A 57,074-nucleotide genomic window follows, 5' to 3' on the forward strand; every position below is an offset into this window, starting at 1 on the left:
TCCGGCGCACCACCTCGGCGAGCGGCCGGGCCGTCCGGCCCACGGCGGGACCGATGTCCACAGCCATCGACAGGCGCAATTCGCGTGCGGTACGGTCCGGTGTGCCGCGGTGACGGTGGCGGCACGCACAGTGATTAAATCGGGAGGAGTCCGGCGATGCCGCGGGGTGAGATCGACGAGGCATGGATAGAGGAGGCGGTCCGGCGCTACCGCCGCATCGAGTCCCTCCAGGCCGAGTTCGACCAGGCTGTGGCAACGGTCGAAGTCACCGTCCGCTCACCGGACGGCCTGGTCGAGGTGGTGGTCACCGCCGGGGGCCGGATCACCGACGTGCGGTTTCTCGGCCCCCTGCACGCCCGGGCACCGCGTGACGTCGCCGACTCGGTGCGGGCCGCGGTCACCGCCGCCGCCGATGCTGCCGAGTGGGCGAGGGAAAAGCTGCACAACGAGACCTTCACCGCGTACCGACCGCTGACGGGGGCCTGAGATGGACAGCCTTCGCATCCTGGCTGGCCGCCTCGACGAGGCGAGCGCCACGCTTACCGCGCTCTCCCGATCGGTCACCGCCGGGGATCCGGCGCAGGTGGCGTTCGGCGCCGACGCACCCGGCCGACCGGGCGAGATCGGTCGGGCGCTGCACCGGCAGTGGGTGGCCGCCACCGGTGATCGGGCCCGGGAGGCGCACGCCGCTGCCACCCAGGTGGCGTCCGTCGCCGCCGCGCTGCGCGAGGCCGCCGATCGCTACTCCGACACCGATGCCGCCATCTCCCGCAGGCTCGCCGGTGAGGCGTGATGGATTTCCTCGACCGGCTCGCCGAGCCCGGCCTTGACCTGCTCGGGCGGGTCGACACGCTGCTCGCGGCGGGTGCTCCCGAGGGGCACCGGGTCTGGCCGCTGCTGCGCCGGATGCAGGTGCTGCCCGGTGACGCGCTGCGCGGCTTCCTCGACCTGCGGCCGGGGCCGCTGGCCACCGCAGGGCACGCCGTGCGCCGGCACGTGCACGGCTACGACCACGCCTGCGCCGCCCTGACCGACCCGTTGCTCTGGTCCGGGTCGGCCGCCATGGCGTACGGCCAGTCCCGGGCGGCGCTCCTGCGGCACCTTGACGAGGGCCCCGAGAGTCTGGTCGGGCGGCTGGAAGCCACCGCCGGCTACGCCGACGCGCTCGCCGACTGGGTGGAAGGCAGCCGGCTCGCCGTGGCCCGGGCACTGGCCGAGGCGATCGGCTCGGCCGAGGCGGTGGCCGTCGTCGCCGCCACCTCGGTCCGCCGGGAGGCGGCGGACTCCGGAGCGTCCGGGCCGGGTGGGGTGGCCGCTGCCGAGATCGGCGCCCGGGTGCTGGCGGTGCTCTGCGTCGCGTACGACGGCGCGGAGACCCTGTTGCGGCAGTGGTCACCGAGTCTGGCCGAGTCGCCGTGGCGGCCGGGAGGCGGGCGGTTTCGCCCGGACACCGGTGGTGGCCCGGCTGGCAGCTGGACGACCCGGGTCGGCTGGTGAAGTCGGCGGGACCACCGTCGTCGCCGGGGTCGTTGCAGGCGTCCGCTGCCACCGTCGCCGATGCCTGCGCGCGTCCGTAGGGTGCACGGCGCCGCTTGCGGGCACCCTCGTGGGTGGTCCGTCAGCGGCACCGTGACCTTCCCTGCACCCCCCGCAGGTCTGCTCTCCACTCAACGCGTTCGGGCCCGGTCTTGTCCCGCCCGTGACGCAGGTTTCAGCCGTCCGGGCGGCATCGTCGTACCGGCGGTCGGGATGGGGATCGGTCGAGTCGACAATCGTGGATGGCGGCACGGCGTGACGGCGGCTTGCGCTCTTCAGGAACGCCGCCGATCGACCCGGCGCGTTCCCGCCCGCGCGACGTAGGGTGAGGGGATGGGCATGCTCTGCGCGGTCAGCTTCCAGCGGTACGGGCGTCTCTACTATCTCGACCCGGGCGAGCTGAGTCCGCAGGTGGGCGACAAGGTGCTGGTGCCCACCGACGACGGCTCCGAGGTGGCGGAGTGCGTGTGGGCGGCGCAGTGGGTCACCGACGACACGGCGGGTTTTCCCCGGCTGGCCGGGCTGGCTCAGGAGGAGGACCTGCGCCGCGACGACGACCTGCGGCGGCGCAAGGCCGAGGCGAAGGTCGCGGCCAAACGGCTGATCCGCGAGCACGGGCTGCCGATGAAGGTGGTGGCGGTCGACCACGTGCTCGGCAACGGTGAGGGTGGCGGTGAGCGCAGCACCATCTACTTCACCGCCCCGCACCGGGTGGACTTCCGGTCCCTGGTCCGTGATCTCGGCGCGACCCTGCACTGCCGGGTGGAGCTGCGCCAACTGTCGGCCCGCGATTCCGCACGGGTGCAGGGTGGCATCGGCTCCTGCGGCCGGGATCTGTGCTGCGCCACGTTCCTCAACGACTTCGAGCCGGTCACCATCCGGATGGCCAAGGACCAGGATCTCCCGCTCAACCCGCTGCGCATCTCCGGCGCGTGCGGTCGGCTGATGTGCTGCCTCAAGTACGAACATCCCCTGTACGCCAACTTCGCCGAATCCGCCCCGGCGATCGGCACCCGCGTCACCACCCCGGAGGGCGAGGGCCGCGTCGTCGGTCACAGCGTCCCGAGAGACGCGCTCACCGTGCGCCTGGACGCCGACGGCTCGCGCTCCAGGTGCTCCCGAGCCGACGTCTGCGGCCCTCGCCGCGCCCACGACCAAAACCCCACCCCCTAACCCTCACCCACCCCCTAACCGCCCCGCGTTGATCATGAGGTTGGCGGCAATGTCGATCTCTGAAACTGCCGCTAACCTCATGATCAACGGCTTGGGGGTCAGGGGGTCAGGGGGTCAGGGGTCAGGTGAGGGGGGTGGGGGGTTCGGCTAGGCGGGGGGTCAGCGGGGTGGTGGGGGTTAGCCAGGAGGAGTCGGGGGAGTCGTCGGGGTTGACGCGCCAGTCACGGGCGACCCGGTCGACGGCGATCGGGTAGAGGGTGAGTGTGCCGTCGGGATCGATGCGCATCCGGACGAAGCCCTTGGCGTCCTCGATGCCCTGCCCGGCGAACAGCTCGTTGACGTTCACCCCGAACGCGCTCGCGAGCAGCAGGTACGCGGCCACCAACTGGCTGGCCACCAGCCCGATCACCGGCAGGTAGACCACTGCCGCCGCGACCGCCGGCAACGGCCAGGACCAGTCGTGGAACGGTAGCGCGAGCCAGGCCCAGGTGCCGGCGGCGGCCAGCCCGACGTGCGCCAGCCCGTGCCCGACGCCGAGGATCCAGTGTCGGGCGTGCCGCTTGCCGCTGGAACTGGGCGGTTTCGCGAACATCGCCGCCGCGAGCACCGTCACCAGCACCATCATCACCAGCGGGACGCTGAACAGCCGCTGCTCGGAGGCCTCGGACCCGAAATCGGTCACGCCGGCCATGGAAAGCATCAGCAGGGTTTGCAGCACGCCCAGCAACGTCCAGAAGCCCGGGTTGCGCCGCGGCAGCCGGGCGAAGACCCCCCAGCCGTACCGGCGGGAGCGGGCGGCGTCGGGGTAGCGGCCCGCCAACTCGTACGCCCGGGACGGGCTGGACCGGCGGGCCAGGGTGTCGGGCGGTGGCACCTCAAGGCGCTCGGGGAGCCTGTGTGTCGGGTACAGATAGGCGCCGCCGCCGCCGGAGGTGACCAGCTGCCGACCGTCCGGACCGGTGTACCGCGCGTAGTGGTGCAGGTCGCCGGAGATCAGCAGCCGGACCTGGGCGCCGGTGGGCGCGACGATGGTCCGAATGAAGTAGTCGATCGAGTCGTACGCGGTGGGCTGGTCGACGGCCTTCACCCAGGCCGGAGCCGGCACCGCCAGGATCACCCGGCTCTGCGGTCCGAGCCGCTTCGCGACCGCGTCGAAGTAGGTGAGCTGTGGGTCGTCGACGTACGAGCCGGACTGGTCGTCGAGACCGAGCAGCCACCAGTCGGCCGGCAACTCGACGGCGAAGTACGACCGGGACTGGCCGGTGCGCCAGCCACCGAAGTGCCGGTCCCGGGTACGGACGAACAGCCGCAGGAACGCGGTCAGCCCGTCGTACCAGTCGTGGTTGCCGGGCAACGCGAAGATCGTCGGCTGCTCCGCCGGAGTGGCCGGCAGTGCCGCCTGGTACGGCCCCTTGCACCGGTCCTCGTACGCCGCGTACTCCGCCGACGGGTAGACCTGGTCGCCACCCATCACCAGGGTCTGTGCCCGGGGCAGCCGGTGCCCGTCCACGGTGATCTCTCGCTGGGCGAGCAGGTAGGCCACCGAGTAGGTGGCGTTGAACCCGTCACCCAGGTCGGCCACGTAGTCGAGCCAGAGCCCCCCGTCCGGCCCCACCTGCCGGGAGATCTCCGCGTCCAGCGCCTCCTGGAGTTCCCGCTTGTCCAGGTAGGCCCCGAACAGCATCGCCAGCAGCGTACGCAGGCCGGTGCTGATCAGCAGGAACGGTGCGAGCCACGGCACCGGCTTGCGGGGGGTGAAACCCAGCTCCAACGGATCGGTGCTGCGAGGCCGCCGAGCCGCCCGACCTCCGGCGGCCTCCCCGGCGTACGGCACCTGCGGCTGCGTCCGGTCGCCGGTCGAGGGCCCGACGTCGCCCGGTTCGTCGTGAGAGGTGTGGTCGTCGGTCATTCGCCGCAGCGTAGTGCGGCCCGGCTGACCCGACGACCCCGGAAACGCGGTTCGTTCGACCCGGCAGCAATCCCGCTCGGCCTCGGACCGACACGTGCCGTACACTTGACCACCGTTGCCGCCTTAGCTCAGTCGGCAGAGCGACGCACTCGTAATGCGTAGGTCGACGGTTCGATTCCGTCAGGCGGCTCGGGATGATGCCCTGACCAGCGGAGACGCTGGTCTGGGCATCGTTTGTATCAATGAAGATTTGAGTCGCCCCCCCGAAAAACTCTGCCACGCGACCAGGCGTCGCCGTTGGTCAGACCAGGACCTTGGTGCCACGGAAGCGCCCCAGGACCTGCTGCGCCTGCCTGCGCGGCCCTCCTTCATGCCGGGCCTGGCGCGGGCTACCGCCTCCGCTCCCGACAGGCAAAATCCCCAGTACCCGGTACTACCTGCTAGTGGTACTCGGTGCTACGGTATAGCGGTACCCGGTGGTGCCAGATACCGGATTGGGGAGCCGCGGTGGAGGATCTGACCGAGATGCTGAAGGGCACGCTCGAGGGCTGCGTGCTCGAAATTATCGGCCGCCAGGAGACCTACGGGTACGCCATCACGCGCCGGCTGAACGAGCTCGGTTTCGCCGACGTCATCGACGGCACGGTTTACACCATTCTTTTGCGCCTGGAGCGCAACGGGCTCGTCCAGGTGTCGAAGCGGCCGTCCGAAGTGGGTCCGCCGCGCAAGTTTTACACGCTCAACGACGCCGGGCGCAGGGAGCTCGCGACGTTCTGGGCGAAGTGGCAGTACGTCTCCTCGCGGATCGACAAACTCAGGGAGGGCGGGGCATGAGCTTCTGGGAGACCGTCACGGGCAGCGATCTGACCCGGGATTGGAAGGCGTTCGAAGCCCGGGCGCAGGCGTTGCCGGCCGACTATCAGGCCGCGTGGGAACAGATCGTGGCTCACCTCTCTCCGTACGGGAGCTTCACGGGCCGCAACCTGACCCCGATCGCCGACGCCGCGCTCGGGTTGCTCGAGGAGGCCGCAGCCGACGGACAGGGCATCGACGAGGTGCTCGGCGACGACATCGCCGGCTTCTCGGCGGCGCTGGCCGGCGGAGTGGGAGCCCGCAGTTACCGCGACCGGTGGCGGGAGCAGTTAAACCGGAACGTCGCACGCAAGCTGGCCCGGTTGGGAGACTGACATGAGCATCCAGGACATCATCGAGGGCAAGAAGCAGTGGCGGGCGCATGTCGCTCGGGTCAAGGCTCTCCCGCCCGACTATCGGATCGTCTACCAGGAGATGCAGCGCTACCTGTTCAAGGTCGGGCCGATCGATCTGCTCGACGGGGACCTGCTTCGTGGAATTCTCGACTTCTTCGAGGAGGGCGTCGCCGCCGGCAAGGGCGTTCTGGAGGTCACCGGCACCGACGTTGCCGCCTTCTGCGATGACTTGATCAAGGACTCGCCCACCCACGCCGACGTCTATCAGGAGTCCCTCAGCCAGTAGACCAGGCGGTGCGTGTACGTATAGGTGTGCGTATAGTCGGGTCATGCCCAACAAGACCATTTACGTGTCCGACGACGACCTGCCGCTGTTCCAGCGCGCCCAGGAACTCGCCGGCGGCACCCTGTCGGCGGCCATCGCCGCCGCGCTACGCCGTTACGTCGAGGTCGAGGAAGGCCGGCAGCAGGGGTACGACGACGTCGTCGTGCGCGTCGGGCCCGGGCTCGGCCGCAAACAGCGGTTCTCCGGAATGCTGATGGCAGAGATGGAGCGGACCGGCAACGAGCGCGACGAGACCTACCGGATCTACCGGACCCGCAGCGGGAAGTACGTCGTTCACCTCGAGCGGTCCGAGGCGCACGTGAACAACGCACCGAACGCCGAGAAATACCGCACCGGCTGGCGCGCCTGGGTCGGCGACTGGAGCGCCAACCAGTCCTGGACACGCATCCCCGCCGACTCCAGCCTGCGCATCGCTGACGACCTGGACGCGCTGCGCGAGATGATCCCGCCCGAGCTTTACGAGCTGGTTCTCGACGCCGTCCACGAACCGACGATCGAGGATCTCGACATCTGATCCACGCCTGACCAGCCACGGACGAGCCGCAGGCTCGCCCGTCGATCACACACATCCCCACATCACGGACGGAGCCGACGGCGGCCGCCCGACGATGCCCCATGCCCGAACACAGGAGGCGGCACATGGCAAGAGCCAGCCCGGCGATCCGGGTCGACGGACTACGCAAGTCCTACAAGGAACTACCCGTCCTCAAGGGCGTCGACTTCGAGGTGGCGCCCGGCAGCATCTTCGCGCTGCTCGGCTCGAACGGCGCCGGCAAGACCACCGTCGTACGCATCCTGTCCACCCTGCTCAAGCCGGACGGCGGCACGGCAAGCGTCAACGGGTTCGACGTCGGGTCCGAGCCGCTGCGGGTGCGCGAATCGATCAGCCTGACCGGGCAGTTCGCCGCTGTGGACGAGATCCTCACCGGCCGGGAGAACCTGGTGATGGTCGGCCGGCTCCGCTGGGTCGGCAACCCCCGCGAGACCGCGGACGAACTGCTCGACCGGTTCGGCCTGGCCGACGCCGGTGGGCGCCGCGTCGGGACCTACTCGGGAGGCATGCGCCGCCGGCTCGACATCGCGATGAGCCTCATCGGCGACCCTCCGATCATCTTCCTCGACGAGCGACCACCGGCCTCGACCCCGGGGGCCGCATCGAGGTGTGGAAAGAAATCCAGAAGCTCGCCGGCGGTGGGACGACGGTGCTGCTGACCACGCAGTACCTGGAAGAGGCCGAGAAACTGGCGGACCGGATCGCGATCCTGCACGAGGGCACCATCATCGTCTCCGGCACCCTGGCCGACCTGCGGAAGCTGCTCCCACCAGCCAAGGTCGAGTACGTGGAACGGCAGCCCACCCTCGAGGAAGTGTTCCTCTCCGTCGTCGGAAAGCAGGCCTGAACATGACCACCCACGTTCTCAGCGACACCGGCGTGATGCTCGACCGCTCGATCAAGCACGTGATCCGCAGCCTTGACACCATCATCACCGTCACGATCATGCCCATCGCGTTCCTGCTGTTGTTCCGATACGTGTTCGGCGGCGCGATCCAGGCCAACACCGACAACTACGCCAACTACCTGATGCCCGGTATCCTGCTGATCGCTTGGGACCTCCGGTCGTCGGGACAGGCTGAGCTGGTCAGCCGGGGCGGGGATCGCTGCGATCCGATCGAAGCGCACGCCAGAGCTTGCGGTAGAAGTCGGCGTACGTCTTCTCGACGTGTGTCGCGAACAGCCGCGCCTCGTCGTGCCGATCGCGAAGCTGGTTGATGGGTACGCTCATCGCGGCGTGGTGCTCGATGTGCAGGTTGTTGCCATTGGTGTACCAGGTACTCCACCAGCTGCCCCGGATCGACCGGGTGTTGCGGAGCACGTCGGTGGTGTCGGTGTCGCAGAGGAGGTGCTCGGGCAGCTCTACGAGGAAGTGCATCGGCACGGCGGCCACAAGCGGCAGTACCCAGACCAGCAACACGTACTCACCCAGACCGGCGATGGTCAGACCGGCCGCGGCCACGACCGCCGCGCCTTGGATCAGGTGCTCCTGCCCCACGTGACGCCGCATCTTGGGGCTGATGTCGCCGAACTCGTAGGTCCAACGGCCGGTCGCGGTGCGGGCGATGTCCCACAGCACGGACAGGACCCGCTGGTAGTCGAACGCACCGCGCAGCAACCTGGCGAGGGTCAGCGGCTGGCGCGTGTCGAACCCGAAGAACTCGGTGTCCTGCGGTGTGCCCAGGAAGCGGTGATGCTGCAGGTGCCGTACCCGGTAGTGGCTGTAGATCACGAACAGCGGCAGGCCGAGCGGCACCCCGACCAGGCGGTGAAGCCATGCCCTGCGGAACGCGGAGTGGTGCAGTGCCTGGTGCTGCAGCTCGACGGCGTGGGTGTACATGGCGGCGAGCAGCAGCACCCCGGCGACGACCGCGAGCGGCTCCGGACGTAGGGCGAGCGTGACGCCGGCCGCGGTGAGCAGAGCCAGGGCGCAGAGCTTGCCGAGAAAGACCCGCTCGTCGGCGCCGGTGACGCGGGATCGGGCGAACAGCAGGGCGGGGGCGGGCGTGGAGGTCGAGATGGGTGCGGGCGCGGCGGTAACCGTCATGGAACTTTCCTCGCGGGCGGGTGTGCGGGTGGGATCAGCGGCCGCTGAGCAGGACCACATGGGTCCCGGTCAACACGGTGCTGTGGGCGTGAGCGAGCAGTCCGGCCAGGGCCACCGAGCCGGCGGCGGTGGGCCGAGCGCCGTACGCGGCGAGCAGGTGGCGCGCGGCGAGCAACTCGTCGTCGGTGGCCGCGTGCACGGCACCGCCACTGGCTGCGATCGCGTCCAGCGCCTCGGGCCCCTGCAGCGCGTGCCAGTTGACCAACGGCTGGTTGTGGTCGGTCGTCGTGACGCCGTCCGGGGCGAGCATCCGGTACGGGCCCGGCCAGCTCGTCACCAGCGGGTTGTTGCCGGCCGAGCCGACGCCATGCAGCGGGACGGCCCACCCGAGGCGTCGCAGGGCGCGGTGCACGGCGATGACGGTGGTGCCGTTGCCGACCGGGATCCACAGCCCCGCCGGGGGCCCGTCCAGCTCCGCGTGCAGGGCGTCGGCGACGGTGCCGTGTCCGGTGAACACGGCGTCGACGTAGGGGCCGTCGACGTTGCCGTCGATCGCGCCGTCGAGGGCGGCGAGCCGCTTGGACTCGTCGACCGCGTCCTCGTAACTGCCGTCGACGAGGTGCACGTCTGCGCCCGCGGTCCGCATGAAGGCGCCGCCGTCGCTCCAGCCGGTGGGCAGCACGACGGTGCAGGGCATGCCGATCGCGCCGCAGGCCATGGCCATCGCACGTCCGTAGTTGCCGCAGGTGGCGATCACGATGCGGCGTCGACCCTCGGCGATGGCCCGGGCGACGACCTGACGTGCGGCGGGTTCCTTGTGGCTTCCGGAGGCGTAGCGGGTCTCGTCCTTGACGAGGATCCGGGCGCCGGGAACCAGGTCACCGAGGTCGATCAGGGGGGTTCCGTACGCGTCCACGGGGTGCTCGGTGCAGGTGTCGACAGACACGTGGTGCCTTTCGGGAGGGGTCAGCGGGTGGCGGAAAGGGCGGCGTCGGCCGCGCGCTGCAGGTCGTCGCGGGAGCCGATCTCGGCGGCTGGGAGGGCATCGGGCAGGTCGTCCTCGAGCAGACGCAGCCGGCGGTCGAGCCAGCCCCGGATGGCCCACCCGAGTTGCAGCAGGCCGCTGACGGTGACCAGCAGCGCGAGGCCACGGCCGGGTCCGGTGCCGAGTATCTGACCGACACTGCCGGCGAGGGCACCGCCGGGTTCGAGCAGCGGCTGGACGTACCGTTCGGCGAGGGGGCCGACCACCAGGTAGCCGAGCGGCATCGTGAGCATCATCAGGGAGATGAAGATCGACAGAACGCGGCCTTGGAGCTCGAAGCCGACCTTTGTCTGCACGACGGCGATCCAGTGCCCCTCGGCCAGTGACTCGCCGAAGGTCAGCAGGAACATGCCCACTGTCACCCAGACCGGGCCAGCGCCGAGTCCGATGACGGTCATCGCGATGCTCGCCAGGCCCATGAAGAGGATGAGCCCGTGAGCGCGGCGGACGGTCCCACCCCAGAGTCCCATGACGACACTGCCGGCGAGTCCTCCGACGCCCCCGGCGCCAAGGGCCAGACCGAGCACCGCCGGGCTCTGCTCGATGAGCAGCATCGGCGTGATGACGGCGAAACCGAGCGTGTAGAAGGCGTGGTCGACGATGAAGAACCGCAACGCGGCGCGCAGACCAGGGCGGCGGGTAACGTAGCGCCACCCGTTGGCGATCTCGGTGCGGAACGTCTCCTCCCGCCGGTGGAACATCAGATTCGGGAAGCGCACGAGCAGGAGGGACAGCACCCCGACCGTGAAGGTGGCCGTGTCGATGAGTAGCACGCCGGAGACGCCGACGGTGGCGATCAGGCCGGCACCGAGCAGCGGGGCGAACACGGTACCGACCGATACGCCGAGCTGGCTGATGCCGTTGGCATGCCCGAGGAACCGCTTGGGCACCAGTTGGGCGACGGCCGCCAGGTAAGCGGGCCGCTGAAACGCGCCGGCCATCGAGGTGACCGACACCGCCAGGTAGACCTGCCAGAGTTGTAGGCCACCCCCGGCGATCACCGCGAGGGCGAGGGTCGCTATGGAGACGCCGGCGACGGCGTCGCTGGCGAGCATCACCCGTCGCCGGTCCCAGCGGTCAGCGACCGCGCCGGCGACCGGGCCGACGAGGATGCCGGGGAGCAGGCCGATCGCGTTGACGACGGCGAAGTCGGTGAGGGACCCGGTGCGTTGGAAGACCCAGATGCTGAGTACGAGCGTGCTGAGCCCACTGCCGATCATCGAGAGGAACTGGCCCGCGGCGACCGTCGCGAAGCGCGCAAGGCTCGGCGCCGGGCCGGTCTGGTGGTTCTGTGCCTCGGGTTCGGTCGCCCCGCCCGCTGCGAACGACACGAGTTCGGCGGCCAGCGGCTGCGCGTGCGACTTGACGAAGAAGTGCCCGGCCTTGGGCAGGACCGCGAGGCGTACCCCGCCCTCACCGAAGTGCTCCCATTCGTGGAAGCGCTCCTGGTAGTGCTCGGTGACCCGATCTCGCGAACCGACCACGGCCAGCACGGGGGCCTTAAGCCGAGCGGTCTCTCCCGCGTAGGCGGCGGTGAAGAACTCCTCGGCGTCGCGGGCGTCGTGCCGGACGTTGCGCAGCACGAACGCCTGCTGCTGCGGGTCGTCCACGTCGGTGAAGCCGCCGCGGCCCCGCAGGTAGGCCAGATACTCACGGTCGGAGGTGAGCGCGTCGGTCGGCACCAGTCGGTAGAACCAGTCGAAGATCCGTCCAGGCAGCCGGGCAGTCGGGAAGCCGGCACCGAGCGCCACCCCCGCCAACTCGACGCCCGCCTGCTCGGCGCGCCGGGCGATCTGGATGGTGACGGCCACGCCGAGGCAGTGACCGTACAGCAGCACCGGACCGTCGATCTGCCGCAGCTCGGCGAGCACCCGCTCGGCCACCTCGGCCGAGGGCAGCAGCGGCTCGTCGGGACGCGCGTAGTCGTGCCCGGGCAGCTCGACGCTCTGCAGGGCCCAGGTGGACGGCAGCGCGTCGGCCAGTGGCTGGTAGGCGACCGCGCTGCCACCCGAGTACGGGACGGCGACGACGGTCACGCCACCGGCGGCGAGGTCCGCGTCGCGCGGGGTGAGCCGGTGCAGCATCCGCCGCTCGGCGGGCGGGCTCTCCGCGCGGCTGTCCAGCAGCGCCGCGAGTCGGCGTACGGTCGGCTGCTGGTAGAGGTCGAGCAGCGTGGGTGCCGGCGTGATCTGCCGGACCAACTTCAGCGCGGCGAACGAGTCCCCGCCGAGGGCAAAGAAGCTGTCGTCCAGACCGATGTCAGCGACCCCGAGCACGGCGGTCAAGGCCGCGGCGATCTCCTTCTCCCGCGGTGTTTCCGGTGCGGGGCCGGTCACGTCGGCACCCGTCTGCGGCGGCGCGGGCAGACGGCGCCGGTCGAGCTTGCCGTTGGGTGTCAACGGCAGCGCGGGCAGGCTCAGCACGCGGGCGGGGATCATGTGCACGGGCAGGGCACGGGCCAGCGCATCGCGGAGCGCGGCCTCGTCGGGCTCCTCGCCGGTCGCCGTGACCACGTACCCGATCAGCCGGGCGATGCCGGAGGCCGGAGTGTGCACGGCGACCGCGCACGACGCGATGCCCGGCAGGGTGCCGAGCACGGCCTCCACCTCACCAAGCTCGATCCGGTAACCGTTGACCTTGACCTGGTCGTCGAGGCGGCCGAGGAAGTCGACCGTCCCGTCGGCGTGGAAGCGGGCGGCGTCGCCGGTGCGGTACATGCGGGCCCCGGGCTCGGGGGCGTAGGGGTCCGCGACGAAACGCTCGGCGGTCAGTTCGGGCCGCTGGTGGTATCCGGGTGCGACACCGGCCCCGCCGAGGTACAGCTCACCGACGACACCAGCGGGTACCGGCTCGCCGTGGCTGTCCAGCACGTACACCCGGTTGTTGGGGAACGGGCGCCCGATCGGCAACGGCGCCTCGGCCGGCAGGTGCGCTGCGGAGCCGTCGAACCAGACGTTGTCGACGGTCACCTCGGTCACGCCGTACGCGTTGACCACCCGGCCGTACGGCCCGACCAGGCGGCGGGCCAGCTCGTACTCGTGTACGTGCCACTTCTCGCCGCCGCCGATGAGCATCCGCAGCCAGGGCAGCCCAGCACCCGTGCGGTCGGCGTGGGCGAGCAGCCCGCGCAGCACGGCCGGGACCAGTTCCGTGCACTCGACCCGTTCGGTGCGCATCAGCCCGTACAGCTCGGCGGGATCCAGCAGTGTCTCGCGGGGGACGACGACCAGCCGGCCGCCGGTGGTGTGGGCTCGCAGCGTCTCCCCGACGAACATGTCGAAGGAGAAGCTGGCGGCCTGCTGGTAGGTCCATTCCGGTCGCAGGTCGTAGGCGCGCTGCCACATGCCGGCGGCGTGCACCAGGTTGCGATGCGTCACCACGACGCCCTTGGCCTTGCCGGTGGAGCCGGAGGTGTAGATGACGTACGCCGGGTCGTCCGCGGTGGCGGTCGGCGCCAGGTTGCTGCCGTCCTCCGGCAGCGGGTCGCGCAGGTACGCGGCGTCGACGAGCACGGCGGCGCCGCTGTCGGCGAGCATGTAGTCGAGCCGTTCGCGCGGATATGCCCGGTCGAGCGGCACGTACGCCGCGCCGGCCTTGAGCACCGCCCACATCGCCGCGAACAGGTCGAGCGCCCGATCCAGGCAGATCGCCACGCGTTCGCCCGGGCGGACACCCTCGGCCCGCAACCGTCGGGCGATCCGGTTGGCCCGCGAGTTCAGTTCGCCGTAGCTCATCGTGTCGCCACGGAAGGTCAGCGCCGGGGCGTCGGGCGTGGCCACGGCGTGCCGCTCGAACAGCTCGTGGACCGTCGTCGCGTCCGGCACGGGTGCCGCGACCTCGTTCCACTCGTACAGGATCCGGTGCCGCTCCTGCGCGGTCAGCAGCGGCAGGCGGAGCACCTCGGTATCCGGGTCACTCACGGCAGCGGTCAGCAGGGTGAGCAGGTGATCGGCCAGGGCCGCCACTCGCGCCTCGTCGAACAACTCGGTGGCGTAGTCGATGCTCAGCACCGGTCCGTCGACCGGGAAGTCCAGGCCGACGGCGAGGTCCACCATGGTGGCGGCAGGCGCGAGTTCCCCGGCGTACCGCACGGCCGGGGCGCGCGGCGCCGGCGTGTTCTGCACGGTGAGCATCACCGGGCTGATCCGGTTGCGGTTGCCGCTGCCGGGGCGCGCCAACGCGTCGACCAGGTCGGGCAGGGCGAGCGACTGGTGGTCGAGGTCGGCCAGCACGGCGTCACGCACCCGGGTGACCAACTGGGCGAACGTGGGTGCGCCGGACAGGTCGCCCCGCAGCGGCAGGATGTTGAGCAGCGGTCCGACCAGGGGCGCCTCCCCCGGTCCGATGCGCCCGGCCACCGGGGTCAGCACGGTCACGTCGGTGCGGCCGGTGTAGCGGGCGAGGACCGTCTGCAGCCCGGCCAGCACCACCATGAACAGGCTGGCGCGCTCACCCTGGGCGCAGGCGCGCAACCGTGCCAGCAGCGTGGGGTCGACCGCGCGGGTCAGCCGCGCGGCGGCGAAGGACCGGGCCACCGGGCGCGGCCGGTCGGCGGGCAGTTCCAGGTCGAGGTCGGCGTCGACGAACCGCTGCCGCCAGTACTCCCGCAGCTTCGCGTCGCTGCGGGCAACCAGGTTCCGTGCCGCCAGATCGGGCAGCGCGGCGGGAGGTGCCAGGTCCGGCTCCGCCCCGGTATGGGCGGCGCCGTACAGCGCGGCCAACTCATCCCCAACGACCGTGGCGGACCAGCCGTCGAACACCAGATGATGTACGACCAGGACAAGCTCCGTACCGTCGGTGTTCAGGTAGGCCCGCACGAGCGGCCCGGCGGCGAGGTCGAACTTCGCCGTGACCGGCTCTCCCCGTACCAACTCGAGCACGGCGTCCGAGCCGATCACCATGCACGGCTCGGCACCGTCGTCGGGAAAACGGGCGCGCAGCAACGGGTGCCTACGGGCCAACGCGGTGAGGGCCTGGGCCAGCGCGGTGGGGTCGACCGGCTCGGCGAAGCGGTAGCGAATGCCCAGGGTGTGTGCGGGCAGGCCGGCGCAGACCTGCTCGGCGACCCAGAAGTCCCGCTGCAGCGAGCTCAGCGGCACCGGCACACCCTCGGCCACGGCGACCGCCTCGGCCGCCCCGCCGGGGCCGGCGCTCGGTACGAGGCTGGCCACCTCGGCCAGGGTCGGCGCGGCGTACAGCCGGCTCAGCGTCAGCTCCACGCCGTGCTCGTGTCGCAGGGCGTTGAGTATCCGTACTGCGTCGAGTGAGTCGCCGCCGAGTGCGAGGAAGTCGTCGTCCGGGCGTACCTGCGGGATGCCGAGCACCGCCGTCCAGATGTCGGCGACCGCGCGCTGCGCCGGGGTGAAGGTGCTGTCCTCGGCCGGGCTGTCCGGGCCCACGGCGGCCAGGGCCCGCCGATCGACCTTGCCCTGCACGGTCAGCGGCAGGCGTTCGTGGCGTACCAGTGCCGCCGGGACCAGGTATGCGGGCAGCATCTCAGCCAGGGCGGCGCGCACTGCGGTCAGATCGATGGCGCGGCCCGCCACCACATGCCCAATCAGTCGGGCCTGCCCGCCCCGCTCGCTGAGCAGCACGACGGCGTCCTCGATGCCCGGCACGGTCCGTAACGCGGCCTCGATCTCCCCGGGCTCCACCCGGAAACCGCGGATCTTCATCTGGTCGTCGAGGCGTCCCAGGAACTCCAGGGACCCGTCTGCGCCCCGGCGCACCCGGTCCCCGGTGCGGTACTCGCGGCCAGCCGGTCCGGGTCGGAACCGCTCACCGGTCAGCTCCGGGCGGCGCAGGTACCCGGTGGCGACCTGGGCTCCGCTGATCGCCAGTTCCCCGGCCTCGCCGTCGGGTGTCTCAGCGCCGTCCGCGGCCAGCACACGGCAGGTCACGCCGGGCAGCGGCTGCCCGATCGGCACGGTCTCGCCTGACCAGCCGGTCAGGTCGGCCGCGGTGGCGACGACGGTGGTCTCGGTGGGCCCGTAGGTGTTGAGCAACCGGACGTCTGGGCCGGCGGCCAGCTGCCAACGGCGTACCGCCTCGGGCCGCGCGGCCTCTCCTCCGATGATCGTCAGCCGGACCGTGGTGGACAGTGTGGCCTCACCACGGTCGAGGGCGGCGACCAGGTCGTGCCAGTACGCGGTCGGCAGGTCCAACACGGTGACGCCCAGTCTCGCGCACCCGTCGAGGAACAGGTCCGGACGGCTGATCATGTCGTCGTCACGCAGCACGACGGCCGCCCCGCAGGTCAGGGCCGGGAAGATCTCCTCGACGCTGGCGTCGAAGCTCAACGACGCGAACTGCAGGACGCGGTCGGCGGCGGTGAGCTCGTAGCGCTGCCGGGCGGCGGCGCAGAACGCGGCGAGCGCGGACGCCGGCACGACGACGCCCTTCGGCCGCCCGGTCGACCCGGACGTGTACACCACGTAAGCCGCTCCCGCGCCGGTCGCCCGGTCCGCTTCCGCCCCGAGCGCGGTGTCCGTCACGGCGACGCCGTCCGAGGTGATGACCGCGCGGGGACGGGCGTCGGCGAGGATGAGTTCCTGGCGCGCTGCTGGATAGGCAGGATCGATCGGCACGTAGCCCGCGCCCACCCGCAGGACCGCCAGCATCGCCACGACCGCGTCCCGGCCGCGCGGCAGGCGCAGCGCCACCAGGTCGCCGCCAGCCACCCCGGCTGCCGTCAACTCGGTCGCCCGCTCGTCGACGCGGTGGATCAGTTCCGCGTAGGTCAGGTCACCTGCGCCATCGACCAGCGCCGCGGCCGCTGGCCGGCACCGGGCCTGCGCAACGATCGTCTGCCACAGCGGACCCTCCCCCACCGGCGATGTGCGGATGTCGATGGCCTGACTCATCAAGGGCTCCCAGGTGTCGCCAACAGCGAAAGACATGCCGGCGCAAGACCATAGGGAGCCTCAGAGTCCCTCGGGTGAACTCCGGGCGACATCCGAGAAGATCTTGATCTTCGGTCGGTTCACCTGGTGAACGCCGCCGCCCGCCGGCTGACGTTGGCCGCCACCTGCGGAGCATCGGCCGACAGGGGTCGGACCGGTCGGGACGCACGACAAGCCAGCAGGTGGCGCAGTTGCCGTTGAGCTCGTGGGATGGGTTGCACAGAGGGCTGGATCACCAGGCGACGACGCCTTGACGGCTGGGCTGTAGGGAACCGATCTGCAGCGATCCCATGGTGATGTTGCTGGCTTCCGGGTTCGGGAAGCCCTCGAGTTCGGCGGGCTTGTCATCAGCGGATGCATCGAGGCTGAACTTCAGGGTGTTGCCCGCAGCGCAGTCACTGCTGCCCTTGTCGCAGGTCGTCCACTTGATGCCGGCCCACACGGACCGGTCCGGCTCGACTGTGGTCGGCGTTGGCGGGCCGGGCTGGTCGACCTTCTCGGTGTTCACGTCGACAACCATGTTGGCGGCGTTGACCAGGGAGATGCGGGCCCAGCCGTCGACCCTGCAGGCGTCAGGGCCGGCGTTGGTCAGCGTTACGAGCGCCACGTTCTCGGCATGCGGCTGCGCGGTGATGACGGCCGACATGTCCTCGGTCCGGCACGCGGCCGCCGAGTCCGAACCGGAAGACGAAGAGACGGAGGGGGAGGAAGCGGAGGACGACCCGACTGTGGGGGGTGCGGAGGAAGAAGAGGCGGATGGCGTGGTCGTGCAACCTGTCGCGGCAGCGGCAACGCCGACTACCGGGAGCAGGCGGAGCGCGAGGCAGTACGAGGAGCGCATGTCGAATTCCTCTTCCTAATGTCGTGGTTGGATAAACCCTGCCCGTTCGCTCGCGTGCTAATCCCCGGGACGTCCCGCTACGGCACGGATGCGCGAGCAGGGCCCCGGCCTGTCGTGCCGGCCCGACGCACGGCCTGGCTTCGCCGTTTCCGAGGTCGACCCTGGTCCACCCCGTCACCACCGGGTCGATAGGGGGTGCTTCTCCGCCTGGCGTTGGCTTACGGCCTGTGGCGTGGCAGCGGGCGGCCCGGTTTTCGGCAACGTTTGAGAGTGGCGCCGGCCGTCAGTTGGGCAGGGGCACCGTCGGTTCCACCGTGGCCGGGCCGCGCCGAACCGTGCGGCTCAGGGCGCGCGCCGCTCGGCCCCACGTGCGGGCCGCGCGGCTCGGGCAGCCTGTCGCTGCTCATGCCGTCGTTGACGATCGCGATGCCGGTGAGCCCGCAGGCAGCAACATCACCGAAGCCGCGGGCGGGGCAGGTGGGGCGGGTCAGGCGTAGAGGTTGGCGGCGTACTGGGGGCCGTAGTGGCGTTCGAGGTCGGCAAGGGTGTCGGCGGGAGCCTCGACCTCCTTGATCAGGCGGGCCCGGCTGGGCAGCGGGTCCGACGGCCAGGTCTCCGGCTGCCACAGTTGTGACCGGAGAAACGCCTTCGCGCAGTGGTAGAAGATCTGCTCGATCTCGACCACCACGGCGAGCACCGGCCGGTGCCCCTTGACCACCATGTCGTCGAACCAGGGCGCGTCGCGCAGCAGCCGCGCCCGGCCGTTGATCCGCAGGGTGTCGGTGCGCCCTGGGATGAGGAAGATCAGGCCGACGTGCGGATTGGCCAGGATGTTGCGGTAGCCGTCGGCGCGCTTGTTGCCGGGACGCTCCGGAATGGCGATGGTCCGCTCGTCGAGCACAAGAGCGAAACCCGCCGGATCTCCCTTGGGGGAGACGTCGCAGGTGCCGTCCGCTCCGGCGGTGGCCACCAGGCAGAACGGCGACTCGGCGAGCCACTGCCGATCACGCTCGTGCAGGCTGGTGCGCTCCTTGGCGACTGCGCGGGGGCCCGGGGTGCCGAGCAACTCGGTCAATTCGGCTGCGGATGTGATCTCCACCGTCACTGGGTGCCTCCCCGTGGAGTTGACCGTGATGGCGGCACCCGGGCGGGAAACCGCCACGTTCAGCATAGTCGCACCCGCCCGTGAGGTTTGTCCCTCGGTGCCCGGGGGTACAGACCCACTGCGCGCCCTCGGAGAGCAGTGGAGGCCCGGAGATGGAGAGTCGGCTCAAGATTCTGGGGCATCCTGTTCATCCGATGCTCGTGATGTTTCCGTTCGCCCTGCTGGTCACCGCCGTGCTCTTCGACGTCGTCGACACGGTCGGCGGGCCGGACTTCCTCGGCGAGGTGGCGTACTGGAATCTCACCGTCGGCCTGATCGGCGGCCTGCTGGCCGCGGTGGCCGGGACGTTCGACCTGCTGGCGATCCCTTCCGGTACCCGGGCCAAGCGGGTGGCGCTGACCCACGCGGCCGCGAACGTCGCGGTGATCCTGCTCTTTGCCGCCGTCTGGGTGGTACGCCTCAACGCCGACTCGCGGGCCGCAGGTGGGGCACTGGTCGCCATCGAGGTGGTGGCGCTCGGCATCCTCGGGGTCGGCGGCTGGCTGGGCGGTGAACTCGTCGACCGGCTCGGGGTCGGGGTCGACCGGGAGGCCAGCCTCGACGCGCCGAGTTCCCTGCGGCCGGTGGCCGCCAGTCAACGGATGGGAGATGCGCGATGACCAGGCCGGGACGCGGCTGGCGGGGCGGTCAGCAGGGCTGGGACCCGATGGGCGAGTTGCAGTCGCTGCGGGCGGAGCTGAGCCGGCTGGTCGGTGGTCGACCGGGTCCGCCCGAGGTGGAGCTGGGCGAGACCAGCGACGGCTGGGAGGTGGTCGTCCGGCTGCCCGGCGTCGCTCCGGAGGAGGTCGCGGTGGAGCTGGACGACCGCGAGCTGTGCGTACGGGCGCGCACGGAGGCCGAGGTCAACGCCGACCATGGCATTCCCGGCGGTTTCGAGACCCGGGGCTTCGAGTACCGCGTGCAACTGCCGTCGCGGGTGGACCCCGAGGCGATCGACGCGGTGATGGACCACGGTCTGCTGCGGGTACGGCTGCCCCGGGCGAACCGGCCCGCGCCGCGCACCATCACCGTCGGCCGTACCGGCCCCCGTCCGGCCGGCTCGTCCGGCGGTGTGCCGAGCAGCGTCGACCCGGCGGCGGATCGGGAACTGCACCAACCGGATGTCGCCACCGGCGATTCCGGTCGGTAGAGCGCCCGGTGGCCCCGCCCGTGCTGGAAGAGGCCGCCGACCGGGTGCCAGACGTGGCCCGGGTCGCGGTGCTGCGCGCCAACGCGCTCGGTGATTTCATCTTCGTGCTACCCGCGCTGGAGGCGTTGCGGGCGGCGTACCCCAAAGCGGAGATCGTTTTGCTCGGCGCGCCCTGGCACGCGCAGCTGTGGCGGGACCGGCCGGGCCCGGTCGACCGGGTGCTGGTGGTGCCGCCCGCGCCGGGGATCCGGACGGCGACCGACGGCGAGCCGGAGTCCAGCATGGTCGACTTCCTGGCCGCCGCCCGCGCGGAACGGTTCGACCTGGCGTTGCAACTGCACGGCGGCGGCGCCAACTCCAACCCGCTGGTGGCCGCGCTCGGCGCCCGGGTCACCGCCGGCCTGCGGGCCGAGGACGCGCCGCCGCTGGACCGCTGGCTGCGCTACGTCTACTACCAGCACGAGGTGGTCCGCTATCTGGAGGCGGTGGCCCTGGTGGGCGCTCCGGCCACCACGATCACCCCGGGCTTGGCGGTCACCGAGGCTGACCGGGCCGAGGCGCGGGCCGTGCTCGGCGAGCCGGAGCGTCCCCGGGTGGCGCTGCATCCCGGGGCCACCGACACCCGGCGGCGCTGGCCCGCCGACCGTTTCGGAGAGGTGGCCCGGACGCTGCACGCCGACGGGTACGAGGTGCTGGTCACCGGCACCGCTGCCGAGCAGGAGGTGGTCGACCGGGTGGTCGCCACCGCCGGGGTGCCGGTCCGGCCGCAGGTGGGCACGCTCAGTCTGGGTGGGCTGGCCGGCTGTTACGCCGGCTCTGAGCTGGTGGTTTCCAACGACACCGGTCCGCTGCACCTGGCTGCCGCCGTCGGTACCCCCACGGTCGGCATCTTCTGGGTCGGCAACCTGATCACCACCGCTCCCGTGCTACGGGGCCGGCATCGGCCGATCACCTCGTGGACGGTGCACTGTCCGGTCTGCGGGGTGGACTGTACGCCCGGCATCTACCCGCACCGCCCGGGCGACGGCGACTGCCCGCACCGCGACTCCTTCGTCACCGACGTTCCGGTGGCCGAGGTGCTCGAAGCCGCCCGCGAGCTGCTGTTCCGCTGAGGCGTCCCTGGCTCAGGCCTCCGGGTCGGCGAGGACGACCTCCCACGCCTCCACGTCGCGTTCGGTGACCGTGGTCGGCGACTCCAGGTGGTAGGCGCCGCTGGGCAGGACACCGGCGCCGCCGTGCCGGGCCAGCACGGCGAGCTGCGCGGCGACGTCCTCGCCCTGGTGCCGCACCGGCACCCGACGCCAGAAGTCGAAACCGCCCGAGTCGACCAGCTTGGCCCGGTCGTAGAGCACGCAACCGCCGACCCAGGACACCTGGTACGCCCGCCATTCGTCGTCCGCCAGCCTCAGCGACGCCGTCACGTGCAGCAGGTTCGCCGCCGAATGAATCCGCGCCCGGTCCCACTCGGGCGTGCCCGGCCGGACCCGCTCCGGCACCGGGCGTCCCGGCCACTCCCGGTAGTGCCGGTGCGTGTGCGGCCGCACGTCGTCCAGGTAGGACAGGCCGTGCACCCCGTTGCCGACGAAGCCGCAGCCCAGCTCGCCGATCGCGGTCACCAGCCGGCGCAACGCCCCCGGCTCCAGCCAGACATCGTCGTCGAGGAAGAGCACGTACCGGGCGGTGGAGGTGGCGAGCAGGAAATCGCGGTGTTCGGCGAGCCCGCGCCGGGGCAGCCGCCGGGTCAGCAGCACCGGATGTCCCCGGTGACGCAGCGCCCGGACCATGGTGGCCGCCGCCGGATGGGCGTACCCGGGGTCGCCGTCGGACTGGTCGCTGACCACCACGCCGAACCTCGGCACCCCCTCCTGGGCGGCGAGCCCGGAGAGGGTGACGGCGAGTTCGGTGGGCCGGTTGCGGGTCGGAACGAGCACGTCGACCAGCCGGTCGACGCGGAACTGGGCGGGCGTGCCGGCGTCGAGGGGTCGGTTCACGACGCCTTGCCGGTCAGTGGCGGCGTGTCCGCACCGGTCGTGGCGGCGCTTCCGGCCGCGCCGGAGGTCTCCACCTCCGGAGCGGGTGCGGTCGGTCCGGCCTCCGCGCCGGTCGCGCCCTCCTGGCCGTACGCGCGGATCCGGTCGATGATCGCCGAGGTGGAGCGGTCCGGCACGTACCCCAGGGTGCGCACCTGGCCGCCCAGGCGCCGCACCAGTGGCGCCTCCGGCACCAGCTCGGGAGGGTAGTCGCCGCCCTTGACGTAGACGTCCGGTCGGACCGCTTCGATGAGGGCGGCCGGCGAATCCTCCTCGAACACCACCACGTGGTCGACGCAGGTCAGCGCGGCGAGCAGGGCGGCGCGGTCCTCGATCGGGTTCACCGGCCGGTCCGCACCCTTCAACCGGCGTACGCTGCCGTCGGAGTTGACCGCCACCACCAGCAGGTCGCCGAGGGCGCGGGCCTGTTCCAGGTAGCGCACGTGCCCTCGGTGCAGTACGTCGAAGCAGCCGTTGGTGAAGACGATCGAGCGGCCGACGCGCCGGTGTTCCGCCGCGATCTCCGCCAGGTGCCCGGTGTCGACAAGCACCTGCCGGCCGTCGGGTGTCGGCCGGCCCAGCGCGGCCAGCAGGTCCTCTCGGCGGCACACGCAGGTGCCCGTGCCGGCGACGGTGCTGGTCGCGGCGAGCTGAGCCAGTTGGGCGGCGGTGGACAGTGAAGCGTCGGCGGCCAGCGCGAGCGTCATCGCCGCCAGGTACGCGTCACCGGCACCGACGGTGTGACTGGCGGGCACGGGTGTGGTGTGGCTGCGGGCGGGTTCGCCGTCGATCCCGCCGACCACCGCACCCTCGGTGTCCAGGGTCACCGCGACCACGGCCGCACCGGTGTGGGCGCGCAGCTCGGCGAGCCGGGATTCGGCCAGAACGGCCCGGTCCACGCCGACACCGACCTCGGTGTTCACGGTCACCCCGGCGCCGGTCACACTGAGCCCGTCGCGGGTCATCGCCACCCGGCTCTCGCCCGGGGTGGGCTCCCCGGTGGGCCCGTCGGTACGCCGCATCCCGGCCTGGCCCGGGGCCGTTCCCACGGTCAGCTCGGAGGGCCCGTCGGCCGGGTCGACCTCGGGATGCTCCAGGTGCAGCTCGTGCCCACCGGCCGGGTCAGCGGTGGCCGCCGGGTTCGTGGTCGGCCCGATCATGCCCGCGCGGGCGAGCAGGCGGGTGGCTTCCGCGAAGCTCGGGGTCACCACGGTCGGGGCAAGGCCCCGCCAGTCGGCGAGGTCGTGGGCGTCGAGCGCGACCGTGGCGTACCGGTCCCGGTGCTCGACCAGCCAGGCGCGGACCGGTGCGGGCAGCGCACCCAGGCCGTAGTCACAGACCACCAGGGTCGGCTTCTCGCCTCCGCTGGCCGCCCGCAGTTCCGCACTCGCGCAGTCCAGGGCGGTGAGCAGGCAGTCCACCCCCATGCCGCTGAGCGGGTCGTCCGGGTCGCCGGAGTCCTCCCGTAGCAGGATCTGGTCGTCGGCAAGCATTCGACGCTTCACCGGGGTGGGCCTCCCGGGCTGGCTGACCGTACGGTCCCAGACACCGGCCCGGTCGAGGCAGTCGTGCAGCTCATCGCCGGCGGCGTCGGCCCCGACGGGTGCCACCAGCACCGAGCGCCCGCCCAGCGTGGCGATGTTGACGGCGGTGTTGGCCGCGCCGCCCGCCGCCGAGATGCGGCGGCGCAGGGTGAGGACCGGGGCGGGGGCTTCCCGGCACAACCGGTCGGAGTCCGCGAACCGCCACTCGTCGAGCATGGCGTCGCCGATCACCAGGACCGGACGTCCGAGCCAGCTCTGCACGACGTCGGCGAGCCGGAGCTGTTCCGCTGCTGCTCGTGCCATGCCGGCGGTTCCCCTCCGGTCGGCGGGGTCAAACCTGGAAAGATCACCTCCTTCGAGCATCCGGGTCGGCACTGATCCGGGGGCAGCGCTCGTTCGGCGGCCTCGCCCGTCCGGGCGAGGCCACCAAGTTTTTTGATCACTTCAGGATCAGGCGGTTGGTCTGCTCGAAGACGTCCAGGTCGGCCAGGGTCTCCAGGACGCTGGCCGAGAGCGGCTGGGGCATCGCCTCGCGGTGGAAGAAGCCCGCGTCGATGGTCTCGTCGGTGATCCGGGCCAGCCGGCCGTCCCACTCCTCGACCCGAAACGCGGTGGTGAAGATCTGATAGGTGTGGCCGTACATGTTGGTGTGGGTGCGGTCCGGGCCGGTGTAGAGGGCGAAGGCGCTGACCCGGAGGGCCCTGAGCCCGGTCTCTTCGCGTACCTCCCGCACCGCGCAGTCCGCGATCGACTCGCCCAGCTCCATCGCGCCGGCAGGCAGCGCCCACTGACCGTTGTCGGAGCGGCGGATCAGCAGGGTGCGGGCCGAGTTGTCGCGCGCCACGGCCCGCGCGCCGACGAACATCAGCGTCCGGTCGCCGGCCAGGGCACGCAGCTGCCCGACGTACGAATCAGCCCAGGAGATGCTCACCCGGACAATTTACGGGGGTTCCCAACCTGTGACCGGCGACACTAACTTGTTACCCATGCGTAGCACGATGATGGACGCCCCCCTTCAGATCTCCCGGATCCTCGAACACGGCGCCACCGTGCACGGCGCGGCCGAGGTGGTGACGTGGACCGGCACCGAGCCACGGCGCAGCACGTACGCCGACGTCGGGCGGGACGCCGCCCGGCTCGCGCACGCCCTGCGGGCGGAGTGCGGGGTGACCGGCGACGAGCGGGTCGCCACCTTCATGTGGAACAACACCGAGCACCTGGTGGCGTACTTCGCCGTGCCCAGCATGGGTGCGGTGCTGCACACGCTCAACATCCGGCTCTTACCCGACCAGGTCACCTACATCGCCAACCACGCCGAGGACCGGGTAGTGCTGGTCGACTCGACGCTGATCCCGCTGCTGGCGAAGTCCCTCGGTGGCATGACCAGCGTGCGGCACGTGGTGGTGGTCGGTGGCGGCGATCCCGCTCCCCTGGTGGCGGCGGCGGGCGACCGGATCGCCGTACATCACTGGGATGCGCTGCTGGCCGACCGGCCGGAGGTGTACGACTGGCCCGAGGTGGACGAGCGCGATGCCGCCGCCCTCTGCTACACCTCCGGCACCACCGGCAACCCCAAGGGGGTGGCCTACTCGCACCGTTCGATCTACCTGCACTCCTTGCAGATCTGCATGCCGGAAGGGTTCGGGCTCAGGCCGACCGACCGGGAACTGGCCATCGTGCCGATGTTCCACGCGATGTCGTGGGGGCTGCCGTTCGCGGCCTTGCTCTCCGGCGCGTCGCTGGTGATGCCGGACCGCTTTCTCCAGGCCGCGCCGATCGCCGAGATGATCGCCGCCGAGCGGCCGACCCTGGCCGGTGCGGTGCCGACCATCTGGACCGACCTGCTGGCCTACCTGGACAGTCACGACGTCGACACCGCCTCGCTCAAGGAGGTGATCGTGGGCGGTTCGGCCTGTCCGCCGTCGCTGATGCACGCGTTCGACGAGCGGCACGGCGTCGACGTGATCCACGCCTGGGGGATGACCGAGATGTCGCCGCTGGGCTCGGTGTCGCGCCCGCCGGCCGGGGCGAGCGGCGACGACGCCTGGCGGTACCGGTACACGCAGGGCCGGGTGCCGGCGGGGGTACAGGCCCGCATCGTGGGTCCGGCCGGGGAGCCGCTGCCCGCCGACGGGACCTCCGTCGGTGAGCTGGAGGTCCGTGGGCCGTGGATCACCGCCCGGTACGTCGGGGAGGACGCGCCGGACCCGGAGAAGTTCCGCGACGGCTGGCTGCGTACCGGTGACGTGGGCACCCTGTCGGCGGACGGCTACATCACCCTCACCGACCGGGCCAAGGACGTGATCAAGTCCGGCGGCGAGTGGATCTCGTCGGTGGAGTTGGAGAACGCGCTCATGGCCCACCCGGCGGTGCTGGAGGCCTGCGTGGTGGGCGTGCCGGACCAGCGGTGGGACGAACGGCCGCTGGCCACGGTGGTGCTCAGGGAGGGCGCCTCCGCGACCCCGGAGGAGTTGCGCGACTTCCTGGCCGGATCGGTGGCCCGCTGGCAGTTGCCGGAGCGGTGGGCGTTCGTCGAGGCGGTGCCGAAGACCAGCGTCGGCAAGTTCGACAAGAAGGTGGTGCGCTCCAGGTACGCCGACGGCGACCTGAATGTGCGGGAACTGGCCACGCCGTAACGTTTTTCGGCGCATCATCGCCATTGGGAGTAGTGGCCTGCAAAGACCTCTCTCCGATGGGCGGCCCCGGCGTTCGCACCGCGCCGGGGCCGCCCCTTCCTTGCGGGACGACCCGCAATGCCAGTATTGCGAGACTTGTTCGCCTGTGTCCTGCGGACGGCCAAAAATGCCAGGTAGGACGCTTATTCGCGGGCGCTGAGCAGCACCTTGCCGACCACGGAGTCCTCCACCGCCTGATGCGCGGCGGCTGCCACCGACCGTAGGCGGGCCGGGGACCGCCCGGTGCCGGTTCAGCCCAGCCGGTCGACGACCTCCGGAGTCAACTCGTCGATCGACCCCAGCACCGTCACGGCCAGCCGTCGAGCGTCCGGATCCAGCGGGTACGCCCCGTGCGGCACCGCCACCACCGCCATTCCGGCGGCAGCCGCCGAACGCACTCCGTTGGACGAATCCTCCACGGCCACGCAGCGCGTCGGGTCGAGGCCGAGCCGCCGGGCCACGGTCAGGTAGACGTCCGGCGCCGGCTTGCCGCGCTCGGTCTCCTCGGTCGACAGGGTGCTGCCGAACGCGTCGGTCAGGTCGGTGGCGGCCAGCGCCGCGGCGATCAGTCGGGTCGGCGAGGAACTGGCCAGCCCCAGGGGCCACCGCGCGGCTGTCCGACGGACCACGTCGACCGCGCCGTCGATCACCGGCACCCGGGCCGCGTACCGGCGGGCCATCTCCTCGACCACCTCGGCGGCGACCTGGTCGGCGCTGCGCCGCACCCCCAACTCGTCGCTGAGGTACCGGGCCCACTCGCCGGTGCTCATCCCCATCAGCCGACGCTGGGTGTCGTCCTGCCAGCTGCCGCCGTGCTCGGCTACGTACGCCCGCCGAACCTCCTCCCACACCGGCTCGGAGTCGACGATCACGCCGTCAAGGTCGAAAACCACCCCATCCACCGTCACACCCCTATCCTTCCCCACCCACTCGAACCTCACCCACCCACCGCGTCGATCAAGAAGTTCGCGTCGGGGATCCCGCAGATCCCAGACGCAAACCTCTTGGTCAACCCGACAGGGGCGGAAGGCCGACCGGGCTGTCCGGCGGGATGACCGTGTGGGCGGCGCGGGCGATCGGGTCGAGCAATTCGCGTAGTCGGCGCGCGTGCTCGGGGCCGAGGGTGAGCCAGGGACGGGCGGCGGCGAGATCGGTGGCGTCCTCGATCGCCTGGAAGGCCGCCCGCCCGCGCTCGGTCGGCTTGCCGTCGGCGTCCAGCCAGCCCCGGACGGTGAGCCGCTCGCGCGCCTGCGACCAGTCCTGCTCCGACCAGCCCCGGCCGAGCAGACTGGCCGGCGGCGTGTCGACCGCGACCCGCCAGGCCAGCGTCTCCACCGGGTCGAGATCGGCGGCGACCAACGCCGCCACGTGTCCGTCGCCCCGATGCTCGCGCAGCGTGGTGGCGGCCTGCCAGAGCCGAGCCAGCGGGTACTCACCACGAGGCAGGGCGGCGTTCGCCGCACCGAGCACCCGGCCGGCCGTACCGAGCCCGTCGGTGGCGGCCTCAAGCAGGTCGGCGGCCTCCACGAGGTGCCGCTCGGGCAACTCGTAGGTCAACTCGGCGAGCGCCTGCACCGCTCCGGTCAGCCGGGCACGAAGCGCCTGGTCCGGCGAGGCCAGCTGCCACACCGCCGGCAGGGCCCGGCTCACCATGTGCGGCGCGAAGTTGTAGAAGGTGGCGACCACCGGCGCCGGACCGGTCGGGCCGAGCGGGGCGGCGCGACCGGCGAAGTAACCCCGCCAGTAGCCGCGCAGCCCGGCTGCGCCGTAGGCAGCGCGGGCGCGTGGGTGGAAATAGGTGACGGCGTGCACCGGTTCGTAATGCGTCCACATCAACCGGGCGGTCCGCCCGTCGGCGTCCACTGCCGTCACGTGCACCTCCGTGTCACTTCGACCAGCGTCCCGGGCGAGCTGCCCGGGACGCTGCCGAACCTACTGCCGGTCGGTGACCGTTCGGAAGCCATCTGTGGTCAACGGCATCGATGTTCTGTCGGACGACCCGACCCGACCCGGGCTCACTCGGCGGCGAGCACATCCACCACGAAGCGCAGTGGGCCCGCCGGGCGACCGCCCCCACCGTCGCCGTACGCGTCCTCGGCCGGGATGTCGAGCTGCACCCGGCTGCCGACGGTCACGCCCACCAGGCCCTTGTCCCAACCCGGGATGACCTGCCCGACGCCGATCGGGAAGGTGGCGGGCTCGCCCCGTTCCCAGGACGAGTCGAACTCCTCGCCGCTGTCGTAGAAGACGCCGACGTAGTTGGTGGTGATCGACTGGCCGGCCTGCACCTTCGGCCCGGTGCCCTCGACCAGCGGGGTGACGGTCAGCTTGGCCAGCTCGCCCTCTCCGGCGGTGACGGTCGGCTTGCTGCCCAGCGCCGGGTCCACGCCCTCCGGAAGCTGCGGCGCGGGCGGCGCACCCGGCTCGTTCGTCGCCTCCGCCGGGGCGGAGGGGGTGCCGGCGGCCTGCTCGGGCGCATCGTCACCACCGCGCTGGCCCACGATCACGAACACGGTGATCAGCACCGCCACGACGGCGATCCCGGCGAAGGCGCCGGCCCAGGCCTGCCGGCGGCGCTTCGCCTCGGCTGCCTTCTGAGCCGCCAACTGCTCGGCCAGCCGCCGCCGCGCCTTGGTCTCCTGCTCGCTCACGTCCTCGACTCCCTGCTGAGAGGTGTGGGGTGGGTCCGGCCACGGGCAGCCGTCGCCGACACACGGTACCTGGTGTACGACGCACTTCCGACCATCGATGGCCCGCGTCCGCAGGCAGGGCCATGCCGACCAGGGAGTCCGGGTCGTCCCGCAACCGCCCGAAGGCGCATCCGGGCGACCAAAAGTGCGGTCAGGCGGATTTGCGCGGAGTGGTCTTCTTGGCGGTCTTGGTGGCTTTCTTCTCCGCGGTCTTCTTGGCCGGTTGGGCCTTCTTGGCGCTGGTCTTCTTCTCGGCTGCCTTCTTCGCGGGCGCCTTCTTGGCCGGCGCCTTGGTGGCCTTCTTCTCCGCCGCCTTCTTCTGCGCCGAGCGTGCCGACGAGATCGGGGTCGGTTCGGCGCCACCGCCGGCCGGTGCCTCGCCGCGAGCCGCCCGGGCCCGCTCCACGGACGCCTTGAGCGCCGCCATCAGGTCGACGGCGGCGGCGGGCGCCTCCTCCACCTCCTCCGGCTGGACCACCTCGCGGCCCTCCACCTTGGCGTCGATGACTTCCTGCAACGCCGCCCGGTAGTCGTCGGTGAACTCGTCCGGGTGAAACTCCCCAGCCATCGAGTCGATCAGCGAGGTGGCCATCGCCAACTCCGGTGGACGGATCTTGAGGTCTTCGTCGAGGAAACCGAAGTCCGGCTTACGGATCTCGTCGGGCCAGAGCATCGTGTTCAGCAGCAGCACACCCTCACGGACCCGCAGGGTGGCCAGCTGCTCCCGCTGACGCAGCGCCACCTTGACGATGGCCACCCGCTCCGAGTCGGTCAACGCGTCCCGTAGCAGCAGGTACGGCTTGGTCGCGGTGCCCTCCGGCTCCAGGAAGTACGCCTTGTTGTAGAGGATCGGGTCGACCTGCTCGGCCGGCACGAACTCCAGCACGTCGATCGCGTGGGAGGTGCTCAGCGGCAGGTCGGCGAAGTCGTCGTCGGTGAGGATGACCATCTCTCCGCCGCCGATGTCGTAGCCCTTGGCGATGTCGTCGTAGCTGACCTCCTCGCCACAGACCTGGCAGGTCCGCTTGTACCGGATCCGCCCGCCGTCCTCGCGGTGCACCTGGTGGAACCGGATGTCCTTTTCCTCGGTCGCCGAATACAGCTTCACCCCGATCGAGACCAGGCCGAACGACACGGCTCCCTTCCAGATGGCACGCATGCTGCGCTCCCTTCCCCGGTATCGACCATGCTCGCATCACAGTGAACCGCACGCGAGGTGTTCGGCCGGCTACTACAGTCGTCCTGTGTCCGGCGCGCCGCTCCAGCCGATGCTCGCGATGACCGGGCAGCTTCCGACCGGTCCCGACTGGGTGTACGAGTTCAAGTGGGACGGGGTACGCGCGCTGGCCGACATCGCCGCCGGACGGCAACGCCTGTACGCGCGTTCCGGTGTGGAGATCACCACCGCCTACCCCGAGCTGATTCCGCTGGGCGAGCAGGTCGACGACGTCCTGCTCGACGGCGAGGTGGTCCTGTTCGACCAGGCCGGACGGCCCTCGTTCACCGCCCTGGCCGAGCGGATGCACGTGCGTAACGCGGCCAAGGCGGCCCGGCTGGCGGCAACCGTACCGGTCACGTACATGATCTTCGATGTGTTGCGGCTGAACGGTCAGGACCTCACCGGCTGGCCGTACGCCCGGCGGCGGGAAGCCCTCGACGGCTTGGCGCTGGGCGCGGCGCGCTGGGCGGTGCCACCGGTCTTCTCCGACGGCCCGGCCACCTACGAGGCGGCCGGCGAGCACGGCCTCGAAGGGGTGATGGCCAAGCGGGTCGAATCGGCCTACCGGCCCGGGGTGCGCTCGCCGGACTGGGTGAAGGTGAAGCTGGAGGTGACCGGCGACTTCGTGGTCGGCGGCTGGCGCCCCGGCGCGCGGAGGATCGGCGGCCTGCTGGTCGGGGTCCCCGGCGCCGACGGCCGGCTCGTCTACCGGGGCCGGGTAGGTGGTGGGATCGGTGCCGCCCTCGAACGGGAGTTGCTGCGCCAGTTGGAGCCGCTGCGCACCACCGCCTCGCCGTTCAGCGACGACGTCCCCCGCGAGGATGCCCGGAGCGCGATCTGGGTAACCCCCCGGACGGTGGTGGAGGTCAAGTACGGCCAGCGCACTCCGGACGGGCGGTTGCGGTTCCCCCGGGTCCTGCGGATCCGCCCGGACAAGCCGGCCGAGGAGGTCGACGATGCCCGCTGAACGGTTCCCGGTCGAGGTGCAGGGCCGCACGCTGGAGCTGTCCAACCTGGACAAGGTGCTCTATCCGACGGTCGGTTTCACCAAGGGCGAGGTGATCGACTACTACACCCGGATCGCCCCGATGCTGCTGCCGCACCTGGCCGACCGGGCGCTGACCCGTATCCGCTACCCGAACGGAGTGACGGGCGGCTCGTTCTTCGAGAAGAACGCTCCGGCCGCCACCCCCTCCTGGGTACGCGTCGAGACGCTGCCGGCGCCGGGTTCCACCAAGGGCCGGGAGACCATCGACTACGTCGTCGCCGACGACCTGCCCACCCTGGTCTGGCTGGCCAACCTGGCCGCCCTGGAACTGCACACCCCGCAGTGGAAGGTCGGCACCCACCCGGACCTGATGGTGGTCGACCTGGACCCGGGCACCCCGGCGGCACTGAAGCAGTGCTGCCAGGTGGCCCTGTCGCTGCGTGACCGGCTGGCCGCCGACGGCATCGACGCGTACCCGAAGACCTCCGGCAAGAAGGGCATGCAGCTCTGCTGCCCGATCTCCGGCACCCAGCCCGCCGACGACGTGTCGGCCTACGCGCGGCGTATCGCCCAGGAACTCGAACGCGACCAGCCGAAGCTGGTGGTGTCGAGGATGGCGAAGCACCTGCGACCGGGCAAGGTCCTCATCGACTGGAGTCAGAACAACGCGGCCAAGACCACTGTGGCGGCGTACTCGCTGCGTGCCCAGCCTGTCCCGTCGGTGTCGACGCCGCTGACCTGGGACGAGGTCTCCGCCGGTGCGGCCGGTCGACGCCCCGCCACCAAGCCCTACACCGCCAGTGAGGTGCTGGACCGGGTCGAGAAGCACGGCGACCTGCTCGCCCCGCTGCTCGACGGCGGCCCCGAGTTGCCGGGCTAGCCGGCGGCCTGCTCACCCTCGTGCCGCCGCAGACGCCCCGGTGAGCATGGCGACCACGAGCAGCTGACGATCACGTCGCTGATCGGCGCCCCGGCAGCACCGGCCAGCACGTGCCGCTGACCCACCCGGCGCGTCCCACCCTCGACGGGCACCCACCACCAATGCCATCAGTCATGTCTTCACCGGCCCGACCGGGAGGGTCGGCCTCGACAGGCCGGGACGGCAGGAGTAGGACGTACGTATGCGCACCGCTCTTCCCGTACCGTCCGCCGCCGGTCTCACCGACCGGGACCGACCGCTGCTCAGCTACCTCGACCACCGCAGCGGCGCGCGTCACGATCTGACCGCCGCCGCGCTGGGTGACCTGGCGGCGCGGGCCGCCGGCCTGCTGCGCGACGGCTGTGGACTGACCCCGGGCAGTCGGGTGGCGGTGCTGTTGCCGCCGCACTGGCGTACCGCCGCCGTGCTGTTGGGGGCCTGGGCGGTGGGGCTTGAGGTGTCGTTCCGGCCGCGCGCCACCGCCGGGCTGCCGGTGCTGGAGCCCGGCGGCGACCGGCCGTACGACGCGGTCCTGGTCACCCCGGAGCGCCTGGACGACTGGCTGGAGGAGGTGCCGGACGGGCTGCACCGCTACCTCGTCGGCACCGGACCGCAGCCGTTGGTCGACGTGCCGGTCGGCTGGCTCGACTGGTCCGTGGAGGTGCTGCGGCACGGCGTCGCCCCGAACGACCGGCCCGTGCTGCACGCGAACGACGCGGCCAGCCCGGACGGCACCAGCTACGCCGAGTGGGGTTCGATCGCCAGGGCGGTGGCCGAGCAACTCGACCTGCGGGCCGGTGACCGGCTGCTGGTCGACGTCGCCGAGCACGACCAGCCGCTGAAGTGGCTGCTCGCCCCGCTGGCGGCCGGTGCCTCGATGCTGCTCTGCGCCAACCTGGACCCCGCCGACCGGGACACCCTCATCGCCGCCGAGAGGATCACCCGAGTGCTCTGAGACGCTGTGGCGGACCGTCCGCTCGGCCCGTATGGAGTTCGACATCCGCATCATGATCCGCCGATCGGTGTCACACCGACTCGGCGATGGGGGCATTGGCAAGGTGAGCTGTTCAAGGGAACGGGCTGCCGGTTGGCGGGTGCTGGTGATTACTGAAATGTTATAACGGCTCACCCGCTTGGTGATCTGTCGACCTGCCGACAGCGACTTGTCAGCGGCGCAACTTGCCAGCGCGATGGTCCGGACTCAAGATGTCGACCGGCAATCGTTACGATCCTCGAGGTGTGGTCGGCGGCTGCGGTGCCGCCACCGCTGTTCAGCGGTGCGTGTAGCCCGGATTGGAGTACGGGGTCCACCGCTGGCGCGGCGGTCAAGTTTTATAGATCGACTAATGCGCGAGGTTTAATCCTAGGCTATAGTGTCAGACTGCTCGACACCGATGGATGCAACTGCTCCTTCAAGTTTGCGATCTTGACGAAGTGGAGAGATTGTCAAAACGGCGAAGCCCTCTCATGCTGGCAGGGGATCATGATTGAGTCTTTTTCTCAGAAGAACCTAGACGGATTTCGCGACGCTGCTCAATCGCTGAAGCTATATCGGCGGGCTGAACTCGGAGATGCTCCTGGGGCCGACAACCTGATTGAAGATTTGTACGTCGATCCCCTGCCGAATGACCACGTATTAAACACTATGTTGAAGCCGAATACAACCTTCGTTGTCGGCAGAAAGGGGACAGGAAAGTCGACTATCTTCCAACGAGCTCAGCATGAGCTACGGAAGAGGTCAGACGTCACGTCGGCTTATATCGACATTAAGACAGTTTATGAGGCTTCTCAAGTAGACCCTGCCATGTCGGCGCAGCTGGCGCAAATGGAAGGATCTATGCCGCCAGAGGCGCTTGAACGACTTTTGCTACATAAGGCTTTCTTGTCCTCGATAATCGGATCGATTCGTAACGAGCTTCGAAAGAGAGTGGAGCAGCCGTCTCTTTGGAAAAGGCTGCGTCGCGCGTTCGGTGGGACTTTGGACGAGCTTTTCGAAGGCCTGGATGGCATTCTGGCAGACGCTGACCGGGTGCGTTTCGAGAATGTCCTGGGTGCTTATCTTCGTGCGGGAATGGCCACTAGGAGCGCCGAGCGGGGAGAAGCATCGAGGGGATCAGGGAACGTTGGCCTCGCCGGCCAGCCTTCATTCGGTATCGGTGTGGAGTCTAATCTGAATTACACCGAGACCACAGCTGATGAGAGTGCGTACGCCGATCTGCTAATGCGGACGTTTGACATCAAGAAGTTCATTCTTCAGTTGAAGTTGTTGTTGGATCGCTTCAAGATTCGCCACCTATACGTATTTGTGGACGACTTCTCAGAGCTCCCCTTGGAGGCGATGAAAGTTGTGGTAGACGCTCTTCTTGGTCCGCTAAATAACTGGTCTGACGAGCTGGTCAAGTTCAAGGTCGCGGCCTATCCCGGGCGCATTTACTACGGACAGATAGACAAGTCGAAGATCGATGAAACCAATCTCGATCTCTTTTCGCTTTACGGTACGGGTGATATCGTTGCCATGGAGGATAAGGCGGTAGATTTTACGAGACGACTCGTTCAACGGCGCCTCGCGCACTTCGCCCCGCAGGTGCAAGGGACAGAGTTCTTCGTGCTGAAGAAGGAGGATGATTTATGGCGGCAACTTTTCTACGCTACGATGGCGAATCCTCGAAGTTTAGGTTATCTCCTCTTCTTCTCCTACGAGACGTCTCTAATATATGGTCGTGAGATCAGCGCCAGAGACGTTAGGACGGCGGCCCGTCGCTATTACGAAGAGAAGCTTAATGCTTATTTTGAGATGAATCGCTTCCTGCAGGAAAGTTTTGATGAGCGATCGTCCATTTTCAGTCTGAAGGAACTGCTCGATAAGATTGTAGATAGGGCCAGATCGCTTAGGGGGTCAACCTCATCGGTAATTCGTGATCAGCAAGGTCGTGCACCTTCGAGTCACTTCCACATACCGTTGGAGTTTGAGTCACTGCTTGCCACCCTTGAACTGAACTTTTTTGTAACCAAGTACTATGTCATGACGGATCGTGACGGGCGAAAAGTTGCGGTCTATGCGTTGAACTACGGCTTGTGTCAGCAGAACAACATTGAGTTCGGACGTCCCGTAGGCTCGCGCGAGCAGCGCTTCAGGCAATACTACGCGGAAAGAGTGTTCGACTACTCGCCTATCCTCAGAGACTATCTGGCCTCGAATCAAGAGATTGTCTGCTCAGCGTGTGAAACAAGGCATGACTATTCTGATCTCGAAATGCTGCGGCGCTACGGAATGCTCTGCCCTGTTTGCCGTGAGGGTGTTTGTAGCGTAATAAATCTATCTCGTAAGTATGAAGACACTCTCCGTTCAGTAAATGAAAATCTTCTGCTGCCGCGAGTCGAGCTGGGTATACTGCATACACTCAGAAGCGAGGGTCGCCCCCTATTTGCTCAGGAGGTCGCTGGGGATCTCGACTGCTCGTACCAGCTCGTTGGTAAGCGCGCTAAGGCGCTATCGGAGCGTGGTTTGGTTGATAGGGGGGAAAACGAGCAAGGTAGACGACAATATACGCCTACGCCTTTGGCGGAGCGAATTTACTTCTCGATCTTGGACGGTGACGATCCTGACGGCCGCTAGCTTCCTCACCACGCTGTTTCCCAGTTAACGTAAATGAAGTCGCTATGCTGTGGGCTCGTCGGCAGGGCCTAATCAGTCGACGGTGGGGAGGGGTGGGCCGAGGACGTCGTCGGCGTCGACGATGGTGTACGCGTACCCCTGCTCGGCGAGGAAGCGCTGCCGGTGGGCGGCGTACTCGGTGTCGATGGTGTCCCGGGAGACCACGGTGTAGAAGTGCGCCTGCCGGCCGTCGGCCTTGGGGCGCAGCACCCGGCCCAGGCGTTGCGCCTCCTCCTGTCGGGAGCCGAACGTGCCGGACACCTGGATCGCCACCGCCGCCTCGGGCAGATCGATCGAGAAATTCCCCACCTTGGAGATGACCAGGGTGCGGATCTCCCCGGTGCGGAACGCGTCGAACAGGCGTTCGCGCTCCTTGTTGGTGGTCGAGCCCTGCACGATCGGGGCGTCGAGATACTCGCCCAGCTGGTGCAGTTGGTCGATGTACGCGCCGATGACCAGCGTCTGCTCGTCCGGATGCCGGTCGAGCAGGGCGCGTACCACCGGCAGCTTGGTGCGGGCGGTGGCCGCCATCCGGTAGCGCTCCTCCGCCTCCGCCGTCGCGTACGCCATCCGCTCGGCGTCGGTGAGGGTGACCCGGACCTCGACACACTCGGCGGGGGCGATCCAGCCCTGCGACTCGATGTCCTTCCAGGGCGCGTCGTACCGCTTCGGGCCGATCAGGCTGAACACGTCGCCCTCCCGGCCGTCCTCGCGTACCAGGGTGGCGGTCAGGCCCAGCCGGCGGCGGGCCTGGAGGTCCGCGGTGAAGCGGAAGATCGGCGCGGGCAGCAGGTGCACCTCGTCGTAGACGACCAGGCCCCAGTCCCGGGCGCCGAACAGGTCCAGGTGGGTGAAGGCGCCGCCGCGCCGCGAGGTGAGCACCTGGTACGTGGCGATGGTGACCGGGCGGATCTCCTTGCGCTCGCCCGAGTACTCGCCGATCTCCTCCTCGGTCAGCGAGGTGCGGGCGATCAGCTCCCGCTTCCACTGCCGGCCGGCCACCGTGTTGGTGACCAGGATCAGCGTGGTGGCCTTCGCCTCCGCCATCGCCGCCGCACCCACAAGCGTCTTACCGGCCCCGCAGGGCAGCACCACCACACCCGACCCGCCGGCCCAGAACGCCTCGACCGCCTCCCGCTGGTACGACCGCAGCGTCCACGCCTTGCCACCGTCCTTGCCGGCCTCGGCCAGCTCGATCGGGTGCGCCTCGCCGTCGACGTACCCGGCGAGGTCCTCCGCCGGCCAGCCGAGCTTGAGCAGGGCCTGCTTGAGCCGCCCCCGCTCGGAGGGGTGCACCGCGATGGTGTCGTCGTCGATGCGGTTGCCGAGCATCCCGGCGAGCTTCTTGCTCTTGGCCACCTCGACCAGGACCACCCGGTCCAGGGCGCGCAGGACGAGACCGTGCGCCGGATCGTTGGCGAGCTGGAGCCGCCCGTACCGGTCCATCGTCTCGGCCACGTCCACCAGCAGCGCGTGCGGCACCGGGTACCGCGAATACTTGATCAACGCGTCCACCACGGCCTCGGCGTCGTGGCCGGCGGCGCGGGCGTTCCACAACCCGAGCGGCGTCAACCGGTACGTGTGCACGTGCTCGGGCGAGCGCTCCAACTCGGCGAAGGGTGCGATGGCCATCCGGCAGGACTGTGCGTCGGGATGGTCGATCTCCAGCAGGAGGGTCTTGTCCGACTGCACGATAAGTGGTCCACCACTCACGCCGAATCCTCTCGTCCGTACGGCTGATCCGGCCGCCGAGGCAGGTGGCTGACCTGCGACTGGGCGACCATCCAGTGTTGCACGCGCGGGCGGGCGGCGAGAAAGTGCTCATCCCGCGCAACCCTGGCGGTGCTCCGGCGCGTCTAGCAGTAGGGGACGAGTTGTCGAGGTAGGCGGCCCGCCGGGTCGCGAGACGGGCCACCGTACGCCCTCGCGGTCGTCATGCCGGTCGGTGCCGGTGCGCAGCGCGTTCGATCCACGGCCGGACGGGCCAGGAAAGCGGGGGCCGTTCCCGTCGCAGTGGAGTCCAACGGGGGCGAGCGGCGCGCCCGGGCCGCACCGGCGACCCCACCCACCGTTCGGGTCGCGCCGGGGTTGGAGCCCGAGTCGGATCGGTACGTAATGGTGCTGGCCGACAGCCGTCAAGGATGACACCCTTGACTTTCCGGGCCGAACCGTACGGGGAGGGCAGATGACGGTTGACCAGGAAGTTGTCCCCGAGCGCGAACAGGCAGAATCGCCCGAACCCGTCTCCACCGCCACCGTGGTCGCGTACGCGATCGTCGGTGTCGTCCTGTTCGGCTGGTTCCTGTTCGGCTGGCTGGTGCTCCAGCAGGGCTTCGTCGACTCGGTCGGCGAGGCGGCCGGCACCGGGTTCACCCTGCTGTTGATCGTGGCGATCGTCGGGTCGGTGCGGCGCAGCCGTCGCTGAACCAGCCGACGCTCACCTCTCCAGCACCGCCGCGGTGATCCGGTGCAGGGCGAAGGTGTGCAGCATCTCGGTCCGCTCGTCCTCGGCGCGCAGGTAGCCCGCGCCGAGCGAGACGGGTCGTACCAGCCGGGACGCGGTTGCCCCGTGCGCGTCGACGTAGCCGACCCAGACCAGCGCCCTGTCGCGTACCGCCTGCTGAAGCACGGCCAGGGCGTCGTGGTGACCGTGCGCGGGAACCGGCCCGCCCGGCGTCGCGCCGCGCACCACCGCCGGGGCCCTTCGGGCCGCCCGCGCCACCGCGTCACCCCGCCGGATCTGCTCCACCACGCCGAGCAGGCGCGGCAGCGGCAGACGTGGGGTGGCGAGCGGGTCGAGCGCCCGGGTCGTCACCGACACCCTGGCCGGTGCCCGTCGGGTCTTCGGCCGGGTGAGCACCGTCGACCCGGTGGCATCCTCGGCCACCGGGGCGTATCCGGCCTCCCGTAGCACGCTGAGCAGTCGACCGCCCTGGTACGGGGTCACCAGCACGGTCGGCGCGAGGCGGCGCAGCGCCAGTGCCTCCACCCGCCGGTCCGCCAGCACCTCGGCCAGCAGCGCCTCGTCGTCGCTGCGCAGGTACGCCCCGGCGGAGCCGATGCGCAGCCCGCCGTGCTTGCGGGCCGCGTCGTCGATGAGGTAGGTCAGTCCCTGCGGCACCGGTGTGCGGGACCGACGGCGGAACAGGTCGTGCAGGTCGTCCGCCGAGTAGCCGGCATCCAGCGCCCGCCGCACACTGCCCGTGGTGATCCGGTGCACGCTCGCCCCACCGGCCGACTCCGGCTCGGCAATCACCTCCAGCTCGGTGGCGAGCGCCGGCTCCGGTGGCCCGGGCACCACCACGCTCAGGTCCGCCTGAACGAGGAAGTGATCCACCGGGGCGGGCAGCAACGTGTCCAGGGCCCGGATCGCGCTGCCGCCGTCCTCGGCGTCGGCCCGCAGCCCCAGCGGGTCGTCCGTGGCGTCGTCCTCGCCCGCCGTCGCCTCGGCCAGCAGCAGCCGCCCGTACGAGGTGAGCGCCCCCAGTCCGGTCACGCCCAGCGTGGCCGCCTCGGCCAGCACCTCCCGATGCGCGTTCTCCCGGCCACGGCTGCGTCGGGGCGCCCGCCAGTCCAGCAGCGCCAGCACCTCCTCGGCGCTGGGCGCGGCCGCCGGTTCCAGATCCGCGAGCACACCGAGCACCGCCCGCCGGGCGGCCGGGGCGCCGGCCCGTTCCGCCTCCGCCGACAACACCGTGATCGGCCGGTCCCGGTCGTCGCGCTGCCCGACCAGCCCGACCTGCCGGGTCATGGTCAGCCAGGCCCGGGCCAGCTGCTCCCAGCGCTGCGCCAGCGAACCGGCCCGCCACACCTCGTATCCGGCCGTGGGTAGCACCTGCTGGTCGGCGCCGTACCGACCGGCGGCACCGGGCAGCTCCATCTCACCGGTCAGCCCGGCCGCGTACGCCACTTCCAGCAGCAGTGCGGCGGTCGACTCGTCCAGCCCGGTGGCCCGCGCCTGCCGGCGCAGGTCACGTACGCCGATCCCGCCGGACCGCAGCACCGGTGCCGGCTCAGCGGCCAACTGTTCCAGCAGCGCCTCGGTGTGGCGTACCACCTCCATGGTCTGTCCGGCTCCGGCGGAGTCGGCGGCCTTCGGCTCGCGCGGCGTCGCGGCCACCGGGGGTGGACTGCTGCTCAACGGGCCCAGCGGACCGGTCTCGCGGCGCAGCAGCAGCCCGATCTCCCGGGGCAGCTCGACCATGCCGGTGGTGCCACCCTTGCCGCCGGAGACCCGCACCAGCAGCCGGTGGTCGACCAGCCAGCGCACCGGTGACCCGGTCGGCGCCCCGCCGTTCGTGTCGTCCGGCGGCAGGTCGTCGTCCGCGCCGACCGATGGTGCCTGCAACGCCCCGGGCGGCACGCTGCCGACCGGTGGGCCGGCGGCCAGCCGGTCCAGGATCGCCCGGGCCGACGGCGGCGCGGACAGCAGCGTCCGCCGCAGCTTCGCCGGGTCCGCGCAGAGCGCGGCGGTGCGTGGGTCCAGCTCCGTCGCCGGCCGGCCGAGCCCCGCCGGGTACGGAGAGATCTCGTCGATGCCACCGACGAGGTGCAGGGCATGGTCGGGGCCGTACAGCAGGAGCCGGGCCCGCAGCCGGTCGACGACGGCCCGGACGGCGGTGGGGGCGGGTGGATTCGGGCCGGTGGTGGCCAGGGCCAGAACCCCGTCGACCGAGGTGGTGCCGTCGGCCGGGTCACGGGTCAACCGGGCGGCGTCCATGATCTGAAGCGTGAACTGGTCCAGCCCGTCGAGCGCGCGCGACACCGAGACGCGGGACTGTGCCCGGATGGCGAGGGCGGCCACGTCGGCGGGGACCGGTACGACGAGGTCGGGCCGGAGCTGAAGGAGCGCGGCGAGGGACTCGTCGGGCAGCGACCGCAGGTGGTCGGCGAGTGAGGTGCTCATCGTCGTTCCACGCTAGCCCGGTCGGGGCCACTCCCGCCCATCGGACGACCCGGCCGGTCCGGCTGGCCGGGTAGCTTTCCAGGATGCCCCCGTTGACCGTTGGCTTCGACCTCGACATGACCCTCGTCGACTCGCGTCCCGGTATCGCCGCGACCTATCGCGCGCTCACCGAGCGGACGGGGGTACCCGTCGACGCCGACGCCGCCGTGTCCCGGCTCGGCCCGCCGCTGCGTACCGAGATCGCCCACTGGTTCCCGCCGGAGCAGGTCGAGGGCGCGGTGACCATCTTCCGCGAGCTGTATCCGGCGTACGCGATCACGCCGACCGTGCCGCTGCCAGGCGCGGCGGCGGCCCTCGCCGCGGTCCGCGACCGGGGCGGGCGGGTGCTGGTGGTCACGTCCAAGATCGGGCGGCTGGCCCGGCTGCACCTGGACCATCTGGGGCTGGCCGTGGACGAGTTGGCCGGTGATCTGTTCGCCGAGCAGAAGGCGACCGCGTTGCGGGCGCACGGGGCGACCCACTACGTCGGCGACCACGTGGCGGACATGGTGGCCGCCGCAGCGGCCGGGGTGCCCGGGATCGCGGTGGCCACGGGCCCGTGTACCCCCGACGAGCTGCGTGCCGCCGGGGCGGCGGTGGTGCTGGCGGATCTCACCGGATTCCCAGCGGCGCTCGACGGGATGATCCGGCTAGCCTTGAGGCAGTAGACGGTTCAAGCGAAGCAGAGGTTCTCAGGTGCCTACGGGTCGAGTGAAGTGGTACGACGCGGCCAAGGGATACGGGTTCGTCACCAGTGACGAGGGTGGCGACGTGTTCCTGCCGAAGGGCGCGCTACCGGCGGGTGTCACCGATCTCAAGGGCGGCCAGCGGGTCGACTTCAGCGTGGTGGACAGCCGGCGGGGTGCGCAGGCGATGGGGGTGAAGCTGCTGGACGCGCCGCCGTCCGTGGCGGAGCTGCGCCGACGTCCCGCCGAGGAGCTGCACGGCCTGGTCGAAGACATGATCAAGGTGCTGGAGGCGAAGGTTCAGCCCGACCTTCGTCGGGGCCGCTTCCCGGACCGCAGGACCGCGCAGAAGATCGCTCAACTGGTCCACGCGGTCGCCCGCGAGCTGGAGGTCTGAGGCACGAGCCGGGCGTCGGCGGCCCGACCGAGCAGCGCGTCGACGGCAGCGAAACCCGCCGCACCCAGGTCTGCGGTGAACTCGTTGACGTAGAGGCCGATGTGCCGGTCCACCACGTCGGGCTCCATCTCCTGGGCGTGCGCGAGCACGTACGCCCGGCTGGCCGCCGGATCGGCCCAGGCCCGCTGGACGGAGTCCCGAACCCAGCCGGCGGCCTGCTGCGGGTCGACCACACCCCGCCGGGCCAGGATGGCGCCGAGCGGGATCGGCAGCCCGGTGTCCGACTCCCACCACTCGCCCAGGTCGACCAGGGCGGTGAGGCCGTGCCGTGGATAGGTGAACCGGGCCTCGTGGATCACCAGCCCGGCGTCGTACCGGCCCTCGGCCACGCCCGGCATGATCTCGTGGAACGGCACCACCTCGATGCGTCGCGGCGTCCGCCCGGCCGCCCAGAGCCGGAACAGCAGGTACGCCGTGGTCCGGTCACCCGGCACCGCCACGGTGGCATCGGTGAGATCCTCGCGCTGCGGCCCGCCACCGCGGTCGGTGCGGGTGAGCACCAACGGACCACATCCCCGACCCAGCGCACCCCCACAGGGCAGCAGGTGGTAATCACCCAGCAGCCACGGCAGCGCCGCGTAACTCACCTTCACCAGGTCGAACGCGCCCCGCTCGGCAGCCGTGTTGGTGACGTCCACGTCGGCGTACGTCACCTCGACGGGCGGCGCACCGGGCACCTGTCCGTGTACCAGCGCGTGGAAGACGAACGTGTCGTTGGGGCAGGGCGAGATCGCCAGCGAGAGCGCCACAACCCCACCGTAACCCCGCCGACCCGACCCGCCTCCGTCCGGCCTCGCTCCTGCCAACCCCGACTCGACCGGCCGTCAGCCAGGTCGGTAGGGGCGGAGGACGTCAGCGTAGGGCGGACGCGGCGGCGGTGAGGGCGGTGAGGGCGTCGCGCATGCGCCAGGCGTGGCGGTCGCGAGGGCCGATCGGATTCGAGATGGTGCGCAGCTCCGCGAAGGGCACGCCGGCCTGGCTGGCGGCGGTCGCCACGCCGTACCCCTCCATGGCCTCGGCCACCGCCTCCGGGTGACGCCGGACCAGATCCTCGGTGCTGGCGGTGGTGCCGGTCACGGTGCTGACGGTCAGCACCGGTCCCACGGTCGCGGCCGGCAGCGCCGTGCGCAGGCCGGCAAGCAGTGTCGGGTCGACGTCGACGGCCGTGCCGCCGCCGAGCAATTCGGCCGGAATGCCGAGTTCGTCGATCGGAATGAAGCCGTCGGGAGACTCCGCGCCCAGGTCGGCGGCGACGGCCCGGGAACCGAGCACGGTGTCACCGACCGCGACCCGGCCGGCGAAGCCGCCAGCAATCCCCGCACTGACCACTGCCCGGTACGGGCGGCCGGCCATCTCGGCGAGCGCCAGCAACCGGGCGGTCGCCGCACCGGCGACCGCCGGTCCCACCCCTATCGGCAGCACCGCCACGGTCGGATCGGCGAGGCCGGCCTGGATCGCTTCCGCCTCGGCCGGAACCGCGGTCACCACCAGCAGACCGCTCACGTGAGCGAGCCCGGTGAGCTGCGCCGCGTCTCATCGTCGCCACCACCGGAACCGGTGATCGTCGAGGACGGGCGATAGATGTGGAAGCCCGGCGGCGCCATACCCGGCTCCTCGGGACCACGTCCGCCCTGGAAGGGAGCCGGTGACGTGGGAGTGGACTCGGTGCGCTCCGACTCGTCGGTGCGCTCCGGCTCGGCCTGCTTCTCAGCGGCCCGCTCGTCGTCGGTCAGTGGCCGTCCGCGCAGCTTCTCGGCCCGGAGCCGCCGGGCCATCACCAGACCCCGGGTGGCGGCGAGGGCACCGACACCGGCGGCGACGGCGATGCCGATCCGGCCGTCGAAGGGTACGAGCCCCAGCCCGCCACCGGCGACGAAGGCGAGCATCAGCACCGTCTCGGAATGGGCGAAGGAACTGGCCCGCAACCGCTCCGGGATGCGTTCCTGGATCGAGGCGTCCACGGCCAGCTTGGCGATGCCGCTCATCATCGCCGTGACCACGCAGAGCAGGGCGACCATCGGCAGCGAGAAGCTCAGCACGGTGAGTACGCCAACCCCGGCGACGATCACCATGCCGCTGGACTGGAGGGCGGCCGGGCGGTGGATACGCAACCGGGTACCGATCGCGGTGGCCAGGAAGGTGCCGACTGCCAGCGCGCCGCCGACCAGGCCAAGCGACCCCTCGTCCCCCAGATCACGCCCGAACACCACGGTGGTCAGGTCGCCCGCCTTGATGGTGAAGGCCAGGAAGAGCAGCAGGAAACCGTAGACCGCGCGCAGCGTGGCCGCACCGACCAGGGTCGAGATCACCAGCCGTCCGGCGGGTCTGCCCCGGCCCAGCGGTCGTTCGTCCGTGCCTCGACGCAGCGCCCGCAGTGGTCGCGGTACCCGCTCCGGCGGTTCGGAGTCCGCCTTCGGTGGCAGCCGGAGGGCGATCACCATGCCGACCAGGAAGATCACTGACGCGACCCGTAACGGCCACTGCGGTCCGAACCAGAACGCGGCCAGGCCGATCGGGGCGACCAGGGCGCCCGCGACCGTGCCGTAGACGCTGGCCCGGGCACCGACCTGGGAGAGGCCGAGCCCTTCCGGCAGCAGCCGGGGTACGGCCGCGGAACGCGCCACCCCGTACGCTCGGGAGAGCGCCAGCACGCCGAAGGCCGCCGGATAGAGCCCGAAGCCGTGGATGTAGTCGGAGATCAGCCAGGCCAGGAACGCCCGGCCCAACATGGTCGTGGCCAGGGCGTAGCGACGGCCGTGCCGGAAGTGGTCGAGCAGCGGCCCGACCACGGGTGCGAGCATGGCGAAGGGCACCATGGTCACCAGCAGGTAGAGCGCGACCTTGCTCCGTGCCTCGCCGAGCGGCACGTTGAAGAAGATCGTCCCGGCCAGCCCGATGGCGATCAGCGTGTCGCCGGCACAGGAGATCGCGTGCAGGTCGAACAGGCGGACCATGCCCGTCTCCCCGCCCGCGCCCCGGGCCCGGGCCCGCGCGGCGCTGCGGGTCATCCAGCGGCCGCTGGACAGGGAGCCGCGCAGCATCAGCCGGGTGGCGCGGATGCCGGTGCCGACGGTCCGCCCGAGGAGGGACCGCTCAGAGCGGGAGAACAGCGGCATGGCACCCATCCTGACCCATCAGCCGGGGCAATGCTGCGCCACCGCCGGAGAACACCTCTGGGGAGTGCCTCACAGCTCACCCACCCGATGGGGAACAATGGTCGGGTGACCAGGCTCGCTTCCGCCCGTGCCGCCCGTCTCGACCAGGTCTGCGCCGCCGCCGTCGAGGTGGCGCGCTCCGGCATCACCGAGGTGGGCCCCGACGACGTCGGCGACCACCTTCAGATTGTCGCTGAGGGTGACCGGCTCGTCACGCACTACTTCGAGTGTCGGCTGGCCGGCTATCGCGGCTGGCGGTGGGGGGTCACCGTGACCCGGGTGCCGCGCAGTCGTACGGTGACGATCTGTGAGACGGTCCTGCTGCCCGGGCCGGACGCGTTGCTCGCGCCCGGCTGGCTGCCGTGGCAGGAGCGACTGAAGCCCGGCGACCTGGGTCCCGGCGACCTGCTGCCGACCCCGTCGGACGACGAGCGACTCCAGCCCGGCTACCTCCTCTCCGACGATCCGGCGGTCGAGGAGACCGCCTGGGAGCTGGGACTGGGCCGGCACCGGGTGATGTCGCGGGAGGGTCGGATCGAGACGGCCCAGCGCTGGTACGACGGCGATCACGGCCCCTCGGCGCCGATCTCCGCCTCCGCGCCCGCCGGCGCGCGCTGTGGCACCTGCGGCTTCTACCTGCCGCTCGCGGGAAAGCTGCGGCAGAGCTTCGGCGTCTGCGGCAACTTCTACGCACCGGACGACGGCCGGGTGGTCAGCGCCGACCACGGCTGCGGCGCCCACTCGGAGACGCTTGTCGAGGCCGACACGGCGGTCGACGAGATGCCCACCGTCTACGACGACAGCGCGGTGGAGCCGATGGCGGTCAGCCGCGCCGCCGGGTCCGTGGAGAGCGGCGAGCCGGCGGAACCGTACGGGCACTCCTGACCGGGGCCGGCCGCCGTCAGGTCAACCTGCGGCGCGACGGCGACGGCGGTTGGCGTCGTGCCGCATCATCACCGCCAGACCTGGGAAGCCCCACAGGAATCCGGCCAGGCAGATCCAGAGCCAGTTCTCGTGGCCGCTGGCGACCAGCCGGTCGCGGAAGAGCAGCAACACCAGCCCGGAGACGGCCCAGGCTGCCATCCCGGCGAGGGCGAACGGCACCATCGGCGGGTCGAGCGGCTCGGGGCGGGGTGGCGGGGTGGGCACCCGGCCAGCGTACGTGACGTCCTTTCCGACAGGCTGTCCATCTGCGACGATGCGCGCGACAACCCGATGATCCGCTGTGAGGTTCCCGATGGCAGTAGCGCCGCCCGACAACGGCACCCCACCCGATTCCCGCCAGCCGCGCAACGGCTTCGACCGGTACTTCGAGATCTCGGCCCGTGGCTCCACCCTCACCCGCGAGGTACGCGGTGGCCTGGCCACCTTCTTCACGATGGCGTACATCGTGGTGCTCAACCCGCTCATCCTCGGCAGCGCCGTCGACGGTGACAACCAGACCCTGCCGATCCCCGCGATCGCGGCGGCCACCGCCCTGATCGCGGGCCTGATGACCATCCTGATGGGCGTGGTCGGCCGCTTCCCGCTGGCGGTGGCCGCCGGGCTCGGCGTCAACGCCCTGGTGGCGTACGAGATAGCGCCCGAGATGACCTGGGCCGACGCGATGGGCCTGGTGGTGATCGAGGGTCTGATCATCGCGGTGCTGGTGCTGACCGGGCTGCGTACGGCGGTCTTCCGCTCGGTGCCGACCCAGATGAAGACGGCAATCGGTGTGGGCATCGGCCTGTTCCTCACCATCATCGGCCTGGTGGACGCCGGTTTCGTCCGGCGGATTCCGGACCAGGCGAACACCACCGTCCCGGTCGGCCTCGGCATCGGCGGCAAACTCGTCAGCTGGCCGATGCTGGTCTTCGTGGTCGGCCTGCTGGTGACCCTGGTGCTGGTGGTACGCCGGGTCAAGGGCGCCATCCTGATCGGCATCCTCGCCTCCACGGTGCTGGCCATGCTGGTGGAGGCGGTGGGCAACATCGGCCCGTCCTTCGTCGACGGGGTGCCGAACCCGAAGGGCTGGTCGCTGAACGTCCCGACGCTGCCGAGCAACCCGTTCGACATTCCGGACCTGTCCCTGCTCGGTCAGTTCAATGTGCTGGACTCGTGGGGGCGGGCCGGTTGGCTGGTCGTGCTGATGTTCATCTTCACCCTGCTCATCACCGACTTCTTCGACACCATGGGCACGATGGTGGCCGTCGGTCAGGAGGGCGGCATGCTCGACGAGCAGGGCACCCCGCCGCGTACCAGGGAGATCCTGCTGGTCGACTCGATCGCGGCGGCCAGCGGTGGTGCGGCCAGCGTCTCCAGCAACACGTCGTACATCGAGAGCGCCGCCGGTGTCGCGGAGGGTGCCCGGACCGGAGTGGCCAACCTGGTCACCGGTGTGCTCTTTCTGCTGGCCATGTTCCTGGCGCCGCTGGTGGTGGTCGTTCCGTTCGAGGCGGCGTCCGTCGCGCTGGTGGTGGTCGGCTTCCTGATGATGACGGCGGTACGGACGATCGACTGGTCCGACTACGAGATCGCCATCCCGGCCTTCCTCACCATCGTGTTGATGCCGTTCACCTACTCGATCTCGAACGGGATCGGAGCCGGTCTGATCGTGTACGTGGTGGTCAAGCTGGCCAAGGGCAAGTCCCGGGAAATCCACCCGCTGCTGTACGCGGTGGCGGCGCTGTTCGTGGTGTACTTCCTGCGCGGTCCGATCGAGGCGCTGCTCTTCTGACAGCCGCAGGCCGGGGGTGTGTGATCCGCCTGACGTGATCCGCACCTCCGGCTCGGAGCAGGAGCTACGTCGGGTGAGCATGGTCATATCCGCTGCGGCTCGGCCAGCTCATTAGTTAGGCTAACGATCGTGACGGAGCGGACGGTGACGGCTCAGAGCGTGCCACCGGCGCAACTGGCCCTCCAGTTGCGTGATGCGATCACCCGGTTGAACCGGCGGGTCCGTCAGGCCCGGCCGGTTGGTGACCTCACAGTCACCCAACTGTCCGCGCTCACCAGCCTTCGGCTGGCGGGCGCGCTCACGCCGCGGGAACTCGCCGACGTCGAACGGGTGCAGCCACCGACGATGACAAAGATCGTCGCGAAGCTGGAGGAGCGTGGCCTCGTGCAGCGCACCCCGCACCCGACCGACGGCCGGCAGGTCATCCTCGCGACGACCGAGGGGGGCCGGGCCGTGCTCGACCAGTTCGAGCGGGTCCGGGACGAGTGGCTGGCTCGCCGGCTGGCCGAGCTGAGTGACACCGACCGGGAGACCCTGCAACGGGCCGCGGAGATCCTTCAGCGAATCTCCCGCGCCTGACGCCGCGCACACCGGGTGTGCGCCTCGCGCCGTGCCGTCCGTCGTTGACGACGCGTACGACCGCGAGGAGGCGCACCAAGAGTGCAGGCAAGGCTGAGCACGATGTTCCAGTCCCTAGAGGTCCGCAACTACCGGCTCTTCGCATCCGGGCAACTGATCAAGCTGATCGGTGTCTGGATGATGTTCATCGCCCAGGACTGGCTGGTCCTCGAGCTTTCCGGCGACTCGGCCACCGCGCTCGGCGTGGTCGTCGCTCTCCAGTTCACGCCCGTACTGCTGCTCACACTGCTCTCCGGTCGGCTCGCCGACCGGTACGACAAGCGGAGGCTCCTGTTCATCGCCGACGCGTTCTGGACCGTGCTGTCGCTGGCCATGAGCGTGCTGGTTCTCACCGATCTGGTTCAGCTCTGGCACGTCTTCGTCTTCGCCGCCCTGCTCGGTGCGGCCAAGGCGATGGAGACCCCGGTACGCCAGGCGTTCGTCTCCGAGCTGGTCGGCACGGCACTGCTGCCCAACGCGCTCTCACTCAACTCGGCGGTGTTCAACTCGGCCCGGATCGTCGGCCCGGCCGTGGCCGGCCTGGCCATCGCCGTCTTCGACGTCGGGCCGGTCTTCCTCGTCACCGCGCTCAGCTCGATCGCGCCGCTGGTCATGGTGATCCGGATGCGGTCGACCGAACTGCACCGGGAGCCGTTGCCGGCGCGTGGCGAGCGGGCCGCCGCGACCGTGCTCGACGGGCTGCGCTACGTCGCCCGCCGCCCCGACCTGCTGCTCCCGATGGTGGTGATGTCGGTGATCGGGATGTCGTTGTTCAACTTCCAGCTGACGCTGGCGGCCCTGGCGAAGACCGTCTTCAACACCGGGGCGGCCTCGTTCGGCCTGTTCAGCACCACGCTCGCGGCCGGCGCGCTGGTCGGCGCGCTGGCCGGGACCGGGCGGCGGAGCCGACCCTCGGTGTGGTTGGTGCTGGGTGCCGCGATCGGCTGCGCCACCTTCGGCACGCTCGTCGGGCTGGCCCCGGCGTACTGGATGGTGGTCGCCCTGCTGCCGCCGACCGGCTTCTTCATGGTCTACTTCGCCCAGGCGGCGAACCAGCGGGTGCAACTCGGCACCGACGCCGCGTTCCGTGGCCGGGTGATGGCGCTGTGGGTGCTGGTGTTCCTCGGCACCAACCCGGTCGGCGCGCCGATCATCGGCTGGGCCGCGGAGACCTTCGGTGCCGGCGCCAGTATCTGGGCCGGTGGCCTGCTCTCGCTGACCACCGCGCTGCTGGCGCTGGCCTGGCAGCTACGCCGGGCCGGTGCCCGACTGCGGTTCCGCGTTCTGCCACTGCCGCGCTTCTACGTCACCGAGATGTGACGAGTTTCTGCTGCCGGCCGCGCCCGCTGCGAACCGCCCCAGCCGGGCGAATGCCGAAAATCGGTTACCTGACGCCACGCAGCCGCATAGCTTCGATGGGTGGAGGTCCTACGCTTACTGCTCCTGGCCTTGGCACTGGCCGCCGTGGTTCTCGTGCCGATGCTTGTCGCGCTGGTCATCTGCACCGACGAGGTCGTCGACCGGCTGACCTGCCGGTACGGCGAGTGGCGACAGCGGCGCCGGGATCGGCGTCTGATCGTCCGGTTGAACGAGGCCGTCGACGCGGTCGCGGCCTCCGACCGGATCGACCTCGACGCGCTCGACCGCTCGGAGCGGCGGCCGCTGGAACAGATCGCCGCCGACCTGCGGTGCCTGCGCAGGGACCGGGCCGGCGGCAGCAGACCGGTGGTGTGGCACAGCGACGTGCTCGACGCGTACGACGATCGGCTTCGGCTGGCCTGCCATGCGCTGGGCATCACCGAGCATCTCGCCGCGTTGTCCGGTCTGGACCGGCAGATCGAACGGGTACGGGTCGAGGCCGAGCTGGACGCCGCCGGCCTACGGCTGCCGGCCGCCCGCCCCGAGCAACCCGAGCGGAACCACTGACTGCCATCCTGTGACAGGTGCGACTCTTCATCGCGATCTACCCACCGGTCGAGGCCATCGCGCACCTGACCACCCGGTTGGCCAGGTCACGCCTGGCGGCGGCCTCGGCCGCCGGCACGAACGTCCGGCTGGTCGACCCGACCACGGCCCACCTCACACTCGCCTTCCTCGGCGAGGTCGACCCCACCCGGCTGGCCGAGCTGCGGCAGGTCCTCTCACGCGCCGTGACGGCTGCCCACGGCGGTGCTGCGGCGGAGGCGCCCACCGGGTGCGACGGCCCGCCGGTGCTGCGGCTGGGCGGTGGCGGTCGATTCGGCTGGGGCCGCAACACCGTGCTCTGGGTCGACGTGCACGGCGACGTCACCCGTCTGGGGGCGCTGGCCGGTGCCGTACGCAACGCACTGACCGCCGCCGGGTTTTCCGGCGACGAGAAGCCGTTCCGGCCGCACCTGACCATCGCCCGTCCGGGCGACCGGCTGCCGCACGCCGACATCGAGGCGGACCTGGCAGCCCTCGACGACCACCTCGGCCCGCCCTGGCCGGTCGAGGAACTGGTGCTCATGCGGAGCCAGCCCGGACCCCCGTCGCGCCATCACCGGCTCGCCGCCTGGCCCCTCTGACAGCCTGGAGTGAGCACCTCGCGCTCTCTGGGTGACCGTGTCCAGCTTCGGCGACGGCGTCCGGCCGGGATGCGGGCGGCGGGTGAACTCGGCGATGAGTCGCCGGGTCACGCTCGGAGCGAGCAGCGCGTCGCCAGCGGAGACCACCCGGATCGCGGCGATGAGGTCGGCCGGTGCCGGTGGCTGCCTCTCCGACCGTGGTCAACCCGTCGGTAGCCCGACACCCTCGGGGGGGCGCGTTGGACTGATGTCCCGACAGGAAGTGCAAGATCGGTGCGGTGAGGGAGGTGCGGCGAGGCGCGAGGCGGGGTGGATCAGGACGACTCGCGGGCGGCGGGACCGGTGCCGAAGAGGACGTCGTCCCAGCTGGGAAGGCGCTTGCGCGGCTTGCCGCCGGCTTCGTTGGACTCGGAGCCGCCGGCGGCCGGCGCGTTGGTCCGGCGGGGACGCAGCACCGCCAACGAGGGCACGGCCGGCACCTCCTTGGGCGCGTCCGCGTCGTCGTCGAAGGCCGAGCCCTGGCCGCCGCCGAGCAGCGCCGCAGCGCCCCCGGCGACCGCCCGCTGGCGCTGCGCGTCCGGACCGCCGGCGAGAGCGGCCGGTGAGCGCGGTTCGAGACCACGGCCCGAGGTCGAGCCGAGTGGCCGGTCGAGGGAGGCGAGCAGGGCGTCGCGGCCGGCTCGGATCGGGTCACGACCCGAGCGCCCCGGCTCGGCGGGCGACGGCAGCCCGTGCCCACCCCGGCTCGGCTCGCCGCGTGACGGGCCGGGCAGGGCGTGGCCACCCCGCTCCGGTGCTGGTTCCTGGCCGAGGATCGGCGTCGGGCGCTCGGCGCACAGATATTGCGCCATGTCGTCGTGTGGGGTGACCGACTGCCGGGCCTTGTCCAGATCCCAGACCGCCTGCGCGGTGGCCTTGCCGGACGGCCAGGTCGCGACGATCCGCCAGGTGCCGTCGTCGCGCCGCCACGCGTCCCAAGAGATCTTCTCGGTGTCGATCCCGTGCTGCGCGAGCCGACCGTTGACCACCTCGGCCAGCGGCGTCGGCTTCTCGGCGCCCCTGAGCCGGGTGCGCCGGGCGTGCTGGGCGAGCATCGCGCGCTCCTGGAGCACCGGCCCGGCGTAGCGGAGCACCCGGTCGACCGGGACACCGGCGATCCGGGCGACGTCCTCAGCGGACTCTCCGGAGCGGATCCGGGCCTGGATGTCCCGAGGAGACAGCGAGGGCACCGGATCGGCGGCGGCCGGCGCCACCGCGAGCGTGGGGGCTCCCGGCTCGGTGTGCAGCGCTCCGGCGACACGCTCGTCCAACGGCAGGGCGAGCAGTCGCCCGACCTCGTCGGTGAGCACCAGAGCCTGGCCGTCCTCGGAGAGGGCGACGAAGCGTACTGGGCGCATCGCGTTGCCTCCGTCCCGCTTCGCTGGCCGTACGCCACGAGCCGGCCACCCGTGGCGTTGCGCTCCACGGTACGCCCATCCGCCCCCCGGTGGGAGACGCCACGCCCGGGTAAGCGGCGGATCCGCCTGCTCCGACGCTGTGTCGCGGGTCAGCTGTCGACGGCCGACAGTGGTGTGGTACACGGTCCGAAGTGGTGCGGGCCCGGCTCCCCGAGCGGGGTGCCGGGCCCGTGGTAAGGCCGGGTCGGCGCTCAGAGCCGCTCGACGACGTAGTCGATCGACGCGGTCAGCGCCTCGACGTCGGTCGGCTCGACGGCCGGGAAGAGCGCGACCCGCAGCTGGTTGCGGCCCAGCTTCCGGTACGGCTCGGTGTCGACGATGCCGTTGGCGCGCAGCGCCTTGGCGATCGCCCCGGCGTCCACTCCGTCGGCGAAGTCGATGGTGGCGACCACGTTGGAGCGCAGCGCCGGGTCGGTGACGAACGGCGTGGCGAAGGGCGAGCGCTCCGCCCAGCCGTAGACGATCGAGGCGCTCTCGGCGGTGCGCTTGGCCGCCCAGGCCAGACCCCCCTGGGAGTTCATCCAGTCGGTCTGTTCCGCGGCAAGGAAGACGGTCGCCAGCGCTGGGGTGTTGTACGTCTGCTCCAGCCGCGAGTTGTCGATGGCGGTGACCAGATCCAGGAACGCCGGGATGTACCGCCCCGAGGCCTTGACCTCGGCGGCCCGCTCCAGCGCGGCCGGCGACATCAGGGCCAGCCAGAGCCCGCCGTCGGAGCCGAAGCACTTCTGCGGGGCGAAGTAGTACACGTCGGTCTCGGCCACGTTGACATCGAGCCCACCGGCGCCGGAGGTGGCGTCGACAAGCAGCAACGAGCCCGGGTCCGCGCCGGCTACCCGGCCGATCGGCACCGCCACGCCGGTCGAGGTCTCGTTGTGCGGGGTGGCGTAGACGTCCACGCCCGCCTCGGCGGCCAGGGCCGGGGCGCTGCCCGCCTCGGACTTGCGGACCGTCGGCTCGCCGAGGAAGGGCGCGTCCTTGACGGCCTTGGCGAACTTGGCACCGAACTCGCCGAAGCTGGCGAACTGGGCCCGGTCGCGGATCAGGCCGAACGTGGCGACCTCCCAGAAGGCGGTGGTGCCACCGTTGCCGATGATCACCTCGTAGCCCTCGGGGAGGGAGAAGAACTGGGCGATGCCGGAGCGCAACCTGGCCACCTGATCGCGGACGGTCTTCTGCCGGTGCGAGGTGCCCAGGTAGCCCGTGGCCACCTCGGCGAGCGCGGAGACCGCCGCCGGACGGACCTTGGACGGCCCGCAGCCGAATCGGCCGTCGGCGGGCTTGATCTCGTCGGGAATCCGGATGGTCGGTGCGTCAGCCACGGTCTTGAAGATCCTTCCGAATGGGCGAGGCGGGCCCGGTCCACGCCGGTGCGGATCGAGGACGCCGTGCGTACGCCCGCACGGTGCGGTCAGGGGATCCGGGCCCCGGTCCGGCGACACTGCCGATCCTCATCCTCGCACCAGCGCCACCCCGACCGGCCGCTGGTCCCACGGCCGGGCCTGAGTCCTGCACCACATCGCCCGCAACCAGCGGACGAACCGCGAGCGGGATACACCGGTGCTCCGCTGCTCGTGCTGATGCCGGGCGGGACGTGGCGTCGCGGAGACCTCGGCTGGTCGGCCGAGATCTCCGCGCTCCGTCAGTAAGGGCTCCTGCCGCACCTGAGGCGGCACGTCTCAGACGTCATGGGGGACGGCGTCCCAGCCGTCGACCTCGTGCGGCTTGCGGGTGCCCGGACCCACGTAGCGGGCCGAGGGGCGGACCAGCCGCTGGAGCTTCTTCTGCTCCAGGATGTGCGCGCTCCAGCCGCCCATCCGGGCACAGGTGAACATGGAGGTGAACATGTGCGCCGGAACCTCGGCGAAGTCGAGCACCACGGCGGACCAGAACTCGACGTTGGTGGCGAGCACCCGGTCCGGCCGGCGGGCCTGCAACTCGGCGAGGGCGGCCTTCTCCAGGGCCTCGGCGACCTCGAAGCGCGGAGCACCCAGCTCCCGGGCGGTGCGGCGGAGCACTCGGGCGCGTGGATCCTCGGCCCGGTAGACCCGGTGCCCGAAGCCCATCAGCCGCTCACGCCGGTCGAGTACGCCCTTGACGTAGCCCTCCGCGTCACCGCTGCGCTCGACCGCCTCCAGCATGGTCAGCACCCGCGACGGCGCGCCACCGTGCAGCGGGCCGGAGAGCGCACCGATGCCGGAGGAGATGCAGGCGGCGGCGTCCGCTCCGGTGGAGGCGACGATCCGGGCGGTGAAGGTGGAGGCGTTCAGGCCGTGCTCGGCGGCCGAGATGAAGTACGCGTCGACGGCCTTGACGTGCCGAGGGTCGGGTTCGCCGCGCCACCGCTTCATGAAGCGCTCGACGACCGTCTCCGCCTTGTCGATCTCCTTCTGTGGGACCGCCGGCAGCCCGAGGCCGCGAGCGGACTGGGCGACGAAGGAGAGCGCGGTGACCGACACCCGGGCAAGGTCCGCGCGGGCCTGCTCGTCGGAGATGTCCAGCAACTGCTGCAAGCCCCAGTACGGAGCGAGCATGGCCACGGCGGACTGGACGTCGACCCGGATGTCGCCGGAGTGCACCGGCACCGGGAACGGCTCGGCCGGCGGTAGGCCCGGGCCGAAGCGGCCGTCGACCAGCAGCGCCCAGACGTTGCCGAAGGAGACCTGGCCGATCAGGTCCTCGATGTCGACCCCGCGATAGCGCAGCGCGCCACCTTCGCGGTCGGGCTCGGCGATCTCGGTTTCGAAGGCTACGACGCCCTCAAGTCCGGGTTTGAAATCGGCCATCTCACTGCTCCTGGTGTGTGGTCGGTGCGCCCGCCCGGGCTCGGTGTCCCGGCCCCGGCCGGGTGAGCGCCTTAGGCGACCCTCAGGGATGTGTTCGTGACATCTTGCCTGCTGGTGGCCGGGTGCGCGAGACGCTGTCGATGTGCTGCTGGCGACATCCCGCTTGTCAGGCCCCTTCCGGCACGGATAAGACTGGGCCGGACGGGCTGGTCGGCGGGCGCGTACCGGCCCGACGGGGGAGGAGCGGGAACGTGATGGGGGACACACCGGTGCCAGCCGGGATGCGGCACGAGTACGCCGCCGATTCCGGCCTGGCGGAGAGCGAGCTGGCCGCCGACTGGCATGCCCAGTTCGACAGGTGGTTCGCCGACGCGGTCGCCGCCGAGTTGCCCGAGCCGAACGCCATGGTGTTCGGCACCGCCGACGCCGCCGGGCGGCCGAGCGCGCGGACGGTGCTGCTCAAGGGGTACGACCCGGAGGGGTTCGTGCTGTTCACCAACTACGGCTCCCGCAAGGGCGCCGAGGTGGCCGCCAACCCGTACGCCAGCCTGCTCTTTCCCTGGTTCCCGATGCAGCGGCAGGTGATCGTCGCCGGTCCGGTGGAACGAGTCGACCGGGCGGAGACGGAGGCGTACTTCGCCAGCCGGCCGCGTGGCTCGCAGCTCGGCGCCTGGGCCAGCGCCCAGTCGTCGGTGCTGCCGGACCGGGTCGCCCTCGACGAGGCCTACCGGGCCGCGGCCGAGCGCTTCGTCGACGTGGACCCGATCCCCGCCCCGCCGGACTGGGGCGGGTTGCGGGTGCGCCCGGACTCGGTGGAGTTCTGGCAGGGCCGGGCCAGCCGGCTGCACGACCGGCTGCGGTTCCGGCGTGCCGGCGCGGGCTGGGTCGTGGAGCGGCTGGCACCGTGACCGTCGGCAGCACCGACCGGCCGCGCGAGCAGCGCCGCTGGGCGATCGATCTGCGCCCGCTGCGGGTGCCGGCGTACCGGCGGCTCTGGGCCGGCAACGCCATCGCGATGTTCGGCTTCCAGTTCACCGCCGTGGCGGTGCCGGTGGAGATGTACGCGTTGACCGAGGACTCCCTCTGGGTCGGTCTGCTCGGCGTCGCCGCCTTCGTACCGCTGCTGGTCTTCGGGCTCTGGGGTGGCGCGGTCGCCGACGCCGTCGACCGGCGACGGGTGCTGCTGGGTGGCTCGGCCCTGCTCTGGGTCGCCGTGCTGGGGCTGCTGGCCCAGGCGCTGCTCGGAGTCGGCAGCCCGGTCCTGCTGCTGACCCTGGTGGCGCTGAGTTCGGTGGCGTTCGCGATCTCCGGACCGGCCCGTGGGGCGCTCGTGGCCCGGCTGGTCCCGACCGAGCTGGTGCCGGCGGCCACCACGTTGAACTTCACCACCGCCATGGCCACCGCGGTCCTCGGGCCGCTGGCCGCCGGACTGATCCTGGCGATCTGGGACCTCGGGGTGGCGCTGCCGGTCGCGTACGCCGTGGACGCGACGCTGCTCGCCGCGCTGGTCTGGGCGGTACTACGGTTGCCGGCCATGCCGCCGGAGCCCGATCCGGACGGCGGTCCCCGGCAGGTGGGGCTGCGCAGCGTCGTCGACGGCGTGCGGTACCTGGCCGGCAGCCCGGTGCTGCTGCTCTCCTTCGCCATCGACCTGATCGCGATGGTCTTCGCCTTCCCACGGGCCCTCTTTCCCGAGGTGGCCGCCGAACGGTTCGGTGGCGGCGCGGCGACGGGCTGGCTCTACAGCTCCATCGCGATCGGCTCACTGCTCGCCGGCCTGGTGTCGGGTTGGATCGGCCAGGTCCGTCGGCAGGGTCTGGTGCTGGTGCTCGCCGTGGTGGGCTGGGGCGTCGCGGTGGCGCTGGCCGGGCTGGCCGGGCAACTCTGGCTGGTGGTGCTGCTGCTGGTGGTGGCCGGCGCCGCCGACCTGGTCAGCTCGGTGGTGCGGCAGTCGATGCTGTTGATCTACGCACCGGACCGGATGCGCGGCCGACTCCAGGGCGTCAACACCGTCGTGGTGGCCGGCGGTCCGCGTCTGGGTGACCTGCGGGCCGGCGCCATGGCGGCGGGATTCGGCAGTGGGGTGGCCTGGATAGGTGGCGGTGTCGCGGCGGCGGTGCTCGCGGTGCTGCTGGCC

The 57,074-nt window shown here is 70.9% G+C and carries 49 protein-coding genes, 1 tRNA gene and 2 pseudogenes (1 of these 52 only partly in view); 30 read left to right on the plus strand and 22 right to left on the minus strand.

Annotated elements, in window-relative coordinates; translation table 11 throughout:
- Positions 1-156 precede the first annotated feature (156 nt).
- The 4 genes from AC2CHE_RS01105 to AC2CHE_RS01120 all read left to right on the plus strand — a co-directional run bounded on the left by AC2CHE_RS01105 (position 157) and on the right by AC2CHE_RS01120 (position 2,709).
- Complete coding sequence (locus AC2CHE_RS01105; protein WP_099847867.1) at positions 157-486, plus strand: YbaB/EbfC family nucleoid-associated protein; 330 nt, start codon at positions 157-159, stop codon at positions 484-486.
- A 1-nt stretch (position 487) separates the two neighbouring features.
- Complete coding sequence (locus tag AC2CHE_RS01110; protein ID WP_484502970.1) at positions 488-793, plus strand: type VII secretion target; 306 nt, start codon at positions 488-490, stop codon at positions 791-793.
- A complete protein-coding gene (locus AC2CHE_RS01115) occupies positions 793-1,497 on the plus strand; it encodes a hypothetical protein (protein WP_484502971.1) in 705 nt (234 codons plus the stop codon). The genes AC2CHE_RS01110 and AC2CHE_RS01115 overlap by 1 nt, the downstream gene beginning before the upstream one ends.
- A 372-nt stretch (positions 1,498-1,869) precedes the next feature.
- Positions 1,870-2,709, plus strand: coding sequence for a PSP1 domain-containing protein (locus tag AC2CHE_RS01120; protein WP_484502972.1), 840 nt, complete (start codon positions 1,870-1,872; stop codon positions 2,707-2,709).
- A gap of 121 nt (positions 2,710-2,830) precedes the next feature.
- Here the strand turns inward: AC2CHE_RS01120 and AC2CHE_RS01125 are convergent, their stop codons facing one another.
- Positions 2,831-4,618 carry a metallophosphoesterase family protein gene (locus AC2CHE_RS01125; RefSeq protein WP_484502973.1) on the minus strand — a complete coding sequence of 596 codons (1,788 nt, stop codon included), beginning with the start codon at positions 4,616-4,618 and terminating at the stop codon, positions 2,831-2,833.
- A 117-nt stretch (positions 4,619-4,735) separates the two neighbouring features.
- On the opposite strand from AC2CHE_RS01125, the gene AC2CHE_RS01130 reads away from it, so the two are divergent.
- From AC2CHE_RS01130 to AC2CHE_RS01160, 7 genes and pseudogenes are all read left to right on the plus strand, one after another.
- Positions 4,736-4,808 (plus strand) — tRNA-Thr (locus AC2CHE_RS01130).
- A 317-nt stretch (positions 4,809-5,125) separates the two neighbouring features.
- The gene (locus AC2CHE_RS01135; RefSeq protein WP_484502974.1) at positions 5,126-5,452 is read left to right on the plus strand and encodes a PadR family transcriptional regulator; all 327 of its coding nucleotides are present in this window, start codon (positions 5,126-5,128) and stop codon (positions 5,450-5,452) included.
- Positions 5,449-5,805, plus strand: a complete 357-nt coding sequence (locus AC2CHE_RS01140; RefSeq protein ID WP_484502975.1) for a DUF1048 domain-containing protein — start codon at positions 5,449-5,451, stop codon at positions 5,803-5,805. The genes AC2CHE_RS01135 and AC2CHE_RS01140 overlap by 4 nt, the downstream gene beginning before the upstream one ends.
- A 1-nt stretch (position 5,806) precedes the next feature.
- Positions 5,807-6,112 carry a DUF1048 domain-containing protein gene (locus AC2CHE_RS01145; protein WP_092380979.1) on the plus strand — a complete coding sequence of 102 codons (306 nt, stop codon included), beginning with the start codon at positions 5,807-5,809 and terminating at the stop codon, positions 6,110-6,112.
- A gap of 43 nt (positions 6,113-6,155) precedes the next feature.
- Complete coding sequence (locus tag AC2CHE_RS01150) at positions 6,156-6,686, plus strand: EXLDI protein (protein ID WP_092380978.1); 531 nt, start codon at positions 6,156-6,158, stop codon at positions 6,684-6,686.
- Positions 6,687-6,787: 101 nt separating this feature from the next.
- Positions 6,788-7,572, plus strand: a pseudogene (locus tag AC2CHE_RS01155) (ABC transporter ATP-binding protein).
- Positions 7,573-7,574: 2 nt separating this feature from the next.
- Positions 7,575-7,775: pseudogene (locus AC2CHE_RS01160) on the plus strand (ABC transporter permease); the annotation flags it as partial.
- 37 nt (positions 7,776-7,812) lie between these two features.
- Here the strand turns inward: AC2CHE_RS01160 and AC2CHE_RS01165 are convergent.
- The 5 genes from AC2CHE_RS01165 to AC2CHE_RS01185 all read right to left on the minus strand — a co-directional run bounded on the left by AC2CHE_RS01165 (position 7,813) and on the right by AC2CHE_RS01185 (position 18,665).
- Positions 7,813-8,772: a fatty acid desaturase family protein gene (locus tag AC2CHE_RS01165; protein ID WP_484502976.1), complete on the minus strand. Its 960-nt coding sequence runs from the start codon at positions 8,770-8,772 to the stop codon at positions 7,813-7,815.
- A gap of 34 nt (positions 8,773-8,806) precedes the next feature.
- On the minus strand, positions 8,807-9,718 hold the full coding sequence (locus AC2CHE_RS01170; protein WP_484502977.1) for a pyridoxal-phosphate dependent enzyme: 912 nt from the start codon (positions 9,716-9,718) through the stop codon (positions 8,807-8,809).
- 20 nt (positions 9,719-9,738) lie between these two features.
- On the minus strand, positions 9,739-16,680 hold the full coding sequence (locus AC2CHE_RS01175) for a non-ribosomal peptide synthetase/MFS transporter (protein WP_484502978.1): 6,942 nt from the start codon (positions 16,678-16,680) through the stop codon (positions 9,739-9,741).
- A gap of 271 nt (positions 16,681-16,951) precedes the next feature.
- A complete protein-coding gene (locus AC2CHE_RS01180; protein WP_484502979.1) occupies positions 16,952-17,560 on the minus strand; it encodes a DUF4232 domain-containing protein in 609 nt (202 codons plus the stop codon).
- Positions 17,561-18,047: 487 nt separating this feature from the next.
- Positions 18,048-18,665, minus strand: coding sequence for a pyridoxamine 5'-phosphate oxidase family protein (locus AC2CHE_RS01185; protein WP_484502980.1), 618 nt, complete (start codon positions 18,663-18,665; stop codon positions 18,048-18,050).
- A 152-nt stretch (positions 18,666-18,817) separates the two neighbouring features.
- Here AC2CHE_RS01185 and AC2CHE_RS01190 point away from each other — a divergent pair, with 152 nt between their 5' ends.
- Genes AC2CHE_RS01190 through AC2CHE_RS01200 form a run of 3 tightly spaced genes read left to right on the plus strand, consistent with a single transcriptional unit; the run spans position 18,818 to position 20,966 of the window.
- Positions 18,818-19,324 (plus strand): DUF2231 domain-containing protein, encoded by a 507-nt coding sequence (locus AC2CHE_RS01190; protein ID WP_484502981.1) that lies wholly within the window; start codon positions 18,818-18,820, stop codon positions 19,322-19,324.
- Complete coding sequence (locus AC2CHE_RS01195) at positions 19,321-19,854, plus strand: Hsp20/alpha crystallin family protein (RefSeq protein ID WP_484502982.1); 534 nt, start codon at positions 19,321-19,323, stop codon at positions 19,852-19,854. Before AC2CHE_RS01190 ends, AC2CHE_RS01195 begins: the two co-directional genes overlap by 4 nt.
- 8 nt (positions 19,855-19,862) lie before the next feature.
- Positions 19,863-20,966 (plus strand): glycosyltransferase family 9 protein, encoded by a 1,104-nt coding sequence (locus AC2CHE_RS01200; protein ID WP_484502983.1) that lies wholly within the window; start codon positions 19,863-19,865, stop codon positions 20,964-20,966.
- Positions 20,967-20,978: 12 nt separating this feature from the next.
- Here the strand turns inward: AC2CHE_RS01200 and AC2CHE_RS01205 are convergent, their stop codons facing one another.
- From AC2CHE_RS01205 to AC2CHE_RS01215, 3 genes are all read right to left on the minus strand, one after another.
- Positions 20,979-21,845, minus strand: coding sequence for a glycosyltransferase family 2 protein (locus AC2CHE_RS01205; RefSeq protein WP_484502984.1), 867 nt, complete (start codon positions 21,843-21,845; stop codon positions 20,979-20,981).
- Entirely contained in the window at positions 21,842-23,731 is a 1,890-nt protein-coding gene (gene rfaE2, locus AC2CHE_RS01210; protein WP_484502985.1) for a D-glycero-beta-D-manno-heptose 1-phosphate adenylyltransferase, read from the minus strand. The genes AC2CHE_RS01205 and rfaE2 overlap by 4 nt, the downstream gene beginning before the upstream one ends.
- Before the next feature lie 136 nt (positions 23,732-23,867).
- Positions 23,868-24,359 (minus strand): NUDIX domain-containing protein, encoded by a 492-nt coding sequence (locus AC2CHE_RS01215; RefSeq protein ID WP_484502986.1) that lies wholly within the window; start codon positions 24,357-24,359, stop codon positions 23,868-23,870.
- A gap of 55 nt (positions 24,360-24,414) precedes the next feature.
- Here AC2CHE_RS01215 and AC2CHE_RS01220 point away from each other — a divergent pair, with 55 nt between their 5' ends.
- On the plus strand, positions 24,415-26,064 hold the full coding sequence (locus tag AC2CHE_RS01220) for a fatty acid--CoA ligase (RefSeq protein WP_484502987.1): 1,650 nt from the start codon (positions 24,415-24,417) through the stop codon (positions 26,062-26,064).
- Positions 26,065-26,354: 290 nt separating this feature from the next.
- Here the strand turns inward: AC2CHE_RS01220 and AC2CHE_RS01225 are convergent, their stop codons facing one another.
- From AC2CHE_RS01225 to ku, 4 genes are all read right to left on the minus strand, one after another.
- On the minus strand, positions 26,355-27,011 hold the full coding sequence (locus AC2CHE_RS01225; RefSeq protein ID WP_484502988.1) for an HAD family hydrolase: 657 nt from the start codon (positions 27,009-27,011) through the stop codon (positions 26,355-26,357).
- A 100-nt stretch (positions 27,012-27,111) separates the two neighbouring features.
- Complete coding sequence (locus AC2CHE_RS01230; RefSeq protein ID WP_484503033.1) at positions 27,112-27,936, minus strand: SCO6745 family protein; 825 nt, start codon at positions 27,934-27,936, stop codon at positions 27,112-27,114.
- A gap of 182 nt (positions 27,937-28,118) precedes the next feature.
- Complete coding sequence (locus AC2CHE_RS01235; protein WP_484502989.1) at positions 28,119-28,754, minus strand: FKBP-type peptidyl-prolyl cis-trans isomerase; 636 nt, start codon at positions 28,752-28,754, stop codon at positions 28,119-28,121.
- A gap of 190 nt (positions 28,755-28,944) precedes the next feature.
- A complete protein-coding gene (ku, locus tag AC2CHE_RS01240) occupies positions 28,945-29,952 on the minus strand; it encodes a non-homologous end joining protein Ku (protein WP_484502990.1) in 1,008 nt (335 codons plus the stop codon).
- A 109-nt stretch (positions 29,953-30,061) separates the two neighbouring features.
- Between ku and ligD (AC2CHE_RS01245) the strand changes: the two genes are divergently transcribed.
- The 4 genes from ligD (AC2CHE_RS01245) to AC2CHE_RS01260 all read left to right on the plus strand — a co-directional run bounded on the left by ligD (AC2CHE_RS01245) (position 30,062) and on the right by AC2CHE_RS01260 (position 35,535).
- Positions 30,062-30,979 carry a non-homologous end-joining DNA ligase gene (gene ligD, locus AC2CHE_RS01245; RefSeq protein ID WP_484503034.1) on the plus strand — a complete coding sequence of 306 codons (918 nt, stop codon included), beginning with the start codon at positions 30,062-30,064 and terminating at the stop codon, positions 30,977-30,979.
- Positions 30,969-31,880 carry a non-homologous end-joining DNA ligase gene (gene ligD / locus AC2CHE_RS01250; RefSeq protein WP_484502991.1) on the plus strand — a complete coding sequence of 304 codons (912 nt, stop codon included), beginning with the start codon at positions 30,969-30,971 and terminating at the stop codon, positions 31,878-31,880. Before ligD (AC2CHE_RS01245) ends, ligD (AC2CHE_RS01250) begins: the two co-directional genes overlap by 11 nt.
- Before the next feature lie 241 nt (positions 31,881-32,121).
- Positions 32,122-32,874, plus strand: a complete 753-nt coding sequence (locus AC2CHE_RS01255; RefSeq protein WP_484502992.1) for a TIGR03089 family protein — start codon at positions 32,122-32,124, stop codon at positions 32,872-32,874.
- 282 nt (positions 32,875-33,156) lie between these two features.
- A complete protein-coding gene (locus AC2CHE_RS01260; protein ID WP_484502993.1) occupies positions 33,157-35,535 on the plus strand; it encodes a hypothetical protein in 2,379 nt (792 codons plus the stop codon).
- A gap of 72 nt (positions 35,536-35,607) precedes the next feature.
- On the opposite strand, the gene AC2CHE_RS01265 is transcribed toward AC2CHE_RS01260, so the two are convergent.
- A complete protein-coding gene (locus AC2CHE_RS01265; RefSeq protein ID WP_484502994.1) occupies positions 35,608-37,287 on the minus strand; it encodes a DNA repair helicase XPB in 1,680 nt (559 codons plus the stop codon).
- 472 nt (positions 37,288-37,759) lie between these two features.
- Between AC2CHE_RS01265 and AC2CHE_RS01270 the strand changes: the two genes are divergently transcribed.
- The gene (locus tag AC2CHE_RS01270) at positions 37,760-37,999 is read left to right on the plus strand and encodes a hypothetical protein (protein ID WP_484502995.1); all 240 of its coding nucleotides are present in this window, start codon (positions 37,760-37,762) and stop codon (positions 37,997-37,999) included.
- 12 nt (positions 38,000-38,011) lie between these two features.
- Here the strand turns inward: AC2CHE_RS01270 and AC2CHE_RS01275 are convergent, their stop codons facing one another.
- A complete protein-coding gene (locus tag AC2CHE_RS01275) occupies positions 38,012-40,480 on the minus strand; it encodes a helicase-associated domain-containing protein (RefSeq protein WP_484502996.1) in 2,469 nt (822 codons plus the stop codon).
- A gap of 83 nt (positions 40,481-40,563) precedes the next feature.
- On the opposite strand from AC2CHE_RS01275, the gene AC2CHE_RS01280 reads away from it, so the two are divergent.
- Together AC2CHE_RS01280 and AC2CHE_RS01285 are read left to right on the plus strand one after the other, a co-directional pair.
- Positions 40,564-41,187, plus strand: coding sequence for an HAD family hydrolase (locus AC2CHE_RS01280; protein WP_484502997.1), 624 nt, complete (start codon positions 40,564-40,566; stop codon positions 41,185-41,187).
- 28 nt (positions 41,188-41,215) lie between these two features.
- Positions 41,216-41,602, plus strand: coding sequence for a cold-shock protein (locus AC2CHE_RS01285; protein WP_093404122.1), 387 nt, complete (start codon positions 41,216-41,218; stop codon positions 41,600-41,602).
- Here AC2CHE_RS01285 and AC2CHE_RS01290 read toward each other — a convergent pair.
- The 3 genes from AC2CHE_RS01290 to AC2CHE_RS01300 all read right to left on the minus strand — a co-directional run bounded on the left by AC2CHE_RS01290 (position 41,563) and on the right by AC2CHE_RS01300 (position 44,778).
- Positions 41,563-42,411 carry a 1,4-dihydroxy-6-naphtoate synthase gene (locus tag AC2CHE_RS01290; protein ID WP_484502998.1) on the minus strand — a complete coding sequence of 283 codons (849 nt, stop codon included), beginning with the start codon at positions 42,409-42,411 and terminating at the stop codon, positions 41,563-41,565. The genes AC2CHE_RS01285 and AC2CHE_RS01290 overlap by 40 nt on opposite strands.
- A 103-nt stretch (positions 42,412-42,514) precedes the next feature.
- A complete protein-coding gene (locus AC2CHE_RS01295; protein ID WP_484502999.1) occupies positions 42,515-43,165 on the minus strand; it encodes a futalosine hydrolase in 651 nt (216 codons plus the stop codon).
- Positions 43,162-44,778: an MFS transporter gene (locus AC2CHE_RS01300; protein ID WP_484503000.1), complete on the minus strand. Its 1,617-nt coding sequence runs from the start codon at positions 44,776-44,778 to the stop codon at positions 43,162-43,164. Before AC2CHE_RS01300 ends, AC2CHE_RS01295 begins: the two co-directional genes overlap by 4 nt.
- Before the next feature lie 87 nt (positions 44,779-44,865).
- On the opposite strand from AC2CHE_RS01300, the gene AC2CHE_RS01305 reads away from it, so the two are divergent.
- Positions 44,866-45,702, plus strand: a complete 837-nt coding sequence (locus AC2CHE_RS01305; RefSeq protein ID WP_484503001.1) for a DUF3027 domain-containing protein — start codon at positions 44,866-44,868, stop codon at positions 45,700-45,702.
- A gap of 21 nt (positions 45,703-45,723) precedes the next feature.
- Here the strand turns inward: AC2CHE_RS01305 and AC2CHE_RS01310 are convergent, their stop codons facing one another.
- A complete protein-coding gene (locus tag AC2CHE_RS01310) occupies positions 45,724-45,966 on the minus strand; it encodes a DUF2530 domain-containing protein (protein ID WP_484503002.1) in 243 nt (80 codons plus the stop codon).
- A gap of 88 nt (positions 45,967-46,054) precedes the next feature.
- On the opposite strand from AC2CHE_RS01310, the gene AC2CHE_RS01315 reads away from it, so the two are divergent.
- The 5 genes from AC2CHE_RS01315 (at position 46,055) to thpR (ending at position 50,697) form a co-directional block, all read left to right on the plus strand.
- A complete protein-coding gene (locus AC2CHE_RS01315) occupies positions 46,055-47,533 on the plus strand; it encodes an NCS2 family permease (RefSeq protein ID WP_484503003.1) in 1,479 nt (492 codons plus the stop codon).
- 129 nt (positions 47,534-47,662) lie between these two features.
- Positions 47,663-48,112 carry a MarR family winged helix-turn-helix transcriptional regulator gene (locus tag AC2CHE_RS01320; RefSeq protein WP_484503004.1) on the plus strand — a complete coding sequence of 150 codons (450 nt, stop codon included), beginning with the start codon at positions 47,663-47,665 and terminating at the stop codon, positions 48,110-48,112.
- A gap of 81 nt (positions 48,113-48,193) precedes the next feature.
- Positions 48,194-49,471: an MFS transporter gene (locus AC2CHE_RS01325; RefSeq protein ID WP_484503005.1), complete on the plus strand. Its 1,278-nt coding sequence runs from the start codon at positions 48,194-48,196 to the stop codon at positions 49,469-49,471.
- Positions 49,472-49,570: 99 nt separating this feature from the next.
- Positions 49,571-50,077: a hypothetical protein gene (locus AC2CHE_RS01330; protein ID WP_484503006.1), complete on the plus strand. Its 507-nt coding sequence runs from the start codon at positions 49,571-49,573 to the stop codon at positions 50,075-50,077.
- A 17-nt stretch (positions 50,078-50,094) separates the two neighbouring features.
- The gene (gene thpR, locus AC2CHE_RS01335; RefSeq protein WP_484503007.1) at positions 50,095-50,697 is read left to right on the plus strand and encodes an RNA 2',3'-cyclic phosphodiesterase; all 603 of its coding nucleotides are present in this window, start codon (positions 50,095-50,097) and stop codon (positions 50,695-50,697) included.
- Between the two features lie 314 nt (positions 50,698-51,011).
- On the opposite strand, the gene sepH is transcribed toward thpR, so the two are convergent.
- The 3 genes from sepH to AC2CHE_RS01350 all read right to left on the minus strand — a co-directional run bounded on the left by sepH (position 51,012) and on the right by AC2CHE_RS01350 (position 54,937).
- Positions 51,012-52,094 (minus strand): septation protein SepH, encoded by a 1,083-nt coding sequence (gene sepH, locus AC2CHE_RS01340; protein ID WP_484503008.1) that lies wholly within the window; start codon positions 52,092-52,094, stop codon positions 51,012-51,014.
- Positions 52,095-52,345: 251 nt separating this feature from the next.
- Entirely contained in the window at positions 52,346-53,473 is a 1,128-nt protein-coding gene (gene serC, locus AC2CHE_RS01345) for a phosphoserine transaminase (protein WP_484503009.1), read from the minus strand.
- 357 nt (positions 53,474-53,830) lie between these two features.
- On the minus strand, positions 53,831-54,937 hold the full coding sequence (locus AC2CHE_RS01350) for a citrate synthase 2 (RefSeq protein WP_484503010.1): 1,107 nt from the start codon (positions 54,935-54,937) through the stop codon (positions 53,831-53,833).
- Between the two features lie 254 nt (positions 54,938-55,191).
- Here AC2CHE_RS01350 and pdxH point away from each other — a divergent pair, with 254 nt between their 5' ends.
- Together pdxH and AC2CHE_RS01360 are read left to right on the plus strand one after the other, a co-directional pair.
- Positions 55,192-55,845, plus strand: a complete 654-nt coding sequence (gene pdxH / locus AC2CHE_RS01355; protein WP_484503011.1) for a pyridoxamine 5'-phosphate oxidase — start codon at positions 55,192-55,194, stop codon at positions 55,843-55,845.
- A protein-coding gene (locus AC2CHE_RS01360) for an MFS transporter (RefSeq protein ID WP_484503012.1) crosses the window boundary here: on the plus strand, positions 55,842-57,074 show its 5' portion. Its footprint extends 108 nt past the window's final position; the window shows 1,233 of its 1,341 coding nt (coding positions 1-1,233); its start codon is at positions 55,842-55,844; the stop codon falls past the right edge of the window. The genes pdxH and AC2CHE_RS01360 overlap by 4 nt, the downstream gene beginning before the upstream one ends.

This window comes from Micromonospora sp. ATLC16 (assembly GCF_057196645.1).

Excerpts from the sequence above, each read along its gene's own strand:
- AC2CHE_RS01270 (WP_484502995.1), top strand. The coding sequence starts at position 37,760 with ATGACGGTTGACCAGGAAGTTGTCCCCGAGCGCGAACAGGCAGAATCG.
- AC2CHE_RS01280 (WP_484502997.1), top strand. The coding sequence starts at position 40,564 with ATGCCCCCGTTGACCGTTGGCTTCGACCTCGACATGACCCTCGTCGAC.
- rfaE2 (WP_484502985.1), bottom strand. The coding sequence starts at position 23,731 with ATGGCACGAGCAGCAGCGGAACAGCTCCGGCTCGCCGACGTCGTGCAG.
- ligD (WP_484503034.1), top strand. The coding sequence starts at position 30,062 with ATGCTCGCGATGACCGGGCAGCTTCCGACCGGTCCCGACTGGGTGTAC.
- ku (WP_484502990.1), bottom strand. The coding sequence starts at position 29,952 with ATGCGTGCCATCTGGAAGGGAGCCGTGTCGTTCGGCCTGGTCTCGATC.
- AC2CHE_RS01275 (WP_484502996.1), bottom strand. The coding sequence starts at position 40,480 with ATGAGCACCTCACTCGCCGACCACCTGCGGTCGCTGCCCGACGAGTCC.
- AC2CHE_RS01115 (WP_484502971.1), top strand. The coding sequence starts at position 793 with ATGGATTTCCTCGACCGGCTCGCCGAGCCCGGCCTTGACCTGCTCGGG.
- ligD (WP_484502991.1), top strand. The coding sequence starts at position 30,969 with ATGCCCGCTGAACGGTTCCCGGTCGAGGTGCAGGGCCGCACGCTGGAG.
- AC2CHE_RS01125 (WP_484502973.1), bottom strand. The coding sequence starts at position 4,618 with ATGACCGACGACCACACCTCTCACGACGAACCGGGCGACGTCGGGCCC.
- pdxH (WP_484503011.1), top strand. The coding sequence starts at position 55,192 with ATGGGGGACACACCGGTGCCAGCCGGGATGCGGCACGAGTACGCCGCC.
- AC2CHE_RS01230 (WP_484503033.1), bottom strand. The coding sequence starts at position 27,936 with ATGTGGACGCATTACGAACCGGTGCACGCCGTCACCTATTTCCACCCA.
- sepH (WP_484503008.1), bottom strand. The coding sequence starts at position 52,094 with ATGCGCCCAGTACGCTTCGTCGCCCTCTCCGAGGACGGCCAGGCTCTG.
- AC2CHE_RS01350 (WP_484503010.1), bottom strand. The coding sequence starts at position 54,937 with ATGGCCGATTTCAAACCCGGACTTGAGGGCGTCGTAGCCTTCGAAACC.
- AC2CHE_RS01140 (WP_484502975.1), top strand. The coding sequence starts at position 5,449 with ATGAGCTTCTGGGAGACCGTCACGGGCAGCGATCTGACCCGGGATTGG.
- AC2CHE_RS01220 (WP_484502987.1), top strand. The coding sequence starts at position 24,415 with ATGCGTAGCACGATGATGGACGCCCCCCTTCAGATCTCCCGGATCCTC.
- AC2CHE_RS01300 (WP_484503000.1), bottom strand. The coding sequence starts at position 44,778 with ATGCCGCTGTTCTCCCGCTCTGAGCGGTCCCTCCTCGGGCGGACCGTC.
- AC2CHE_RS01180 (WP_484502979.1), bottom strand. The coding sequence starts at position 17,560 with ATGCGCTCCTCGTACTGCCTCGCGCTCCGCCTGCTCCCGGTAGTCGGC.
- AC2CHE_RS01305 (WP_484503001.1), top strand. The coding sequence starts at position 44,866 with ATGGGGAACAATGGTCGGGTGACCAGGCTCGCTTCCGCCCGTGCCGCC.
- AC2CHE_RS01120 (WP_484502972.1), top strand. The coding sequence starts at position 1,870 with ATGGGCATGCTCTGCGCGGTCAGCTTCCAGCGGTACGGGCGTCTCTAC.
- AC2CHE_RS01175 (WP_484502978.1), bottom strand. The coding sequence starts at position 16,680 with ATGAGTCAGGCCATCGACATCCGCACATCGCCGGTGGGGGAGGGTCCG.
- AC2CHE_RS01195 (WP_484502982.1), top strand. The coding sequence starts at position 19,321 with ATGACCAGGCCGGGACGCGGCTGGCGGGGCGGTCAGCAGGGCTGGGAC.
- AC2CHE_RS01150 (WP_092380978.1), top strand. The coding sequence starts at position 6,156 with ATGCCCAACAAGACCATTTACGTGTCCGACGACGACCTGCCGCTGTTC.
- AC2CHE_RS01145 (WP_092380979.1), top strand. The coding sequence starts at position 5,807 with ATGAGCATCCAGGACATCATCGAGGGCAAGAAGCAGTGGCGGGCGCAT.
- AC2CHE_RS01255 (WP_484502992.1), top strand. The coding sequence starts at position 32,122 with ATGCGCACCGCTCTTCCCGTACCGTCCGCCGCCGGTCTCACCGACCGG.
- AC2CHE_RS01190 (WP_484502981.1), top strand. The coding sequence starts at position 18,818 with ATGGAGAGTCGGCTCAAGATTCTGGGGCATCCTGTTCATCCGATGCTC.
- AC2CHE_RS01105 (WP_099847867.1), top strand. The coding sequence starts at position 157 with ATGCCGCGGGGTGAGATCGACGAGGCATGGATAGAGGAGGCGGTCCGG.
- AC2CHE_RS01110 (WP_484502970.1), top strand. The coding sequence starts at position 488 with ATGGACAGCCTTCGCATCCTGGCTGGCCGCCTCGACGAGGCGAGCGCC.
- AC2CHE_RS01165 (WP_484502976.1), bottom strand. The coding sequence starts at position 8,772 with ATGACGGTTACCGCCGCGCCCGCACCCATCTCGACCTCCACGCCCGCC.
- AC2CHE_RS01315 (WP_484503003.1), top strand. The coding sequence starts at position 46,055 with ATGGCAGTAGCGCCGCCCGACAACGGCACCCCACCCGATTCCCGCCAG.